Source organism: Amycolatopsis sp. GM8 (assembly GCF_021653975.1).
In the GTDB taxonomy this organism is placed as follows: Bacteria; Actinomycetota; Actinomycetes; order Mycobacteriales; family Pseudonocardiaceae; genus Amycolatopsis_E.
Genome location: NZ_JAJKFK010000014.1, coordinates 56,263 through 112,365, shown reverse-complemented (window position 1 = coordinate 112,365; position 56,103 = coordinate 56,263). Strand labels below are relative to the sequence as shown.

The following is a 56,103-nucleotide window of genomic DNA, read 5'->3' as shown; positions in this document are numbered from 1 at the left end:
TTTTCCAGCCGTACCGGCGAATCCCGGGTCGCCGACTGGCGGAACTTCTCCTATCCCACGGATCCGATCGGCAACCGCGTCACGGTCTCCGGCGACGCGGTCGGCGACCTCCGCCTGTGCGACCCGCGGAGCCCCTGGTACATCTACGGCGACCCGGAGCCCGCCGCGGGCGGGCACTCCGGGTACTGGACCGACCGCCGCGTCTGGGACTCCGTCGATCAGCTGGTGCGGCGCCTGGTCACGCCGGAGCGCCGTACCCCCCGCCGCCCGGGGTCTCGATCTCCAGCACGTCACCCGGTCGCAGGTCGACGGAATCGGAGCCGCCCAGTTCCGTGACCGTGCCGTCCGCGCGGTGCACTCTGTTGTGCCCCAAGGCACCCGGCTGCCCGCCGGCGAGCCCGTACGGCGGGATGCGCCGGTGCCCGGACAGGGTGCTCGCTGTCATCGGTTCCAGGAACTCCAGGCGCCGTACACCACCGTCGCCGCCGTGCCACCGGCCCTGCCCGCCGCTGCCGTGCCGCACCGAGAACTCCTTGAGTAGCACCGGGAAACGCCATTCGAGGACCTCGGGATCGGTCAGCCGCGAGTTCGTCATATGGGTCTGGACCACTGACGCGCCGGCGAACCCGCTGCCCGCACCGGACCCGGAACCGAGCGTCTCGTAGTACTGGTGCCGCTCGTTGCCGAACGTCAGGTTGTTCATCGTGCCCGCACCCTCGGCCTGGACGCCGAGGGCGGCGAACAGCGTGCCCGTGATCGCCTGCGAGGTCTCGACGTTTCCGGCGACCACGGCGGCGGGATACTCCGGTGAGAGCATCGAACCCGGCGGGATCACGATCTTCAGCGGCCGCAGGCAGCCGTCGTTGAGCGGGATCTCGTCGGCGACCAGAGTGCGGAACACGTACAGCACCGCGGCCACCGCGACCGACGACGGGGCGTTGAAGTTGGTGGTGAGCTGCGGCGAGGTGCCGCTGAAATCGACCGTGGCGGCACGGTTCTCGCGGTCCACGGTGATCTTCACCGCGATCACCGCGCCGGAGTCCATTTCGTACCGGTACTCGCCGTCGTCGAGCGTGTCGATGACGCGCCGGACGGCGGCTTCCGCGTTGTCCTGCACATGCCGCATGTAGGCCTGCACGACGTCGAGTCCGAAAAGGCCGATCATCCGGCCGACCTCGTCGACCCCCTTGGCGTTCGCCGAAACCTGGGCACGCAGGTCCGCCAGGTTCATGTCCGGGTTGCGCGAGGGATAACGCGCGCCCAGCAACAACTCCCGCGTCTCGGCTTCGAGGAACCGGCCGCCCTCGGCGAGCAGCCAGTTGTCGAACAGCACCCCTTCCTCGTCGAGATGACCGCTCGCGGCCGGCATCGACCCGGGTGTGATCCCGCCGATCTCCGCGTGGTGGCCCCGCGACGCCACGTAGAAGAGGATTTCCTCGCTGTCGCTGGAAAACACCGGGGTGATCACCGTGACGTCGGGCAGGTGCGTGCCGCCGTGGTAGGGGTCGTTGACCGCGTAGACGTCACCCCGCTTCATCCGCCCGGCGCGCCGGCGCACGACTTCCTTGACCCCGGCGCCCATCGAGCCGAGGTGCACCGGCATGTGCGGCGCGTTCGCGACCAGGTTACCGTCCGGATCGAACAGCGCGCACGAGAAGTCCAGTCGCTCGCGGATGTTCACCGACTGCGACGTCGCCTCCAGCCGGCTGCCCATCTGCTCGGCGATCGACATGAAGAGGTTGTTGAAGATCTCGAGCAGCACCGGGTCGGCTTCGGTGGTCGCGCGCGATTCCGCCTGTGCCACCACGCGTTTCAGGACGAGGTGCCCGTTGAGGTCGAGCGCACCCTGCCAGCCGTCGTCGATCATCGTGGTGGAGTTGGCCTCGGCGATCACCGCGGGGCCGGTCACCGTCTCATCCGGACGGAGCAGTTCTCGTTGGTACAGCGGGGCTTCCTGCCACCGGTCGCCGGTGTAGAGCCGGACGGTGTGCACCGGGCCGCGCTCGCCGTCGTGCTCACCGAGCGACGACAGATCGGGCTGGTCGGTCAGGCCGGTGGCCTCGACCGCGATCGCCTCCACGATCAGCGGCCGGTCCATCAGGAACGAGTACGTCTTCTGGTACGACGTCTCGAAATCCCGGACCATCTCGTCGAACCCGCCGAGCGCCACCGGGACCACGGTGTCGGTGCCGTCGTAGCGCAGCTGCGCCCGGCGCGCCACCCGGATCCGGTCCGCCGCGACACCTTCGTCGAGCAGTTCGGTGCGCGTCTGCTCGGTCAGCCGGTCCGCGACCTCGTCCAGCGCGGCGAGCGAGCCCGGCTCCAGCCGCGCGATGACCGACTGCTGCCGGATCGCGGTGGTGTCGGCGAGGCCGATCCCGAGCGCGGACAGCACACCCGCCATCGGCGGCACGAGCACCGTGGGAATGCCGAGGGAGTCCGCCACCGCACACGCGTGCTGACCACCGGCACCACCGAACGTGGTGAGCACGTACCGGGTCACGTCGTGTCCCTTTTGGACGGAGATCTTCTTGACCGCGTTCGCCATGTTCGCCACCGCGATCCGCAGGAACCCTTCGGCGACCTGCTCGGGACTGCGCTCGTCGCCGGTCTGCTCGCGGATTTCCCCGGCCAGCTCGGTGAACTTCCGCCGCACGACGTCCGCGTCCAGCGGCTCGTCGCCGCCGGGCCCGAACACGGCGGGGAAGTGCGCGGGCTGGATCCGGCCCAGCATCACGTTCGCGTCGGTCACCGTCAGCGGGCCGCCGCCCCGGTAGGACGCCGGGCCGGGGCTGGCACCGGCCGAGTCGGGGCCCACCCGGTAGCGGCTGCCGTCGAAGTGCAGGATCGAACCGCCGCCCGCGGCGACGGTGTGGATGTCCAGCATCGGCGCGCGCAGCCGCACACCCGCGACCTGCGCCATGAACACGCGCTCGTACTCGCCGGCGTAGTGCGAGACGTCGGTGGAGGTGCCGCCCATGTCGAACCCGATGACATGGTCGAATCCGGCGAGCGCGGACATTCGCACCATACCGACGATCCCGCCGGCCGGTCCGGACAGGATCGCGTCCTTGCCCCGGAAATGACGCGCCTCGGCGAGACCTCCGTTGGACTGCATGAACATCAGCCGCACCCCGGACAGCTCGCCGGCCACCTGGTCCACGTACCGGCGCAGCACCGGCGAGAGGTAGGCGTCGACGACCGTCGTGTCGCCGCGCGGCACGAGCTTCATCAGCGGGCTGACCTCACTCGACAGCGAGATCTGGGTGAAGCCGATCCCTTCGGCCAGTTCGCCCAGCCGTTGCTCGTGCGCGGGATGGAGATGGCTGTGCATGAGGACGATCGCGACGGCCCGGATGCCGTCGTCGTACGCGGCCCGCAGATCCGCGGCGGCCTGCTCGAGATCCAGCGGCCGCAACAGCTTTCCTTCGGCGGTGAGCCGCTCGTCGGCCTCGACCACCCGGTCGTACAGCATGTCGGGCAGCACGATGTGCCGGTCGAAGATGCGCGGCCGGTTCTGGTAGGCGATCCGCAGCGCGTCGCGGAAACCCTTGGTCACCACCAGAAGTGTGCGCTCACCCTTGCGTTCGAGCAGCGCGTTCGTGGCCACGGTGGTGCCCATGCGCACGGCCTCGACCTGCTCCGCCGGCACCGGTTCGCCCGCCGGCACGCCGAGCAGCTCGCGGATCCCGGCGACCGCCGCGTCGCGGTAGCGGGCGGGATTCTCCGACAGCACCTTGTGCGACACCAGGGTGCCGTCGGGCCGCCGGGCCACGATGTCGGTGAACGTGCCGCCGCGGTCGACCCAGAACTGCCAGCGCGTCATGGGGTGTTCCCCTTCCAGCCTGCGTGCGTGTCGCTCCGCAGGTCAGAATACGTGACCGCGCCGTCGTGGATCTTGGTTTCTCAGGTCGTGCGCACCCACAGTGTCTCGAACCCGCGGACGGTGTGGTTGAGCTGGCGCTTCGATTCACCGAGCTCGATCCCGCGCACACGGCCGGCCAGAGCCCGCAGCACGGCCTCGATTTGCAGGCGTGCCAGCGAAGCGCCGGTGCAGCGGTGCATCCCGTAGCCGAAGGCCAGCGAGTCCCGCGCGTTGCGCTGCACGTCGAACCGGTCCGGGTCCCGGTAGTGCCGTTCGTCCCGGTTCGCGGCGCCCAGCACGATCGCCACCCGCGAGCCGGCGGGCAGGAGCACGTCGCCGAACGAGACGTCCTTCCGGCAGAACCGGCCCCAGATCTGGATGGGCGGTTCGTAGCGCAGGCCCTCCTCGACGGCACCGGGGACGAGGTCCGGCTCCTTGCGCAGCAGGGCGAGCTGCTCGGGATCCCTTGCCAGGGCCCAGACGAGGTTGCTGATCGCCTGGATCGTCGTGTCGAAGGCCGGGCCGGCGTAGTTCCACAGCAGCTTGCCGACGTGCTCGTGCGGGATTTCCCCGCGTTCGGCCGCCAGGTACAGCGATTCGCCCATGCTGCCCGGCGCGAAGTCCGCGGCGGTCATCCCGGCGATGGTCGCCAGGACGTCCCCGATGATCCCGAGCGCCCGCTCGGTCTTGTCGTTCATCGGGCCCATCGCGGCGAACACCGCGTTGCTGCCGATCACGAACTTCTCGGTGAGTTCGGGGGAGAAGCCGATGAGCTCGCCGAGCAGTTTCGTCGGGAATTGCCGGGCCAGTTCGCTCACCACGTCGAAGCCGCCGCGCTCGACCAGTGGCGCGACCATCTCGTCGGCCTGTTCGTGGAACCAGGCGGTGAGCTCGCGCACCGACGTGAGCCGCAGCCGTTCCAGCAGGGCCGAGCGCAGTGCGCCGTGCTCGGGTGGTTCCGCGGTGAGGATCACGCCACGCACGTTCTGGTTCATCGCGGGGTTGAAGGCCGTTCCCTCGCTGGAGGTGAAGGTCTCCCAGTCCCGCAGCGCCGAGCGAACATCCTCGTACCGGGTAAGGGCATAGGTATCGAGTTTTTCCAGGTACACCACCGGTCCGGCGTCCCGGAGCTCCCGGTAGTGCGGGTAGGGCTCCGCGGCGACGTCCGGGGCAAAGAGATCCACTGTGGACCGCGCCGCCTCCGTCATGACATAATTCTGACGCTGTTGCGGTCAGTGGAACAGCAGTTTCATACAATCAGACGCCATCGTGACCACCCGTGGCAGCCGAGATCACCCACATGGCCCTGTGCGGCGGCCTCAGTTCACGGTTTCGTCGGTCATTTCGTCGCGCATCTTGCGTCCGGTCTTGGGATCCGGCTTCGGCCGGCGCGGCTCACGCACGCCGGATCCACCGCCGCCACCACCGGAAAGCCAGACGGTGACCGGGGAGCCGGGCGGCACCTTCGCGCCGGGCTCCGGGCTCTGGTCGAGCACGACCCCGTCGGGCCAGTCCGACACCCTCGACGCCGTCGCGTCCGACTCCACCAGGACGAGGTCGTTCTGACTCAACAGCAGCCGCGCGTTCTCCAGGGTCAAGCCGGTCAGTTCCGGTACCAGGACCGTCCCCCGGCGGCGCCGCTGGCGTGCCGTCGCCGTCACCTCGGCGGCCACCTCCGCGACGACCGACTGCTGCGGTTCGTCGATGTCACGCCACCGCTCCCACGCCGACTGCCGGGTCACCCCGAGGCGCACCGCGATCTCCGACCACGACTTGCCGTCACCGCGGGCGATCCGGACCGCTTCGAATTCGGTCCGGTCCAGCAAACGCCGCACCAGCCCCAGATCCGACAGTGCCGACAAAGCGCCATCACCGTCGGTCGCACCTTCGCGCAAGCCCTCGAGGCGGCGCCACGCCGGCTGCGCCGCGGACCACGGGTCTTCACTCATGGTGTCAGGGTAGCCTGACGGTGTGCCGGTGTCCACGCGCTGCCACCCCGGCGGCACTCGATCAAAGGTTTGAATCATTCGTGAGCGGACCTCGATCGCGGAAGAATGGGTCCGGTGCGGCGCTCGCCGATTTCCGGAAAGCGCTTTCATTGCACGCTGTCCAAGGTTCCGGGCGGGCTCCCCGGCCGGTGCGGCCGGCTCGTCCGAAAGCGAGTGATCCACGGCGCAAAACCACTCTGGAGTGGGGATATATAGCCGGAACGGGGGGCGGCAGTGGTCGTCCCACCACGGTGCGCAATGATCTGCGCCGACAGGATGACAGTTGGATAGTCCGGATGGTCGGTGGTCCTTCATGCGGAGCAGGGTGCGGTCCCGGGGCCGGGAATGGCGTGCGCCTGCCGGTGAATCGCGCTTTTCTTGCCCGGTAACAGGCTTGACAAGCGTGGTTCACTTCTTCCCCGTAGTGGGTTCGCCGGTAGCGGTTCCTACCTCCCGTGGAGCGTCGTGAAGAACAGCAGTGAGCAGTCGGGCAACGAGCGCAGCAAGTCGATCAGAAAACGCCTCACGGGAACCGTTCTGATTCCCAGCATCACGCTCCTGGTGCTGTGGTTCGGCGGTTCGGCCTACTTCGTCATCCAGGGCATCTACGTGCGGACCGTCGCCTCCACGGTGCAGCAGGTGTCGATCCCCGCCGTCACCGCACTCGGTGCCCTGCAACAGGAACGGCAGCTGAGCCTGATCTACCTCGAGAGCAACGCGATGTCGTTGCAGGAGCTGCAGCAACAGCAGACGTCGATCGACCCGAACCTGGCGAGCCTGCGCTCCGCGATGACCGACGCGGCGGGCATCGCCCCGGACGACATCGTCACCCGGATCCACAACCTCGAGGGGATTCTCGACCAGTTGCCGGTGATCCGGGCCCAGGTCGATCTGCGTTCGGCGACCAAGCCCCAGGTCAACGACTTCTACAACCACCTCCTCGACGCCTCGGCCGACCTGTTCGCGGCGCAGGCGCGCGGCGTGCCCGACGTGACCGCGACCCAGGGGGCCATCGACGCCACCGACATCTTCCGGGCGTCGGACCAGATGTCGCGTGCCGCGTCGCTGGTCTCCAGCGCGTTCGCCGCCGGCACGTTCGCCCCCGCCGACCATCTGCAGTTCGCGCAGCTGGTCGGGTCCTACCGCGGGACGCTGGCGAAGGTCGCCCCGTTCATGCGCCCCGAGGTGTTCGACCGCTACCAGCAGCTGATCACCAGCGACCCGTGGACGCGGCTCGCGGCCGACGAGGACGCGATCATCACCCACGGTCCGGGCACGTTCCGGCAGAACGTCGGCGGCCTGACCGTGCGTGACAGCGACTGGCGCGATCTGTCGGGCCAGATCTCGGGCAGCCTCGCCGGGCTCACCACCCTGCAGGCCGACAAGGTCTCGTCACAGGCACTCGACGACGGCAACTCGAACCTCCTCACCGCGATTCTCGGCAGTGTGGCCGCTCTGCTCGCGGCCGTCGCGTCGATCTACGTCGCGGTCCGGGTCTCCCGCACCCTGGTCGACCGGACCCTGGTCACCCGTCTCGCCCGCCTGCGCGACGATTCCCTGGCACTGGCCCAGATCCGCCTGCCGAGCATCGTGGAACGGCTCAAGGTCGGCGAATCCGTCGACATGAACGCCGAGCTGCCACGACTGGACCACGGCCGCGACGAGATCGGGCAGGTGGCCGAGGCGTTCAACCTCGCCCAGCTGACCGCGGTCTCGGCCGCGGCGAGCGAGGCCAAGGCCCGCAGCGGTGTCAACAACGTGTTCCTCGGTATCGCCCACCGCAACCAGGGTCTCGTGCACCGGCAGCTGCAGATCCTCGACCGGATGGAGAGCCAGGAGGACAACCCCAACCAGCTCAAGGGTTTGTTCCAGCTCGACCACCTCGCCACCCGCGCCCGCCGCACCACCGAGAACCTGATCATCCTCGGCGGCAAGCAGCCGGGCCGCCGCTGGCGCAAGCCGGTGTGGCTGATGGACGTGCTGCGCGCGGCGGTGTCGGAGACCGAGCACTTCGCCCGCGTCGAGGTGGAAACCGTGCCGCAGGTGGCGGTCACCGGATCCGCGGTCGCCGACACGATTCACCTCGTCGCCGAGCTGGTCGACAACGCGACCTCGTTCTCCCCGCCCGCTTCCCAGGTGCACCTGACCAGCACCCGCGTCGCGCGGGGTGTCGTGGTCGACATCGCCGACCAGGGCCTCGGCATGACCGACGAGGTCCGCGACTGGGCCAACCGGATGATGGCCGAACCACCCGAGTTCGACGCCATGGCACTGAAAGCGGACGCGAGCCTCGGTCTGTTCGTGGTCGCGCGCCTCGCCGCGCGACTCGGGATCAAGGTCATGTTCGACACCTCCCGTTACGGCGGAACTCGCGCTACTGTGCTGGTTCCGACCGAGCTACTGGCGACGGGAGACGAGGTGGCCGACAACGCCGAGCCCGAGTTCCGGAGTGCGGCACAGGTTTCCGCCTTCGACGACGGACCGGACGATCTGCCCACCGAGGTCCGCCGCGAGCCGCCGTCACCGGAGCCGCGCCGTCCTTCGCCGATCCCGATCGTGCCCGAGGCACCGCGCCGGGAACCGGCCCGCACCACGGTGACGATGATGCCGGAGCCCGAGCCCGAACCACCCGTACGCCGGGAGCGGCCGCCGCTGCCCCAGCGCGCACCGCAGGAGAACCTCGTTGCCCAGCTGCGCGAAGACCCGGAGTCGGAGCCAGCGGACTTCGACGAATACGCGCCCCGCACCCTCGGCACGATCTCGGCGTTCCACCGGGGCACCCGCCGGGGACGCGATGCGGACGAGCCGGACCAGCGCCCTGGCAACCACTGAGTGAGAGGGAAGTCGGACTCAGCAATGAACGAGAAAGATGGCTCCAAGGTCGAGCTGAACTGGTTGCTCGACGATATGGTCGATCGTGTTGTGGGGGCCCAGCACGCCGTCGTGCTCTCGGCCGACGGCCTGCTGATGGGCAAGTCGGCCAGCCTGTCCAAGGACGACTCCGACCAGCTGTCGGCGATCGCGTCCAGCCTGCAGAGCCTCGCGAAGGGTGCCAGCCGGCACTTCTCCCGCGGCCCCGTGCTGCAGACGCTGATCGAGATGGCCGAGGGGTACCTGTTCGTGTCCGCGGCCGGCGCGGGCGCCTGCCTCGCGATCCTCGCCGAGGGCAGCGTCGACGTCGAGATGATCGCGTACGAGATGAACCGGCTCGTCAAGCGTGTCGGCGACTACATGACCTCGGCGCCGCGGGAGACCGTGAGGTCCGGGCCGGAGCGTGGCTGATGGCGGACCAGGAATGGTACGACGAGGCGGCCGGCCCACTGGTCCGGCCGTACGCGATCACCCGCGGCCGCATCCCGACCGAAGCGGCCATGGACGTCGCCACGCAGGTGATGGCGATCCGCGGCGGCCAGGACCCGGTCGGGCTCACCCCGGAACATCTCGCGATCCTCGAACTGTGCCAGCGACCGCTGTCGGTGGCTGAGGTCGCCGCGTACGTCAAGGTGCCGCTCGCGGTGGTGCGGGTGCTGTGCACCGACCTCGTCGAGCGGGGAGATGTCATCGTGCGCTCGCCGCAGCCGGCCAAGGCCCCGGATCGTCAACTACTTCAGGCGGTACTCCATGGACTCAACAACCTCTAGCGACAGCATGATCCCGACGCCGGTCAAGATCGTCGTCGCCGGCGGCTTCGGCGCCGGCAAGACCACCATGGTCGCCTCGGTGAGCGAGATCGTGCCGCTGTCCACCGAAGAGGTCATGACGCAGGCCAGCGACGGGATCGACGATCTGACCGGGGTCGAGCGCAAGACCACCACCACGGTCGCGCTCGACTTCGGGCGCATCACGATCTCCCCGCAGACCGTGCTGTACCTGTTCGGCACGCCGGGCCAGGACCGGTTCTGGTTCATGTGGGACGAACTGGCCCGCGGCGCGATCGGCACCGTGGTCCTGGTCGACACGCGGCGGCTCAACTCGAGCTTCGCGGCGATCGACTTCTTCGAGCGGCGGAAGATCCCGTTCATCGTGGCGGTCAACATCTTCGACGGCGCGGAACGGTACGAGGAGGGCGAGATCCGTAAGGCGCTCGCCCTTTCGCCCGGGGTGCCGGTGATGTTCTTCGATGCGCGCCAGCGCGAGTCGAGCAAGCTGGCGCTGATCCGCCTGGTGCGCTACGCGATGGACAAGCTGCCGCCCGAGCCCGCCGAACTGGTGAGCGCGGGCAGCTAGCCGCCCTTACGCCGCGGCCTGCGCCATCTTCAGGTTGAAGTGGCGCAGCAGCGGCGGCGCGTCGACCACCCGGTATTCCGGGACAGTCTGGGGATTCTTCGCGATACCCGCGAGCACCTCCGCCACGTACTCCAGGTGCGCCAGGGTGTAGGTGCGGCGCGGGATCGCGACCCGGACGAGTTCGAACGGCGCCGGTTCCAGCAGGTTGTGCCCGGCGTCGAACTTGCCGAGGTACAGCGAACCCAGTTCCACGCACCGGATCCCGCCTTCGAGATACATCTGGCAGGCCAGTGCGTGCCCGGGGAAGCCGCTCGGCGGGATGTGCGACAGCAGCCGTCCCGCGTTGAGGTACAGCGCGTGGATCCCGGCCGGCTGCACGATGTCCACCCCGGCGTCGTTGACCAGCCGGGCCAGGTGCGCGGTCTCCTCCGTGCGCGAGCGCAGGTAGTCCGGTTCGAGCACCTCGTCCAGGCCCTGGGCGACGCGCTCCAGGTCGTGGCTCGCCATCCCGCCGTAGGTGCGGAAGCCCTCGGTGGCGATCAGGTTGACCTCGCAGCGTTTCGCCAGTTCCGGATCCCGCAGCCCGATGAACGCGCCCATCGGCGAGATGCCGTCCTTCTTCAGGCTGGCCACGCACCCGTCGGCGAGCGCGAACGCCTGCTCGGCCACCTCACGTGGGGTCTGGTGCCGGTAGCCGGGTTCGCGTTCCGTTACCAGCCAGGCGTTTTCGGCGAAACGGGCGGCGTCGAGGAAGAACGGGACGCCGTAGCGGCGGCAGAGTTCGCGCACGGCGTGCAGGTTCGCCATCGACACCGGCTGCCCGCCGCCGCCGTTGTTGGTGATCGTGATGAGCACCTGGCCGACCCGCGGGCCGTCCGGGCCGCTCAGGGTGCGCTCCAGTTCGGCGAGATCGATGTTGCCCTTGAACGGTTCCGCGCTGTCGAGGTCCCTCGCCTCCACGCACGGCAGGTCCCGCGCCTCGGCGCCGAGCAGCTCGACGTTGGCGCGCGTGGTGTCGAAATGGGTGTTGGACAGCGAGAGCTGGCCCGGCCGCAGCACCGAGGAGAACAGCACCCGTTCCGCGGCGCGGCCCTGGTGCACCGGGAAGATGTGCGGATAGGACGTCAGCTTGTCGACGACGCCACGGAAGCGGTAGTACGAGTCGGATCCGGCGTACGAGCGGTCCGCGGCCGCCGCGGCGGCCTCCTGCGCCGCGGACACCGCACCGGTGCCCGAGTCGGTCAGCAGGTCGATCGTGACCTTGCGCGCCGGCACGTCGAACATGTTGTAGGCGGCCGCGGAAAGCGCTTCCTCGCGCTCCGCCCTGGTCGTGACCGGGATCTCCTTGACGACCTGGATCCGATACGGCGGAAAGGACTTCATGGTGCCTTCTTTCGTACTCACGGAGCGATCGCTGAGTTGATCACACCGCTGCCGACCGTATCGGCCGGGCCGCGCGGCGGAGTGACGCCGTAGGCTTCGGAGGACAGATAGACCGTGGTACCCGACCCGAAAGGTCCGAGCCGCAGGGAAACGTGGGCGAGCAGCCCGACACCGCTCTGCAGCGGCCGGTCGGTCACCGCGCCGATCGCCTTGTCCAGCGTGTCCGTCGGCAGGCCGTGACCGGCGAGGAAGGCGCCCACGCGCTCGCGCGCCACCTCGTCGTCGGGCACGTAGTCACGCACCGGCAGGTACAGGCTGTAGGTGCCGGGGCCGTCCGGCTCGGCCTCCACGAACGAGTAGCTCGACACCAGCGGCCGGCCGGCGAACGTGGTCGTGCCGCCACCGAGGGCCTGGCAGAACCCCCGTACCCGCAACGGATCCGCGCCCTGGACCACCGAGGCGGCGCGTTCCGCGTCGGCGGTGAGAGCGCTTTCGTGCGAGACGTAGAGCTTCACCCGGGACAGCGGGCTGTCGTCGAGATCGACCGCGAAGAACGACAACCGGTCCCGCGCGCCGCGAACCAGCGCGTGCCGGGCGATCGCGTCGTACGCGTGGTCGAGCCCGAGCCGCCGGAAGCCCTCCAGGACGAGGTCCTTGGCGCGGTCGCGGCCCCGGACCTCCGGGTTGAAGTACGCCTTGAGCCGTGGCCGGGCCCGCGGTCTCAGGATCAGGGAGAACCAGACCGCGAACTTCCCTTGTGGCCGGTCGGGAAGGAACAGGTCGGCCACCGCGGCGAACCGTTCGGTGGGGATGTGAAAGCGTTTGCTGACCGCGTTCAGAAAGCGCTTTCCAGCGGCGATGCTCCCCCTGTCGCCGAGGTTGTCGCTACCGGCTTCGCCGAGCACGCGCACGGCGAGGGCGCCATCGTCGTCGAAGGCGATCGAAAACTCTACGGGCGTCCCGTCGTCGGCGACGTCGGAGAGGTGCTTCGGCTCTTCGCCCAGCGGGCGTGTCCCGGCCGGGCCGAGCAGTTCTCGCAGCAGCACCGACGGGGTTTCGTCCCCTGGCTCGAATCCGGCCACATCGCAGAGGCCGCGAAGCTGATTTTGGGCATGGTTGAACAACGTTACGTCGACGAGGTTCACGATGGCTCCGGCGGTCGGACGAAGGTGGAAACCGTTCACCTTCGGAAGTCGTTGGCAGACCGTCAATCAAGGTAACCCAGGGACGTGAAAACAGCATTACGCTGAGAGGGTGATCACTGCGTGCATGCGGTAACGCTGTGAGTCCACCGGAGATTCCGCTCACATTTCCCTTACGTCATCGGCATTCCGTGTGCCCGATCGCCGATCTTGTCTTGTTCGGACGGGCAGTGGCCTGCGGCTACTCGCATTCAAACCCTTGACAGTCCTATGTGGAGCAGAATAAGTCCTAAGTAGACTGATCGACTGGTCTGGATGTCCACTAGCGACGGTCAAAAGATACTGTGGCGCAACGAGAGGTCGACATCGGACCGTCCATCGTGACGCTGACCAGTGGCGATGACCCGTGCGCCGGGCTGCGGCCCGCTCACCGGTTGGAGCGGCCCGGCCGGGTGTCCGTGCCGCCGAGCACGCCGGCGCCGGGGGAATGGACGACGGCACCGCGTGACCACCGACGCCACCCGGTCGGCGTCCGGACGGCGTCTCGTCGTCGATCCGCGGGCAGGTGGCCTCCTGGCCCGGCTGCGACCAGGCCCGTCCGGGTGGCCACCGCGCCCTGAATTCACCCGGCTACGGGATGGGGTTTTGCCAGGACCGTGGCTACCGTCGATTACTTGGCAGTCGTACCAGTCGAGGGGGCCAGGTGGAGTACGAGGGCACAGGGCTGAGCACCGGCAGCCGGGTCACCTACCGGGTGCCGAGCCGGTTCGGCGACGTCACCCGGTTGTGCCGGCAGGGTACCGTCGCGGGAGAGCCGATCTTCGACCAGTACACGATGGAAGTGTGGGTCCCCGTCCAGCCCGACGGTTCTTCGGACGACGCCGAGCCGAGACTCATCCGCAAGGAGAGCATCATCGAGGTCGGCTGAGGCTGGGTTGTCCTAATCGGACTGATGTCACATCCCCGCCCGCCCGGGTGTCAGGGCAGTGAGGGAAGGGGCACGATGGACGAGCGAGAGTTCCTGGCGGCACGGTTCGAAGAGCACCGCCCGCACCTGCGCGGGGTGGCCTACCGCATGCTGGGTTCGGTCAGCGAGGCCGACGACGCGGTGCAGGAGGCGTGGCTGCGGGTCGACCGCGACGGCGGCGCGGGGGTGGACAACCTCGGTGGCTGGCTCACCACGATCGTCGGCCGGATCTGCCTGAACATGTTGCGGGCGCGGCGAACCCATCGCGAGGAACCGGTGGACGAGCTGCCGGAACCGGCCGATCCACGCGCGGCGCCCGAGGGGGAGGCGCTGCTCGCGGACTCGGTCGGGCTCGCGCTGCTCGTCGTGCTGGACACGCTCGAACCGGCGGAGCGGCTCGCGTTCGTGCTGCACGACCTGTTCGCGGTCCCGTTCGACGAGATCGCCGGAATCCTGGGCCGCACACCCGCGGCGGCCCGCCAGCTCGCCAGCCGGGCCCGACGCCGCGTGCGGGCCGCGCCCGTGCCCGAGCGCGAACCACAGCGCGCCGTCGTCGAGGCTTTCCTTGCCGCGGCACGAGGTGGCGACCTCGAGCGGCTGATGACGGTTTTGGACCCGGACGTCGTTCTCCACTCCAGTGACCGGGTCCTGCACGGCGCCCGGAGCGTCGCTGGTGGCGCCACCGTTTTCGGCCGCCTCGCCGCGCACACCCGGCTGGCGCTCGTCGGCGAAACAGTCGCCGCTGTCGCCTACAACGCCGAGGACGAGGCCTTTTCGGTGGCACTGTTCACCGTCGCGGACGGCCGGATCCTCGCGATGGACATCGTGGACGACCCGGCCCGCATCGCCGCGCTCGCTCTGGTGCCGCTGGACGACTGAGCATTTCGCCTCGCCGGGCGGTAGTCTGCCGGAAGTTGATCGGCGGGCGAACCCGGAGGACGAGCGTGAGCGAGGCTGAGCCGCAGCCGATACTGACCGGGCTGACGGCCGCGGCCATCTTCCTCGTACTGACGGTCGACGAGGGCGGCGAGGACACGGTTCGCGATCTGCTGCCGGATGTCGCCGGGCTGACCCGGTCTGTGGGCTTCCGCGTGCAAGAGGGGCGGCTCTCGTGCGTCGCCGGGATCGGCTCGGACCTCTACGACCGGCTGTTCGCGGAGCCGCGCCCGGCCGGACTGCACCCGTTCCGGGTGCTCGAAGGCCCGGTGCACACAGCGGTTTCCACGCCGGGTGACCTGCTGTTCCACATCCGCGCGGTCACCATGGACCTGTGCTTCGAACTGGCCGACCAGCTGATGGCGCGGTTGTCCGGGGCCGCGACGGTCGTCGACGAAGTGCACGGGTTCAAGTACTTCGACGAGCGCGACCTGCTGGGTTTCGTGGACGGCACGGAGAACCCGGGTGGGCGCGCCGCCGCCGACGCGGTGTACGTCGGCGACGAGGATCCGGAGTTCGCGGCCGGCAGCTACGTGATCGTGCAGAAGTACCTGCACGACATGGCGGCCTGGAACGCGTTGCCGGTCGAGGCGCAGGAACGGGTGGTCGGGCGCACCAAGCTGTCGGACATCGAAATGCCGGACGACGTCAAACCCGCCGACTCGCACGTCGCGCTCACTACGATCGTCGACGACAACGGCGAAGAGCGGCAGATCGTGCGGGACAACATGCCGTTCGCGCACCTGGCCGGCGGCGAGCGCGGCACCTACTTCATCGGCTACGCGGCCGATCCCGGGGTGACCGAGCGGATGCTCGAGAACATGTTTCTCGGCAACCCACCCGGCACCACCGACCGCATCCTCGAGTTCTCGACGGCGGTCACCGGCTGCCTGTTCTTCGTGCCCAGCCAGGATTTTCTCGACGACCCGCCCCCGCCGCCCGCCGCAGCCCCCGCCGCCGGAGACCACTCGCTGCGCATCGGCAGTCTCAAGAAACGGATCACGTCATGAACAACCTGCACCGCGAACTCGCCCCCGTGTCCGCTGCCGCGTGGGCCGATCTCGAAGCCGAGACCCGGCGCACCTTCACCGAGCACCTCGCGGGCCGCCGGGTCGTCGACGTGGCCGAGCCGGGCGGCGCCACGCTGGCCGCGGTCGGCACCGGGCACCTGCGCGAACTGGAGTCCCCGGACACCGGTGTGCGGCTCCGCAGCCGCGAGGTCGCGACCGTGGTCGAGCTGCGGGTGCCGTTCACGGTGAGCCGCGCCGCGGTCGACGACGTCGAGCGGGGCGCGCGGGACGCCGACTGGCAGCCGGCCAAGGACGCCGCGAAGAAGCTCGCGTTCATCGAGGACCGGACCATCGCCGAGGGCCTGCCGTCGGCCGGGATCACCGGGATCCGCGCGGCGGCGCCCCGGGCCCTGGACTTCCCGGCGGACGCGACCGAGTACCCGGTCGCGGTCGCGCAGGCGATGGGCGCGCTCCGGCTGGACGGCGTCAACGGCGACTACGCCCTGCTCCTTCCCGCTGAGGCGTACACCGCGCTGGAAGAGACGCGGGAGCACGGTTACCCGATCCGCGAGCACGTGGCGCGCGTCCTCGGCTCGGGCGGCGAGATCATCTGGGCGCCGGCGCTTTCGGCCGCGCTGCTGGTCTCCACCCGCGGCGGCGACTACGAGCTGCACCTGGGCCAGGACGTGTCGATCGGCTACCAGACCCACGACGCGGACACCGTCGAGCTGTACCTGCAGGAGTCGCTGACCTTCCTGGTCAACACCGCCGAAGCCGCGGTCGCGTTCCGCTGATCAGTGCGCGGCGAGCCAGTCCTCCGCCCGGCGCGCCGAGGCGCGCGAAAGCCACGCGTCCTGCACGACCTCGGCCAGCTCGCCGCGGGTCAGCTCGGCGATCCGGCACCCTCGCACCAGGACGGAGAGGTGGCCGTTGAAGTGCGGCGTGGTGAAGAACGGCGTGTGCTCGTCCTGCACCAGGGCTTCCTTGTCGGCCTCCTCGGGGACCCAGAACACGATGACGTCCTGGTAGCGCTCCCCGGTCTCCGGATCGCGCGCGTCCGGCCGCGGGTTCCGGAAGAAGATGAACGACTTGCGGCCCACCTGGTACACGGGCTTGCCGCCGCCGATGCGCTCCACGGTGACATGGGGCATCGCGAGCGCGAGCTCGTGCACGTCCTCGACCCGGGCGGGCCGGTCGTCGCCCTCCGGCATGGGCCCAGACTAAGCCGTCAGTGGCGCACCGAGTAGGAGTGCGCGCCGGCGCCGGCGAGCTTGCCGCCGTCGACGATGAGGTACTCCTCGCGGATCGGCGTGCCGCCCAGCCACGACTCGAGGATCTCGCGGGTGCCGGCGGCGTAGCGGGCCTGCGCCGACAGGGAGCTGCCCGAGATGTGCGGGGTCATGCCGTGATGCGGCATCGTCCGCCACGGGTGGTCGGCCGGCGCCGGCTGCGGGAACCACACGTCGCCCGCGTAGCCCGCCAGCTGCCCGCTCTCCAGCGCACGCACGACGGCGTCGCGGTCGGCGATCTTGGCGCGGGCGGTGTCGATCAGGTACGCGCCGCGTTTCATGGTGCCGATCAGCTGGTCGTCGAACATGCCCTCGGTCTCGGGGTGCAGCGGCGCGTTGATGGTGACCACGTCACACACCGGCACCATGTCCGCGGCGGACGGGTGGAAGGTCAGGTTCAGCTCCCGCTCGACGTCTTCGGGCAGCCGGTGCCGGTCGGTGTAGTGCAGGTGCACGTCGAACGGCGCGAGCCGGCGCAGCACCGCGGACCCGATCCGGCCGGCGGCGACAGTGCCGACGTGCATGCCCTCGACGTCGTAGGAGCGCTCGACACAGTCGGCGATGTTCCAGCCGCCGTCGAGCACCCACTGGTGTGACGGCAGGTAGTTGCGCACCAGCGACAGGATCATCATCACCACGTGCTCGGCGACGCTGATGCTGTTGCAGTAGGTCACTTCCGCGACCGTCACGCCGTGTTCGATGGCGGCGTCGAGGTCGACGTGGTCGGACCCGATCCCGGCGGTGATCGCGAGCTTCAGCCTCGGCGCCTTCGCGATGCGCTCGGCGGTCAGGTACGCGGGCCAGAACGGCTGGGAGATCACCACATCCGCGTCGGCCAGCTCGCGGTCGAACGTCGAGTCCGCGGCGTCCTTGTCGGACGTGACGACCAGGGTGTGCCCCTGCGCTTCGAGGAACCGGCGCAGCCCCAGCTCACCGGAGACGCTGCCGAGCAGCTGGCCGGGGGTGAAGTCGATCGCGGACGGGGTGGGCAGGGTCTGGCCGCCCGGATAGCTGTCCAGGTGCGGCAGGCCGTCCCGCGCGTAGGACTTCGGGTAGCCGTCGACCGGGTCGTCGTACAGCACACACAGCACCTTTGCCATGACCTTCTCCTTCGAGAGAACCGTTGGTGCTCTCGACCTTTCCGGGTGTGGGCGAGATGGGTCAAAGCGAAAGTGCCTATGCGGGGATAGCCGGCGGCTATCAGGCGTCCAGGTGCCGGCGCAGCACGCGGTCGAGCTCGCCGCGCAGGTCCAGGCCGCGCGCGAGGTCCAGCAGGGCGCGCACGAGGATCGGCTCGGGATCGTGGTCAGCGGTGACCAGCCCGATCCGCGGCGCGCGGTGCGGATCTTCCAGGCGCACCACCCGCATCCCCTCGGGGGTGCCGAACATGTGCAGCCACGCATGGGAGATCACGCTCGACCACTGGTGTGTCGCGACATGGGCGTAGAGCGCGGCGACGGTGTCCGTCTCGATCGCGGGGACCGGGGTGACACCGGCGGCCGCGAAGATCTCGTCGAGGAGACGGCGGTTGCGCATCCGCTGGGTCAGCAGGCAAAGTGGCAAGGCTGCGGCCTCGGTCCAGCGCACCTGCGCACGATCGGCGTACTTGCCGTCGTTCGGGGTCAGCAGCAGGTAGCGTTCCTCGTACAACGGGGTCACGCGCAGGTTTTCGATCTCGCCGTCGTCCACATAGGTCATCGCGATGTCCAGTTCGAACTCCGCCAGCCGTTCCCGGATTTCCCGTGAGGACAACGATTCCACCGAGATCCGGACATGGGGATGCCGTTCGCAGAACGGGGCGGTGAGCAGTGGCGTGGCGGTCAGCGCGGTCGGGATCGCGCCGATGCGCAGTACGCCGGTCAGGTTCGCGCGCATCGTGGACAGGTCGTGCCGCAGCGCGTCGCGTTCGGCGAGAATTCGGTGCGCCCACAGCAGAACCCGCTCGCCTTCTGGGGTGAGCCCGGCGAACCGGCGGCCGCGGTGCACGATCGGCACGCCCAGCTCGCGCTCGAGTTTCCGGATCGCGGCCGACAGCGATGGCTGCGAAACGTGGCAGGCTTCGGCGGCCCGGGCGAAATGCCGTTCCCTCGCGAGGGCGACGAGGTACTCCAACTGTCGCAACAGCACACCCGACGGTAACAGCTCGCGGCGCGAAAAATGGCGTGCGACCGCGCGATCACCGGCGATACCGTCGGCGACCATGGACGACGACGGCTATTTCGGGGAACGCGTCGCGCGACCTACGACGATTCGACGGCAGGTCTGAATACGGACGAGGTGCTCGCCCCGGCCGTCGACCTGCTGGCCCGGCTCGCCGGGGGCGGCCGCGCGCTGGAGTTGGGCATCGGCACGGGACGCGTCGCCCTACCGCTGGCCCGCCGCGGCGTGCCGGTGCACGGCATCGACCTGTCGCGCGCGATGGTCGCCCGGCTGCGCACAAAGCCTGGCGCCGAGACGATCAATGTGACGATCGGCGATTTCGCCACCACCCGGGTGGACGGCGCTTTTTCTTTGGTTTATTTGGTTTTCAATACGATCTCCAATCTGACCACCCAGGACGAACAGGTGGCGTGCTTCCAGAATGTCGCGGCGCACCTGGCGCCCGGCGGCTGCTTCCTGATCGAGGTCGGCGTGCCCGAGTTGCGCAAGCTCCCGCCGGGGCAGCACGTGCTGCCCTTCCACGTCAGCCCGACGAAGTTTTCCTTTGATATCTACGATTTTGCCATCCAGGCGATGAGCTCGAACTACGTCGAGGTCGTCAACGGGCGCGGCGAGTACACCTCCATTCCGTTCCGGTACGTATGGCCTGCCGAGCTCGACCTGATGGCGCGGATCGCCGGGCTGCGGTTGCGTGATCGGTGGGAGGACTGGACCAAAGAGCCCTTCACTGCCGAGAGCAGGCGGCACGTCTCGGTGTGGGAGAAGTCGGTCAGTTCGTGAAGTCTGCCTCTGCGGTGCTGACCGTGCGGGCTGTCCGGCCTGGTGCGGTGTGGTAGCGCCAGTACAGGTTCGTGTGCGCGATGACCTTGTCCGGCGGTGGTGCGCCGAACTCGGTGAGGTCGTCCGTGGTGTGTGCGTCGTCGACCAGCGTCACGTCGTAGCCGCGGACGATGGCGCCGTGCAGGGTTGAGCGGATGCATTCGTCGGTCTGCGCCCCCGACACCAATAGCCGCCCGACGCCACGCGAAGCCAGCACCGACTCGAGGTCGGTATCCTCGAACGAGTCCGGATATCTCTTGTGCACCAACGGTTCCGCGTCATCCGGTGACAGCTCCGGCACATACTGCCAGTCGTCGCTGCCACGCGGCATCGCGTCGTTGGAGTGCTGCACCCAGACGACGTTCGCACCCGCGGCGCGCGCCTTGTCCACGAGCGCGACGATGTTCGCGACGACGTTGTCCCGGTTGTGTGCCTTGCCCACCACGCCGTTCTGGACGTCGATGACGAGCAGTGCGGCGTTCGGCCTGTTGTCGAGTGTGGTCATGCCGGGAATGCTAAGCTGGACCACCGACAGTTTCAGTGCGGCAGTTCGAGCGCCCAAGCGGTGACGGTCAGCTCCCCGGTCGTGCCGAGATCGGTGTCCAGCGGCACGGTCTGCGCGGCGGCCCCGGGAATCGGCGTGATCTGCGCATAGGCGCCGGTCGCCGAATCGCCGTCGGTGACCGTGTTGGACCACGAGAGCACCGCGAGCGCGTGCCCGCCCGGTTCGACCGTGACCGTCTTCGCGCCGGGATCTATTGCCATATAAGAAGATCCGTGCTTCACCGTGACGTCCATCGGTGCGCGGCCGGTGTCGAGCAGCCGGACCACGGGGTAGCCGGTGACCCGCACGGGCTCGGTATCGCAGTTCGTCATGGTGACCACCGACGCGCGATGGCCCAGCGCCGCCTCCACCTGTCCCGCGCCGACGGTCAGGCACGGCCCGCCGGGGGCGGGGATCGGCGGCACAGGCGACGGCGACGGCACCGGCCCGGCCGTCAGCAACTGCGGGTCCAGCCCGTTGTCCGGCTGGGCCACCTGACCACACGCGGTCAGCAGCAGCACCGCCGCCAAGAGAAGAAAGCGCACCTCGGCACGGTAACGGCGGTCAGGCGTCCCGTTTGCCGCGGGCCCACTGCGCGACCTCGACCCGGTTGGCCAGGCCCAGTTTCGCCAGGATGCTGCGCACGTGGCTTTCCACCGTGCGTTCCGAGAGCACGAGCCGGTCCGCGATCTGCCGGTTGCTGAGGCTTTCGGCGAGCAGCCCGGCGATCTCCCGTTCCCGTGCCGTCAGCGGATCGGCCGTGCGAAGGCGTTCCAGCACACCGCTCGCTCGCCGCGCCGGACCGGGCATGCCGAGCCGCCGTGCCTCCTCCATTGCTTGGCGCGCCAGGGTTTCCGCGCGCGCGAAGTCGTCACACGCCATCAGGACTTCCGCGAGCGCGAGCCGGTTCAGCGCGACGTAGGGCCGGGCGCCGGTCCGGGAGTCGATCGCGATCGCCTCCTCGAACCACCGCACCGCGTCGTCGTACTGACCCAGTAACGCCGCCGCGCGGGCCCGCCAGCTCGGCAAGGTGTCCGAGCAGTAGACGCCGGTGCCGCCGGACACGAAATGCGGCCAGTCGCCGTAGTGCCGGGCGAGCAACCCGGTGGTCTCCCGGTCACCGAAGACCTCCGCCAGTGGCAGCAGGATCAAGGACACAGCAGGGTTCTGGTCCAGGAACCCCGCCTCCCCGGCGCGCGGGCGCACCGCCTCGTACCCGGCTGCCGCCTCGTCGCGTTTCCCGTGCAGCAGCATGGCGTGCGGATAGGCGACGGCGGCGACCGCGAGCGTGGGGGAGAGGGTGAGCAACTGGGGCATGTCCCCGGGGATGTCGCCGGGATCGCCGGTCACCCCGACGAGCTGCTGCCCGAACGCGGCCGACATCGCGGCGGCGCTGAAGTCGTCGGCCAGTTCGGCCGTCGCCAGCTCGCTCGCCTGGGCGTTGACCTCGCGGGCCTCGGCGAACGAGCCGCGGTAGGCGAGCACGGACGCGCGCAGCCGCAGTTCGTGCCAGCGCACGAGCGGCAGCCGGGTGGTCCGGGCGAGCTCGGCGATCGCGCCCAGCTCCTCGTCCACCACCGCCATGGTGCCGACCTCGAACGCCGCGTCGAGCCGCCATTTGTGCCCCCACAACGCCAGCAGCGGCTGGCCGGTGCCGAGGCCCAGCTCGATCGCCAGCGCCGCGAGCCGCAACCGTTCCGGCATCGGCAACTCGATCGGCCACCCCTTGAACCGCGCGCGGACGGCGTCGACGAGGGCTTCCGGATCGCCGCTCGCCTCGGCCAGTTCAAGTGCCTGTGCGGCTTTCTCGCGGGCTTCGTGGATCCGGCCCGCTTCGGCGGCGACGGACGCGGACTGCGCCAGCAACTTCGCCCGCACCGCCGGTTCGGCGTCGCCGGCCAGCGCGAGTGCGGTCGTCGTCAGCTCGGCCATGCCCGGCAGCAGGTCGGGCGCCGCGATGTCCTTGACCACCAGCGCGGCGGCCACCACGACCGCGGGATCGCCGAGCCCGGCGGCCTCGCGGGCGTGCTCGAAGCTCTGCCGGAACCGGCCCGAGCGATACTCGGCGGTCGCCAGCCGCACCAGCAGGCCGGGCACCCGGTCCGGCTCGCCCGCGCGGCGCCACGCGTCCACGGCGAAGGTCAGGAACCGGGCCGCTTCGGCGAAGGCGTACGTCCGGCTCGCCTCCTCGGCCGCCCGCGACGCCCACTCGGCCGCGCGGGAGAGGGCCGGGCGGCCGGTGGCGGCGCGCAGCCAGTGCCCGGCGACGACCCCGGCGAGTGCGGGGTCTCGCAACGCCCGGTCCTCCAGCACGGTGGCGGCGCGCGCGTGCAGCGACTCGCGGACGCTGGGCGCGAGATCGGCGTAGACCCCGTCGCGCACCACAGCGTGCGCGAACCGGCGCAACCCCGCGCCGACCGGGACGAGCACCCCGGCGCGGACCGCCTGATCGAGCCCGGCCGCGACCGTATCACCGTCCATTTCGGACACTTCCGCGAGCACCTCGCCGTCGACGTCCTCGCCGAGCACAGCGGCGATCGCCAGCAGTTCGCGGATCCGCCGGTCGAGCGTGGCCACGGTGGTGCGGACGAGATGTCCGAGCCCATCCCGCCCGTCGCCCGTCGCGGACCGCACGATCGCCCTGAGGTACAAGGGATTCCCGCCCGAACGCCGCAGCGCGTCCCGGACCTCGCCGTCGGTCACCGGCCCCTGGTGGGCGAGGAACTGGCGCACGTCCGGCGCGGTCAGCGGCGCCAGCGTGCGGCCGTGTGTGCCCGGTCGCCGCAGCAGATCGTCGAGTGCCGGCTCGGTGTCCCGGTAGGTCGCCAGCACCGCGAGCCGCGAGCGGCGCAGCTCCCCGGCCAGGTGCCGCAGCAGCCGCAGCGACGCGTCGTCGGCCCAGTGCAGATCCTCCAGCACCAGCACGAGCCCGTCCGCCGAAGCCGCGCCGACCAGGCTGTCCGCGGCGTCCGCGACGAACCGGAACCCGGCGGCGACCGGGTCGGCACCGGGTTCCGGTTCGGGCACCCCGTCCAGGATCCGGCGCCACGGCCACAGCGGCGGCGCGCCCGGATCGTCGACACAGCGTCCCCACCGGACCGGGGCCGCGGCCTTCGCGGTGGCCTCCTCGCACAGCCGGGTCTTGCCGATCCCGGCGGGGCCACCGATCAGCAGCAGGCCGCCGGTGCCCGCGTCCGCGTCCGCGAGCAGCCGGCCGACTTCGGTCAGCGCCGCCTCGCGGCCCACGAACGGTTCCGTGTTCACCGCAGCAGTATCACCCGCGGCGGGTCTTCAGTGGACGGCTTCAGTGCCGGTTTTGCGTACCGGCACTGATGTGCCGCGACCCGCGGCGGGCGGACAGTTACCGGCATCCGACAGGAAGGAAATCCCGATGTTCGCCACAGTTCACCAGTTCCGCCGCTCGCTGAACCGCGAAATCGCGGACTGGGGCCGGCAACTCGCCGCCCGGCCGGGCACCGGCTGCCTCGGCGTGTGCACACTCGCGCAGGTCGCGGGCACGACCGGTGCCGTCGTCGCCTTCTGGCCGAGCCGTGACCGCGCCGACGCCGCGTTGACGAGCCCGCCGGGCGACTGGACCTGGCTCGACGCCAAGGTCTGCCGCGTCGACTTCACCGGCTCGGCACCGGGACGACCGAGATACGCGCAGCTGACCTGGTTCGACGGGCCGCGCCGCGAGGATGTGGCCGAGGCCGAGCTGCGGGGCGGGCGGGAGCGGATCTGGCCCGCCGTCTCGAAGATCGACGGGATCGGCGACTGCTACGTGTTGCGCGGCGACGACCTCTCGGGTCTCGTGCTCGGCTTCGCCGACAGTGTCGAGACGATCGAAGCGGCGCAGCGCACGGTGATGAGCACTGAGCTGCTGCCCGGCGAGGACCCGGCGATGCTGCCCGGGCCCGACCGCATGGACCTGTGCCACGTGGTGTTCGCCGAGCTGCCCGTGCCGGCCGCGGCGGGTGATCCCCGATGACCGCCGGGGCCACCGTCGGCAGCTGGACCGTGCTCACCGGCCGCAGCACCGCCCGGTTCAGCGTGCGGAACTTCGGCGTCAACCGGGTCACCGGCACGATCCCGATCACCGGCGGCTCGGTCCGCCGGGACGGGGACGACATCACGGTGCGCGCCGAGCTGGACCTCGGTGCGCTCGACACCGGGAACGCCAAGCGCGACGAGGACCTGCGCAAACCCAACCTGCTCGACAGTGCGGCGCGGCCCGTGCTGCGCTTCGCGGCGGAGCGGATGCGGGCGGACTCGGACTGCTGGCTCATCGACGGCACGCTGGAACTGAGGGGTGTCAGCTGTCCCGTGGCGCTCCGGGCGGAACAGGATGGCGAGTCGCATGTGGTCGCGACCGCGACCCTCGACCGCGCCCCGCTGGGGATGCGGGTGCCGAGGTTCATGATCGGCCGCTACGTCGAGATCACCGTCGACGTCCGGTTCGCCCCGGCCTGACCGGCGGCGGCCGGGCCACGGGGAATACCGATCGACCGCGCCGATGTTGGGCCGACCATGACAACACTTGGCTTGATCGGCAGCGGGCACATCGGTTCCGCTGTGGCCCGGCTGGCCGTCGCGGCCGGGTACGACGTGGTCGTGAGCAACTCGCGAGGGCCGGAGACGCTGAAGGATCTCGTGGCGGAGCTGGGGCCGCGCGCCCGTGCCGCCACCGCTGCGGACGCGGCGGAGGCGGGCGATCTGGTGGTCGTCTCGGTCCCGCTGAAGGCCTACTGGGACCTCCCGGTCGAACCGCTCGCCGGGAAGGTCGTCATCGACACGGCCAACTACTACGCCGAGCGCGACGGGGAGATTGCGGAACTGGGGAACGGCACCACGACGAGTGTCGAGCTGTTGCAGCGGCGGCTGGGCACGGCCAAGGTCGTCAAGGGGTTCAACAACATCTACTTCGGGCACCTCGCGGAGCTGCCCCGCCCGGCGGGCTCGCCGGACCGCAGCGCGCTGCCGATCGCGGGCGATGACGCGGAGGCCAAGCAGATCGTGACCGCGTTCCTGGACGCGATCGGCTATGACGCCGTCGACGCCGGCACACTCGCCGACAGCTGGCGCTTCCAGCCGGGCACCCCGGCGTACGGACCGCCGTACGCGGGCGGCAAGACGGACTTCTGGGGGAGTCCGGGAGTGCCTGCCAGCGCCGAGACGCTACGGGGCGTGCTGGCGGAGGCGCGCCGGTAAGTCCTCAGTGGACGGTCTCGTCCCGCCCCGCCCCCAGACTCCCGACACAGAGCCCAGGATTCCGGACATCGGCGTCGACGAATGGCCGGAAGTCCGCCAGACTCGGCATTCCGGACTGAGGGGAAAGGGACGAAAATGGGGATGAAGAAGATCGCGGGGGTCGTGCTGGCCGGTGGGGCGCTCGTCGCCGGAGGTGTCGCGCTGGGCGCCGCACCGGCCGGCCAGCACGACAACACGGTCGTCGCCGGCCACATGTGGGACGACGCCGTTCCGGCGGGTGAGGACTGGAACGGCGTGGTACCGGCGGGCAACCCGTGGCACGACGCGATACCGGCGGGCCAGGAATGGAACGGAGTCGTACCAGCCGGGCATGACTGGGACGACGTCGTGCTCGCCGGCGAGGAGTGGAACAACGTGGCACCCGCCGGGAATCCCTGGCACGGCTGAGCCACGATCGGCCCGGCAGCGGCACCCCCGCTGCCGGGCCGAGTTCACGAGTACGTCCAGTGGCCCAGCCACGACTCGCGCCAGGCGACGGTCAGCTCCCGCACACCGTCCATATCGGACTGTCTGACCTGCGCCTGCCACGCTTCTTCCAGTGCGGCGCACAGCTTCGACGGCGGCGGCTCGGCCCCGCCGGAGGCGAACCGGCCGAGCGCCGGCTTCGGCACCGCGAGCTTCGCCTTGCCGCGGATCACCGATTGCTCGGTCGCCCGGCAGACCAGATACTCGACCGTTGTCACGTCGGCCAGTGACCGTGCCTCCGTGGGCAGCTGAGGCACGACCTTCGCCAGCGCCTGGTAGAGGTGGCCGAGCGGGCCGGCGAGGCCACGGTCGGTGCGGGCGACCTCCCAGGACACCCACACCGCGAGCGAGTCCGGCATGAGATGCGGCCGGTAGGACAGCGCCGGGCCGGCGAAGGTCTGGTAGTCGATCGCCGGATCGGGTGTCCCGGCGCCCCGCCCGCCCGCGTCCGGTTCCAGGCCGAGCCGCCGGAACAGCGCGCTCAGCAGCTTGCGCGGGCGTGCCGGCGCCGACTGCTCGTCGAGCAGCTTGCCGAGGATCCGGTTCAGCCGTTCGGCGCCGACGCCCGCGACCGCGAGCTGCAGGTGCACGAAAGCCAGGTCCGCGAGCGTCGTCCCGGTGCAGCCGACCACACCGACCTGCGGATAGCGTTGTAGGAACGACAGGATCGCGTGTGTGGAGCCGACCCGCGCCGGGCCTGCGAAGGTCACCGGCAGGACCGTGCCGATCCGCTGCTTCGACCGCAGATCCCCGTTGTACAGCGGCGAGAAGTTCCCGTCGGCATGGCACACCTCGAACCAGTTGCCGGCCCGGTGTCCCGGCCGGGTGTCCGCGGCCCAGAAGCTGAACCCGTGCTTCTCGCACACCTCCCGGATCCGGTCGCCCAGCGCGAACCGCCGCGCCACCGAGGTGTCCCGCAGCGCGATGGAGAACCGCACCGCGAGCGAGGAGCACTGGGCGGCGATCTCCTTGCGGGTGCGCAGATCGTGGTTGCGGGTCTTGACGATCGTCGGCAGCTGCGCGGGGCACTGCAGGGTCAGCAGCGGCGCGCCGGCCAGGCCCGCCGCGGCCTCCGAGATCTCCTTCAGCAGGTCGCGGATCGCGACGCCGTGCCACTCGCTGACCTCGCGGGCGGCCGGGTCGATCCCGATCAGGCCGGAGAAGGTCTGCGCCGACTCGTAGATGAACGTCGGGTTCGGCCAGGCCGCCTGCCGGAACACCCAGCCGTCGGCGATCTGCTGGGGCGGTTCGGCGTGCTGCGGCCCGTCGTCGAGCTCGACGGTCTCGGCGCCGTCCACCGGGGTGCGCGTCCCGATCACGACACCGGCCCCGTTCGTCGCCGACGACACCGTCTCCAGGAGGTTCGCGCCGGTGGTCAGCTCGTGCAGATACCCTTGGCGCGAGCGGACATGGTGCACCTCGAAGTCCACTTTGGTCACCGACCGCCGGGCGATCTCCAGGCCGGCCCTAGCCAGATCGGCGACGTTGCGGATCGACGCGCGCGGATCGCCGGGGATGAGCGCCATCGGCACCTCCAGTGGAGTCGAAGCGGACGTCGGGTTCGAGCTGGCCGCGCCGGCTCGGCGTGCCGACCCAGCGGGGCACCCCGATCCGGGCCAGCGGCACCGTGAACTCGTGCCAGGAATGCTGGGCGAGCAGGAAGAGCGCGGCCAGCACGGGCAGCGCGACCGCGATCGTGAGGGTGGCCTGCACGACCGGGGCGCTGCTGCGGGTGGCGATCGTGGCCGCGAACGCCGCGGTGGCCGCGATGCTCAGCTGTCCCAGGGCCCGCGGCAGGGTGCCGAGGTAGCCGACCACCGTCCGGCGCGGTGGGAGCGAGAGCCGGGTGTAGAGAAAACCGGGCACCAGCAACAACATCGTGATCACCGACTGGCCGTCTTCGATATGTGTCAAGGCTTCCCGCGCCCCGGGCCCGTACGGCCACGGGGTGCCCGCGAGCAGCCAGCCGAGTCCGAACGAGACCAGCGCGACGCCCAGCGTGTAGAGCATCACGTTGAACGGTCCCGATTTCGTGGAGTCCTTGAGCACCAGCCCGGCCCGCACGCGCACCTGCTCGCCGCTGGCGTCGTCGGCCGCCGCCCGGCGCCAGTACGCGCGCGCCTCGTTGTCGCTGACGGTGCCGACCAGCACCAGGTCCTGTCCCACCTGCCGGTCCACCAGCTCCGCCGCGGCCGCCCGCAGATTCGCGACGGTGAACCGCGGATGCCGCCGCAGCGAGTTGTCGAGCTCGTTCGAATAGGTGCGGACCGCGTCGCCGGTGATGGCGGCGGCCGCGAGCACATGACACGCGGGCAGGTTCTCGGCAGGCAGTGCGACCCCGGACTGCCCGGCCTCCCACTTCCGGCGCCGCAACAGATCCGCGAGCCTGCGCAGTACCGTTTGCGCCTGCAGCTCGAGGATCTTGTGCCGGGAGCCACCGGACTCCTCGATGGCCGCCGCCTCTTGGCGTTCGGCCAGCGACTCGAGGTCGGCGGCGAGACCGGCCACGAGCTGCCGGTCGGCGTCGGTGGACAGGTACATGCGGCCGATCTCCGCCTCCGGTGAGGTGCTCGCCACCAGGTGATACGACTTGAGGGTGGCGGGGATCGTGGTCTCGTAGGTGACGAAGTAGCCGCGGCGGCTGGCGAGCACACGCTGCCGCTGCTCGGCCCAGCGCGGCACGTTCGCGTTGACCTGTAACGGGGTTTCGTAGGTGAGCCGGTACTCGTCGACCGACTCGTCGAGCGCGACCACGAGCAGGTACTCGCGGACGGCGATGTCCAGCAGTTGCGTGTACTCGACGAGCAGGTGCGCGTAGTCGTCCAGCACGCGCAACGCCATGTCCCGGCACTGCTTCGCGTAGCCGGGCACGGTGCCCTCGGCGGATTCCAGGTGGAACTCGTCGTCGGGATGGGTCCGCTCGGACAGCAGCGTCACCAACGCCCGCTGCACCAGCCAGCGTGGCTCGTGCACGCGGTAGAGGAACGTGTTCAGCTCCTGTTTCGCCGACTGCGCGTGCTCGTCACCGGCCAGGATTCCGCGCAGCAGCCGGTAAAGCCCGGACGCGACGAGCCGGGACGCCTCGTGCTGGGTCAGGCGCGGCAGCTTGTGGCCGGCGCCGTCGTACACGTCGACCGGCGAGACGTCGCGGCGCGGCAGCCTGGCGAGCGGCACCCACAGCGCCCGCTGGTGCGTGCCGGTGCCGCCGTGCTCCTTGCCGATCAGCCCCGGCAGTTCGGCGGTTGCCTGGCGCTGGCCCTCGTCGAGCAGCTTGAGCCCGACGTCGATCTCGGTGATCCGGCGCGCGCTGCCGTGCTCGACGACGGTGAGCCGCTCGGTCAGCCTGCGGACGTGGTTGAGCCGCAGCGCGGTGTCGAGCAGCGCGAGGCCGACGGCCGCCCCCTGGTGGGAAAGCCGTGGCGGCGCCCCGGGAATCGGGATCGTCGCGATGGCGTGCCGGAGGCTTTCCATCCCGTCCACGTCAGGTAACGACGCGAGCAGTCGAGCGCCGGAGACGATCATCGCCGGATCGTGTCCGGATCGAGGCCGGGGTTGCGCCGAACGTGGTACCTGACCGCCGGTGACTATAGTTGTATGTGTCAACCAAATTCGGAGGTGAGTCATGGGGGTCAGCGACGACAAAGCCGTCGCGCTGATGCGCGAGCTGCGCACCGCCGGGCAGCTGCAGCACGCCTGGATCACCCAGTCGTCGCAGCGGGACGGCGGCGAGCTGCATCCCGCCGCGCTCATGCTGCTGGCGGAGCTCAGGCAGCACGGCGAGGTCCGGCCGTCGGAACTGGCCAAGCGCAAGATGGTCGATCTGTCGGTGATCAGCAGGCAGATCGCGCAGCTGGCCGCGGCCGGGCTGATCGAGCGGCGGCCGGCGCCGCAGGACGGGCGCGCGAGCCTGATCCGGGTCTCCGAAGCCGGCGCCGCCCATCTCGACCGGTGGCGTGACCAGCATCTCGCCTTCGTCGAATGGGCCCTGTCCGGCTGGACGGACGACGAGGTCGAGGCGCTGACAGCCCGGCTGAGCCAGATGAACCAGGGGATGCGCGGGGCGCTGGCGGCCGTGCCTCGTTAAGACAGTTGTCATACGATGACGGCGGTTATGACGACTGTCTTAGGAGCGCGCATGACGGTGGAACAGGACCTCCGGCAGAAGACGATCACCTGGCAGGACCCGCTGGCTTCGGCGGAGCGCGGGCGGGCGATGAGCGGCCTGGAGTACATGACCGCGGTCGCCGAAGGGACGATGCCGGCGGCCCCGATCGGCGCGCACCTGAACATGCGGCTGACCCGCGTCGAGGAGGGCGACGTCGAGTTCGCCGCGACGCTGGACGAGTCGCTGTACAACCCGATCGGCATGATCCACGGCGGGGTCGCCGCCACGATGCTCGACTCGGCGATCGGCTGCGCCGTGCACACACTGCTGCCGGCCGGAGTGGGCTACTCGTCGATCGAGCTGAAGGTCAGCTACCTCAAGGCGATCCACCCGTCCGCCGGTGAGCTGCGGGCGCACGGCCGCGTGGTGAAGGCGGGCTCACGAGTCTCGTTCGGCGAGGCCGACCTGCGCGACGCGGCCGGCACCCTGCTCGCCACGGCCTCCAGCAGCTGTCTCATCATGCGCCCCTGACCCCTGCGGGCTCAGCCGAGGTCGTCGGTGAGCTTCTCGCGCAGTTGCTGGAGGGTTTGGGCGAGCAGGCGCGAGACGTGCATCTGCGAGATGCCCACCCGCGCGGCGATCTGCGTCTGCGTCAGGTTCCCGAAGAACCGCAGCATGAGGATCCGCCGCTCGCGCTCGGGCAGCTCGCGCAGCAGCGGCCGCAGGGCTTCGTGATTCTCGACCGACTCGAGCCCGCTGTCCTCCTCACCCAGCGTGTCGGCCAGCGACGCGGAATCGCCCTCCACGCCGGTGGGCCGGTCGACCGAGACCGCCGCGTAAGCGTTCCCGGCTTGCAGGCCGTCGCTGACCTCGTCGACGCTGAGGCCGAGCGTGCGGGCGATCTCCGACGGCGTCGGTGCCCGGCCCAGGCGCTGCCCGAGCTCCCCGCTGGCCCGGCTGATCTGCAGGTGCAGCTCCTTGAGGCGCCGTGGCACCCGGACCGACCAGCTCGCGTCCCGGAAGTGCCGGCGGACCTCGCCCATGATGGTCGGCACCGCGAAGGACAGGAAATCCGTGCCGCGACCGGGTTCGAACCGGTCCACCGCGTTGATCAGGCCGACCCGCGCGACCTGCACCAGGTCCTCGTGCGCCTCGCCGCGACCGGCGAACCGGCGCGCGATGTGCTCGGCCACCGGCAGGTACTCGGTGACCAGCGCCGTCCGCAGCTCTTCCCGGCGCCGCTCACCGGCGCCGGTCTCCGCCAGCTGCGTGAACAGGACGGTCTTGTCGTCGCCGCTCAGTTCGTGGGACCGCCTCATGGTCCGCCCGTGCCCGGTCCACTGTGGACGGTCAGGGGGCGGAGACGACCTCGAGGGCGGCCGGCACCGTGGGCTGCAGCGGCAACCGGGGCGCCAGCCCTGTCACTTCCAGCGGCCTGGCCACCGCCCGCGAATTGCCGACCAGCGCCCAGCGCAGGTGCTGCCGCGCGGCGGCCTGGTCGGTGTCCAGCAGCACCTGCAGCCCGGCCGAGCCGAGGAAGGTGACCTCGTCGAGGTCGAGGACGAAGCGACGGTCGGCCGTGAGCTGGTCGCCGACGAACTCGCGCAGACGGGGTGCGCCCAGCGCGTCGATCTCGCCCGCCGTGCGGGCCAGCATGATGCCGCCCTGTCGCTGTTCGGTGTCGATCCGGACGTCGTTCGAGATGTGCACAGCCTCTCCCGATCCGTCGAAGGTTTCTCCGAAAGCGGAACTGGCGCTGACCAAGGCCCAGGGAAATGCCGGTCGCGTACATTTTTCGCTCTCCGGCGCGGCTGCCCGTCCAGCCGCTCACCACCGACCGTACGGTCGCCCGCGGAAGCATGCAAGGCAAATCGTTCGTTCGTGAAGGATTATTTAGGGCATGAGCCGGGCCCACACCGTCTTACCGCCGGAATCCGAGGGCGTGCACCCCCAATCACGCGCGGTCTGCTCGATCAGCACCATGCCGAACCCGCCGGGATGCCCGTCCGCGCGGACATAGGCGCGGTGCGGGCTGTCGTCGGCGACCGCGATGGTCAGTTCGCCGCGCCGCAGCTCCAGGCTCAGTTTCGGCATCGATTCGGTGTGCCGCAAGGTGTTCTCCACCAGCTCACTCGCGACCAGCTCGGCATCGCCGGCGAGCACGCCGACCTGCCAGCCGAGGCATATCCCGCCGACGAACCGCCGCGCCCGGCGCGGTGCCTCGGGGGCCCTCACCAGGGTGATTTCCACACGGCTTCGCATCGGACTTCTCTCCCCGACTTTTACCAACGGGTAGGGACTACCCTTCGTCGCCGCCCGGGAAACCGTCGCAAAAGGAAACGTCGTGCCACGCCGTTCGCGGATTGAGGGCTTGATTGGCTTTTGTGACCGGAGGACAGTGGGTAGGCCAGGTCGGCACTGTGGGCGACGGAGGCGAGGATGCGATGACGGAAATGCGCGCCCGGCCCATCGTCCTGGGCAACAGGTACGACCTCCCGGCCCGGCACCGGCGAGGACAGGCGATCCTACGTTACGCCAGGACCACCGACCACAAGCAGATCGGCATGCTGTACCTGTTCACGTCGCTGGGTTTCTTCGTCGTCGGCGGCGCGCTGGCGCTGCTCATGCGCGGCGAGCTGGCGCGGCCGGGCCTGCAGTTCCTGTCGAACGAGCAGTACAACCAGCTTTTCACCATGCACGGCACCATCATGTTGCTGTTGTACGCGACGCCGAACGTGTTCGCGTTCGCCAATCTGGTGCTGCCGCTGCAGATCGGCTCACCCGATGTCGCGTTCCCGCGGCTGAACGCGTTCTCCTACTGGCTCTTCCTGTTCGGCGGGCTGATCGTGCTGTCGTCGTTCGCGACCCCGGGTGGCGCGGCCGATTTCGGCTGGACCGCCTACAGTCCGCTGACGGATTACACGCATTCGCCGGGGGTCGGGGGCAACCTGTGGGCGGCGGGGCTGATCGTGTCCGGTCTCGGCACCATCCTGGGCGCGGTCAACATGGTCACGACAATCGTGTGCCTGCGCTGTCCCGGGATGACGATGTGGCGGATGCCGATTTTCACCTGGAACATCCTGTTCACTTCGATCCTGGTGCTCGCGGTGTTCCCGATCCTGACCGCGGGGCTGTTCGCGCTGCTGGCCGATCGATTGATCGGCGCGCACGCGCTCGACCCCGCCAATGGCGGGGCGATTCTGTGGCAGCACCTGTTCTGGTTCTTCGGCCATCCCGAGGTGTACATCATCGCGCTGCCCTATTTCGGCATCGTCACCGAGATCATTCCGGTGTTCAGCCGGAAACCGTTGTTCGGTTACCGGCTGATGGTGTTCGCCACCCTCGGGATCACAGCGTTGTCGTTCGCGGTGTGGGCACACCACATGTTCGCGACCGGCGCGGTGCTGCTGCCGTTCTTCTCGTTCATGACCTTCCTGATCGCGGTGCCGACCGGGATCAAGTTCTTCAACTGGATCGGCACGATGTGGAAGGGGCAGATCTCGTTCGACAGCCCGATGCTGTGGTCCGTCGGGTTCCTGGTGACCTTCCTGCTCGGCGGGCTGACCGGTATCATCCTCGCCGCGCCCGCCTTGGACTTCCACATCCACGACTCGTATTTCGTGGTCGCGCACTTCCATTACGTCCTGTTCGGCACTATTGTGTTCGCGACGTTCGCCGGGGTCTATTTCTGGTTCCCGAAGATGACCGGGCGCATGCTCGACGAGCCGCTCGCGAAGCTGCATTTCTGGACCACGTTCATCGGGTTCCACACGACGTTCCTGGTGCAGCACTGGCTCGGCGCGGAGGGGATGCCGCGTCGTTACGCGGACTATCTGCCGTCGGACGGTTTCACCACCCTGAACACCATTTCCACGATCGGCGCGTTCATTCTCGGTGCGTCGATGCTGCCGTTCATCTACAATGTGATGCGCAGTTACCGGTTCGGTGAGCGGGTCGAAGTGGACGATCCGTGGGGCTTCGGCAATTCGCTGGAATGGGCCACCAGTTGCCCGCCGCCGCGGCACAATTTCACCGAGTTGCCCCGGATTCGCTCCGAGCGTCCGGCGTTCGAGCTGCACTATCCGCACCTGGTGGAACGCTTGCGCGCGGAAGGTCACATCGGGCTCACCGGGAGGCCTGTCCCGCACGCCGAGGAGGAGGCGCCGTCAGGTGCCCACGCCGGCGGCAGCCCGCCCGAGTAATCAGCGGTAGAGCTTCGCCGCGTACTCGGCGCCGTAGTAGCGCTCGAGTTCGTCGAGTGAGTCCCTGGGGCGTTCCAGCGTTTGCGCGATGACCGGGCGCGGCACCACCGAATCCGGTTGCCACGTCTCGGGTTTCCACAGGTGCGAGCGCATGAACGCCTTGGCACAGTGGTGGAAGATCTCCTCGATCTGGACCACGATCGCCAGCATCGGGCGGTGTCCCTTGACGATCATGTCGTCGAAGAACGGCGCGTCCCGGACGAGCCGGGCCCGGCCGTTGACGCGCAGCGTGTCGCTGCGGCCGGGGATGAAGTACAGCAGCCCGACGTGCGGGTTGGCGAGAATGTTGCGGAACCCGTCGGCACGCTTGTTGCCGGGCCGTTCGGGGATCGCGATCGTCGCGTCGTCGAGGACGACCGTGAACCCGGGCGGGTCGCCCTTGGGGGAGACGTCGCAGGCGCCACGAGCGTCGGCGGTGGCGATCAGGCAGAACGGCGAAGCCGCGAGCCACTGCCGGTCCAGCTCGTGCAGCTTCGGCCGCTCCTTACGCAGCGCCGCACCATTCGGCAGCCCGATCAGCGCACGAAGCTCGTCCTCGGTCTCGATCACATCCATCCCCATGGCCCCGACAGTATCGGCGACCGCGTGCCCGCGACAGGAATTAACGCGCCGCGGTAGAGCGCTCGCCGAGGCAGGTGCCGCGATGCGGCATCACTAGCCTGATCCTCGTTCGTGGTGGCAGGGCGATTGTCGAGTATGGTGCGTGGACGATGAGGCGAGTGGTATGACGGCCCTGTCGAACGACTGGTTCTTTCCGCCACCCGGTGGATGGACTCTGGCCGACATCAGTTCGTTGCCTGAGGACAGCCGGGTCGAAGTCCTCGACGGAGCCCTCATTGTGAACCCGAGCCTCCTACCGCTGCACCAGCGCATCAGCCGCCGTCTCGCGGCGCTGCTCGAACCGCGGTTATCGGACGGCTGGCAACTGGAGACCCACGTCGATGTGCTCCTCGCCGAGGAGCCGCTGGACTATGTAGCCCCCGATCTGGTGATCTTCGCGGACGAGTTGCCCCTGACCACCCGGCCGATCCCGGGGGACCGGGTGCTGCTCGTCGTTGAGGTGGTGTCGCGGGGAAGCCGGCGCGAGGATCGCGGTGCCAAGCCACTTGCCTACGCCGAGGCCGGGATCCCGCATTTCTGGTGCGTCGAGAGCCCGGCCAGTGGCGCGCTCACGCTGACCGTGCACACGTATGTCCTCGACGACGGCGCCTACCGCGCCACTGGCGAGCACACGGACACGCTCAGCACCGTCATGGAACGTCCGTTGCGGCTGGACCTCACCGGGCTCACCCGCTGAGTCAGCGCAGGCCCACGCAGTCCAGGTCCCAGAACGGGGCCGAATACACCAGGGTGCCCGTCATCCACGGCTCGTAGGGCGGCATCGGCGCGACCTGGAACGCGGGCTCCGGGATGCGCAGCGACGGAGCGCGGAAGCCCAGTGCGACGGCGCCGGTGAAACCCCGTTTGCCGTAGTACGCGGGCGAACCTTCCAGGAACACCAGCGGCACGTCCCGCGCGGCGGCGAGTGCCTGCTCGACGAGCCGCGTGCCGATCCCTTGCCGCTGGAAGTCCGGCAGCACACCGAGCGGCGACAACACGTACACGTCCACCAGCCGCCGCGGCGCGTCGAGGCGGCTGGCCGACAGCATGACGTGCCCGACGACCTGACCGTCGACGGAAGCCACCAGCGAAACCGGCGGCAGCGGGGCCGCCGCGGTGCGCAAGGTCGACACGAGCGTGGGAATGCGCGCGTCGGCGAACGCCAACTCCTGTACGCGCTCGACCGATTCGTGGTCCGCGCCCGTTTCGGGCCTGATCTGCACGGAACGAACCTAAAACAGCCAACGGCGGCGCCGCGAGCCGATAAAACCCGCGACGCCGCCGTCGGAGCACTAAGCGCTGAGCGCGAAGACCGTCGTCGTGCGGTAGGTCTGGCCCGGGCGCAGCACGGTGCTCGGGAACGACGGCTGGTTCGGCGAGTCCGGGAAGTGCTGCGTCTCCAGCGCGAACCCGTAGCTCTGCCGGTACGTCTTCCCGCCCGTGCCGACCAGCGTGCCGGTGAGGAAGTTGCCCGAGTAGAACTGCAGGCCCGGCTGATCCGTCAGCACGGTCAGCGTCCGCCCGCTCGACGGGTCCGAGGCGCGCGCCGCGACCGAAAGCGAACCGGAGCGGTTGAGCACCCAGTTGTGGTCATAGCCCTGACCGGTGATCAGCTGCGGGTCGTCGTCGTTGACGCGCGCGCCGATCGCCGTGGGGGTCCGGAAGTCGAACGGCGTGCCCGCCACCGGCGCGAGTTCGCCGGTCGGGATCTGCGTGGTGTCGGTCGGGGTGTACCGGTCGGCGGTGATCTGCAGCTTCTGGTCGTAGATGTCGCCGGACGCCTCACCGGCGAGGTTCCAGTACGAGTGGTTGGTCAGGTTCAGCACGGTCGGCTTGTCCGTGGTCGCCGTGTACTCGATACTCAGCCGGTTCTGACTGTCCAAAGTGTACGTAACGGTGGCCTTCAACGTGCCGGGGTAACCCTGGTCGCCATCGGGGCTGGTCAGGCTCAGTTTGATGCCACCGGGCACCGGCGCGACGTCCCACACTTTCTTGTCGAACCCGACGAGTCCACCATGGAGGCTGTTTCCGTTGTTGTTGACCGGAACGTGGTAGGTCTGACCGTCCAAAGTGAACGTTCCCTTGGCGATCCGGTTGGCGTACCGCCCGATCAGCGCTCCGAAGTAGACACCGCCGCCGGCTTCGGGGCTGTTCTTCGCGACGTAGTCCGCCAGCGTCGGGAAACCGAGCACGACGTTCGCGGTGTGACCACGCCGGTCGGGCACTTCGAGAGTCTGGATGATCCCGCCGTAGGTCAGGATCCGGACCCTCATCCCGCGCCCGTTTTCCAGGGTGTAGCGGTAGACGGTCTGTCCGTCGGCCTTGCCGAAATTCTCTCTTGTCACCGAAGGCGCCTTGCCGGCGGCCGCAGCGGGGCTCACGCCCGCGAACCCTACCGCGGCGGCACCCGCCGCGCCGGCCGCGATGGCGGTACGGCGCGAGAATTCGGTCCCCATTGACCCTCCCAGTTATTTTCTTATGTTCCGGTGTTCACCCGGTATTCGGCGTGCACGAGCTCGAGCAGCTCGGACACGGAGGTCTCCTTGGATGCCTTGTCGAACGTGATCTCCCCGTGCTGCAACAGGTTCACCCGGTCGCAGACGTCGACCACCTGGCTGTAGTTGTGCGCGATGAGAATGATCGCGATGTCGCCGCGCTGCTTGAGCTGGGCCAGCAGCCGGAGGATGAGCCCGCCCTCCTTGGCGCCCATCGCCGCGAGCGGTTCGTCGAGCAGCAGCAGCTTCGCGTTGCCGGAGTACACCGAGCGCGCCACGGCGATCGCCTGCCGCTGCCCGCCGGAGAGCTGCCCGACCTCGGCGGTGACCGACGGGATGTTGATGCCGATCGCGTCGAGCGCCTCCCTGGCCCGCCGCTTCATCTCACGCCGCCGCAGGAACGGCAGCGGTTTGTGCACGAGCTCCTTGTTCAGGTGCAGGTTCAGGTACACCGGCAGGTCGTTGATCATCGCGAGGTCCTGGAACACCGTCTCGATGCCCAGGCTCCGCGCGTGCGTCACCGACTTCAGCTGCACCGGCTGCCCCTCGAAGACCAGCCGGCCGCCGTCGGGCTGGTGGTACCCGGTCAGGATCTTGATCAGGGTCGACTTGCCGGCACCGTTGTCCCCGATCAGCCCCAGGATCTGACCCCTGCTGACCGACAGGTTGATATCGGACAGCGCCTGGACCGGGCCGAAGCTCTTGCTGACGTGCTCGACCCGCATCACCTCTTCGCTCATCACTGCCTCCGTGTCTTGCGACTGTGTCCCTGCGGGACACCCGCACCCGGGCCGCGCACCCGGTCGGCAGTGATGAACGGGCCTCCGGCATTGTCGCTCATCACTGCCTCCCGAGCCGTTTGCGGATCACGGACAGGTAGACGTTGAGCAGCGCGGCGATCAGGATGGCGGCGCCGAGCACCACGTAGAACCCGTTCGCGCTGATCCCGGTGAGGTTGAACCCGTCGTAGACCAGCCCGAGCAGCAGCGCGCCGAGGAATGCGCCGATCACCGTGCCGGACCCGCCCAGCAGGGCGGTACCGCCGATGACCGCCGCGGCGACCCCGAAGAACATCGTGTTGAACCCGCCGTTGGTCGGGTCGTACGAGCCGACGCGGGTGCCCTGCAGGATCCCCGCGAGCCCGGAGAGCCCGGCGACGATCGTGAAGCAGACGACCTTGACCCGGTTGGTGCGGATACCCGATTCGGCGGCGCCGATCGGGTTACCGCCGGTCGCCTGGGTGGCGATCCCGAACCGGGTGGTGGACAGCACGACCTGCATCACCGCGACGATCACGACGGCCCAGAGGAACTCCGACCAGCCCCAGCCGCCGAACACCGAGACCACCCAGCTGCCGGTCGGCGCGCTGACGGGGGAGCCGCCCGAGATGATGAGCGACAGCCCCCACAGCAGGAACGCCATGCCGAGCGTGGTGATGAACGCGGACAACCCGAAGATCGTGTGCACCAGTCCGTTCACCACGCCGATCGCGGCACTGACCGCGACCGCCAGGATCACCGCCAGGAACAGCGGGACACCGTTGTTGTAGAACAACATCAGCACGAACGGGGAGAGGGTGAACACGAACCCGGCGGACAGGTCGATCTGCCCGCAGATCAGCACCATCACCTCGCCCGCGCCGACGATCGCCCACGGCGCCACGTACTGCGCGATCGTGTGATAGTTCGCCGGGGTCGAGAAGCCGGGCCCGCTGGTGAGGCTGAAATAGATCGCCACGGCGATCGTCACCACCAGGATGGACAGCTCCTTGACCCGGATCAGGCCGAGCCAGAACCCGCCGCGGGGCGGCTCGCCGCCCGGCTCGGTACGGCCGGAGCGCTTGTCGGTCAGCGCGTCGGTCATGAAAGCGCCACTCCCTCAGTGCGTCGCGCCGGTGGCCGCGGGCAGCGGGATGGACGAGGGCATCGGCACGAGGTCGTTCTTCGGGCCGCCCTCGAACCGGCTGTTCGCCGAGATGTACGGCCCGACGTTCTCCTTGGTGACGAACGTGAGGCCGGTGTCGGTGAACGGCGGCGAGACGAGCGTGCCGGACAGCCGGAACAGGTACATGTAGAGCACCGGCAGGAAGCCCTGCAGGTAGGCGGACTGGTCGATGGTGAAGTCCAGTGCGCCCGACTGCACGCCGTTGAGCGTGTCGGTGAGTGTGTCGTACCCGCCCGCGTGGATCTTGCCCTGGATCCCGCGGTTCTTGATCAGCTGTGCGATGGACGCGGTGCTGCCCGCGTCCACGGCGTAGACGCCCTTCGCGTCGGTGTGCCCGTCGTAGGCGGCGGTGATCGCGTTGAGCTCGTTGGCCTGCTCCGCGCCGGTGTTGATGGACAGCACCTGCACGCTGGGCGCGGCCTGTTTCAACGCGTCGGTGATGCCGTCCAGCCGCGGCTGCACGTTGTTGCCGCCGGGCTGGGAGATCCCGACCAGGATCGTGCCGGAGGTGACGTCCCGCGCGATCCGTTGTCCCATCAGGAAACCGGACTGGTAGAGGTCCTGGCCCACGTAGGTGAGCGGGTAGTTGCCCGCCGCGGTCGCGTTGTAGGCGATGACCGGGATGCCCTTGGCCAGTGCCTGTTTGGTCGGCGCGACGAAGGCGTTGTTGTCGGTCAGCGCGACCGCGATGCCGTCGACGTTGCCATTGATGGCGGTCGACATCGCGCTCGCCATCTCCGACACGTTGCCTTCGGTGGACCCCGTCCACTGCGGCTCCGGCAGCCCGAGCAGCTTCGCCGCGTCGGCCAGGCCGTTCTTGGTCGGCACGAAGAAGGAGTTCGTCGTCACGTGGTTGATGAAGGTGAACCGCCACGGCGGTGTGCTCGGGAAGGCGCCGACGCCGCCGGCGCTGGTGTTGCTCTGCGCACCGTTGCAGGCGGACAGGAGCGCGCTCGCGGCGACCGCGCCACCACCTGCCCCCAGGAATTTGAGTGCGGTTCTCCGCGAAGTCGCGGCCTGCCCATCGCTCATGATCAACCACCCATCCACTTCAACGGGGAACTCGGGCACTACAAGCGTGCCTGAATCATTGGATGATTCGTCGAATCCGTCAAGGCTGGGTGACAGAGAATCCCCGGGAAGGTAACAATTCGGACAACAATCATCGTTTGACTTTATGTATGTATGATTTGAGGATTGCGCCGTGAGGACGAACAAGGGGGGGCCGCTCGGCCCGCACCGGACGATCCACGGACGAGTGGTCGAGTGGCTCGGCCGCCGCATCGTGTCCGGCGAGCTGCCCGCCGGAGCGCAGCTGCCCAACGAGGCCGAGCTGGCCGCGCAGCTGGACGTGAGCCGCGGCGGCGTCCGCGAAGCGGTGAAGGCACTGGCGGCCAAGGGTTTGGTGGAGCCGAGGCCGCGGCTGGGCACCCGGGTGCTGCCGCGCGATCAGTGGAACCTGATGGACCGCGAGGTCATCAACTGGCACGGCCGTGTCGCCAACCCCGACTTCCTGGAGGCACTGCTCGAACTGCGCCTGATGGTCGAGCCGGGCGCCGCGCAGCTCGCGGCCGAGCGGGCCACGGACGAGCAGATCGCGACGCTCGGGGAGGCCTACGTCCGGATGGAGGCGCACGCGCCGGCGCTGCCCGACGGCGAGGACGCGTTCGTCGACGCCGACCTCGCCTTTCATCTGACCTTGCTGAAGGCCAGCGGCAACCAACTGATCGAGCAGCTCGGCCGGCTGCTGGAGACCGGTCTGTACCACGGGCTGGAGGCCAGTTCGCACGCGCCCGGCGGGGTCGTCGCGACCCTGCCGCTGCACGAGGCGGTGCTCGTCGCCGTGCGCGGGCGCCGCCCCGTCGCCGCGCACCGGGCGATGCGTAAGCTGATCGAGACGACGACCCGGGCTGTCAAGCAGATGGTGGAGTAGGAATGTCCACAGTGGACCAGATGACCGAACCCGTTGCGGCGCACGGGGAAGGACCGGTATGGCATGCGGGCTGGCCGGGCCTGCGGTGGGTCGACATGGCGGCCGGGGACGTGCTGGAACTCCGCGCCGGGCGGGTGCGCCGCACGCATGTCGGCACGGTGGCCGCGGCGCTTCGCCCGCGTGCGGACGGGGGAGTGGTGCTCGCGCTGGAACGGGGGTTCGCACTCGCCGACGCCGCGCTGGAGAACGTCGTGCCGTTCCCGGAACTGTGGCCGGACAACGGGATCCGGATGAACGACGGTGGCTGCGATCCGGACGGCCGGTTCTACTGTGGATCGATGGCGTACAGCGAGGCCGCCGGTGCGGGCAGCCTTTACCGGCTCGACGCCGGTGGCGCTGTGTCGACCGTGCTCACCGGCGTGACGATCTCCAACGGCCTGGCGTGGAGCCCGGACGGCGGAACCGCTTACTACATCGACACTCCGACGCATCGCGTCGACGCGTTCGGCTACAGCGCCGAACATGGTCTCACCGGGCGCCGTCCGCTGATCGAGATCCCCGCGGCCGCCGGTTCCCCGGACGGTATGACGGTCGACGCCGACGGGCGGCTGTGGATCGCGTTGTGGGGCGGCGGCGCGGTGCGCTGCTACCAGCCGGACGGGACACTCGAAGAGCACGTGTCACTGCCGGTCACGCAGGTCACCGCGTGCACGTTCGGTGGCCCCGGGCTCGACGAGCTGTACATCACCACCTCCCGCCAGGGCATCGAAGCCGGAACTCAGCCGCAGGCGGGCGCATTGTTCCGCTACCGGCCGGGGGCGCGCGGGCTGCCGGCGCTCACTTTCGCGGCTCCATGACACCGGCGCTGGTCAATGCCCAACTTTTAGCTCTGATAGGGAATTTCGATCATCCCCGCAATGCTCGAATTCGATTCTGTAACGGGAAAACCGGATTAGAATCGGGCTTTGTGACGGACCCGCCGCGGAATCCGGGCAACCTGCCGGCAGAGCTCACCAGCTTCGTCGGCAGGCGGTCCGAGTTGTCCGAGGCGAAACGGCTGCTCACCGGCTCGCGGCTGGTCACCCTCACCGGAATGGGCGGAGTCGGCAAGACGCGGCTCGCGTTGCGCGCGGGCGCTGGGCTGCGGCGCGCGTTTCCCGACGGGGTCTGGTTCGTGCGCCTCGATGAGGTCAGCGATCCCGCGCTGGTGCCGGGCGCGATCGCCGCCGCGCTCGGCGTGTCCGGCGAAATGCTGATGGAACACCTCGAAGGCAAGCGGTTGCTGCTCGTCCTCGACAACTGCGAACACCTTGTGCACGCCTGCGCGGTACTGGCGGGCAAACTGCTTTCCGCGACGCCCGGAGTCCGGATTCTGGCCACCAGCAGGCAAATTCTCCGCGCCGACGGCGAGCAGGTGCTGGTCGTGCCGCCGCTGCCGGTGCCGGGCCGCCACCGCGAGCCCGGCGACGGCGAGTCCGTGGCGCTGTTCGGTGACCGCGCGGCGGCCGTGCTGCCCGGATTCGTGGTGGACAAGGAAAACCGTGACCTCGTCACGCGCATCTGCCGCCGGGTGGACGGTATCCCACTCGCCATCGAGTTCGCCGCGACCCGGCTGCGGGTGCTGTCGCTGGAGCAGATCCTGAACCGGCTCGACGACCGATTTCGCTTGCTCACCAACGGAATCCGCACCGCGCCGGCACGCCAGCAGACCCTGGAGGCGACCGTCGCGTCGAGCTTCGAGCTGTGCACGCCACGGGAACAGGCGGTGTGGGCGGCGACTTCCGTGCTCGCCGCCGGGTTCGACCTCGACGCCGCGGAGGCGCTGTGCGCGGGTGACGGCATCGGCGCCACCGAGGTGCTCGACCTGGTCGCCGCGCTGGTGGACAAGTCGATCCTGGTGCGCCGCAACGGAACCTACGGCCGGGGCGCGTGGTACCGGATGCTGGAGACCGTGCGCGAGTACGGCACCATCAAGCTCGGCGAGTCCGGCAATGCCGAGGCGGCGCACACCCGGCAGGTCGCGTACGCCGTCACGCTGGCGCGCCGGTACGAGGCCGAGTCGTTCGGTCCGCGGCAGCTGGAGTGGGTCGACCGGGTGCGGCGCGAGCACGCGAACTTCCGTGCGGCACTGGAACACTGCGTCACCGACTCCCGGCATGTCGGGCAGGCCTGGGAAATCGCCTCGGCGTTGCGGGATTTCTGGTCCATGGGCGGGTTTGTGATCGAAGGACACCGCTGGCTCGTGGCGGTACTGGCGCTCGGCGGCGAACCGACGCTGGGCCGGGCGCACGCGCTCGAAGCCTGTGCGTACCTGGCGTTGCGCGCGGGGGAGCACGACGAGTCCCGCGAAATGCTGGTGGAGCTGCGGATCCTCGCCGAGCGGTTCGACGACGAGACGCTGGAGGCCGGCTACGCGCAGTGCACCGGGATGTCCCGCTTCCTCGACGGGGATCTCGTCGGCGGCCGGGCCCGGCTGGAGAAAGCGCTTTCCGACTACCGGCGGCTCGGGCACGAGCGCCAGGTGTTCAACACGCTGATCTTGTTGTCCGCCTTGACCTTCTTCCTTGACGACGCCGCGGGCGCGGGGATCGCCCAGGAAGCGCTCACGATGTGCGAGCGGCGGCAGGCGGACTGGTCGAAGACCTACGCACTATGGGCGGTGGCGATCCACGAATGGCGCCGCGGCGACCATCGCCGCGCGGCGAGCCTGTTGCGCGAGGCGATCGCGATGCGGCTCGACGACCGGAGCCAGCTGGCGCTCGCGATCGGCGGGCTCGCCTGGTGTGCTGGGGCGCTGGGGCAGCACGAGCGGGCCGCGGGGCTGCTCGGCGCCGCGCAGGCGGTGTGGCGGCTGTGCGGCGCCCGGCTCGCGGCGCTGAGCCCGTACCGGTCGTTCGACGAGCAGTGCGCGGACCGGACCCGGCAGGAGATCGGCGAGCAGGCCTTCACGACAGCGTTCGAGGCGACTTCGCGCGCTGGGCTGGATGAGCTGATTTCCTTTGCCCTGGCGGAGAAAGCGATCAAGCCACGGCGGCCGGTGCGGCGCGCGACCGGTCCTCAGGGCGGGCTCACCCCGCGCGAGCGGGAGATCTCCGAGCTCGTCGCGGAAGGGTTGAGCAACCGCGAGATAGCCGCCCGGTTGGTGATCGCGCAACGCACGGCGGAAACCCATGTGGAGAACATTCTCGCCAAGCTCGGCTTCACCTCACGCGCTCAGATCGCCGCCTGGCTCGCCGAAAACCGCACGCGAAGGTAGAACTCGCCGTCGCGAACGTCCGACACAGCGTCGCGAACGTCCGACTCGCGCGGGCCGCCCGTGCGCCCCCGCGAGTCCGACGCTCAGGACCGCGAGTCCGACGCTCGCGACGGCGAGTCGGACATTCAGGACGGCGAGCTCGACACTCGCGAATGCGTAAGTACGTAGCCACGTCGGTAGGAATACCGGTCCGCGGGGCCAACCAGGCGGCGCATGCTGGTAAGCCCAAGCCAGCCGGCCGGCCCCTAACTCCCCCTCGGGAGCCGCCCGGCGCGAGCGCGGCGGGGCTCGCCCAGCCTGCCCGTGACGGCGGCCCGCCGCGCTCCTCCCCCGTTGACGTGAAGTTGACAACAACGCAGCGTCGAATTCACAGGAAACTGTCAGAAATAGCCTGGATGATGGAGTCACCGGTTCGGGTGATTCAGGGGGAGGGGCTAAGCGGTGCGCTGGAAGCCTGTCGCGTACACGGCTCTCGGGCTGACGTCGCTCCTCCTGCTCGGCGCCACCGGCTACGGGTGGACGCAGCTCAACCGGCTCACCGACGGCCTCGCGACCGCCGACGTCATCGAACCTTCGGCCCAGCTGCCCAGCACCACGCCGGACGTGCCCGTACACGAGCAGAACATCCTGCTCGTCGGCATCGACGCGCGCACCGACGCCCAGGGCAACCCGCTCCCGCAGAACGTGCTCGACCTGCTGCACGCCGGCGACGCGAGCGCGGGCGGCGACACCACGGACACCATGATCGTCGTCCACATCCCCGAAGGCGGCGGGGCGGCGACCGCGATCTCGATCCCGCGCGACTCCTACGTGCAGATCGCCGGCGGCTACGGCAAACACAAGATCAACTCCGCGTACACCTACGGCAAGCAGGCCGCGCTCGACCAGCTGTCGCGCCGCGGCGTCACGGGCCCGCAGCGCGAGCGGCAGGCCGACCAGGCGGGCGCGCGCACCGCGATCCAGACCGTCGAACAGTTCACCGGGCTGACCATCAACCACTACGCGGCGGTCAACCTGCTCGGCTTCTACACGCTCAGCCAGGCCGTCGGCGGGGTCCCGGTGTGCCTGAAGGAGCCCGTGCACGACAGCTACTCCGGCGCGGACTTCCCGGCGGGCGAACAGGTTCTCTCGGGCGCGCAGGCGCTGGCGTTCGTGCGGCAGCGGCACGGGCTGCTCAACGGCGACCTCGACCGCATCGCGCGCCAGCAGGCGTTCCTGTCCAGCGCGGCGAAGGTGGTGCTCGCCGCGGGCACGCTGGCCAACCCCGTTAAGCTGAGCAGCCTGGTCAGCGCCGTGCAGCAGTCGGTGCTCATCGACTCGGGCTGGGACATCCTGACGTTCGCCCAGCAGATGCGCGGGCTCAGCTCCGACGGGCTCACGTTCGAGACCATCCCGGTGCAGTCGCTCAGCCTGGCGACCCCATCCGACGGCGACGCGGTCAAGGTCGACCCCGGCGAGGTGCGGTCGTTCATCGAAACCCTGCTCGGCACGAGCACGCGCGTGTCGTCCTACTCGGCGCCACCGTCGAGCGACGCCGCGCAGGCGGCCCAGAGCAGCGCCCCGCCGACCACCGAGAGGTCGGTCGTACCCAGCGCGAACAGCACGGATCTGACCGGCTGCGTCAACTGATCCCGCCCTTGCCGCCCGGTGAACGTCGCCCGTCCCGGATATGAGGGATATTCACCAACCTACTTTCGCGGGGTTTCGGTAACCCACACGAACGAGTGAGACTCAGGTGCGTGGTCGCGCGACCCACTCCCTGCAGTCGAGCGAAAGAGCGATCGAATGAAGCGAACGACCCTGATGAAGTCGATGGGGGCGGCGGGGCTCGCGGCGGGTGCCGTGGTGGCGGTGTGCCTCGCGCCGTCCGCGACGGCCGCCCAGCCCCTGCAGACCGCGATGCAGCGTGACTTCGGGCTGACCGCGGAGCAGGTGCAGACCCGGTTGGCGCAGGAAGCGGCGGCGATGAACCTCGCCCCGGCCGCGCAGTCCGCCGCGGGCACCGCGTTCGGCGGCTCCTGGTACGACGCGGCGACCGGCAAGCTCGTCGTCGGCGTCACCGACGCCACGCGTGCCGCGGCGGTCCGTGCCACCGGGGCGGACGCGGTCACGGTCGCCCACACCGAGGCGGCGCTCGACGCGGCCAAGTCCGCGATCGACGGCCACGCGGGCCAGACCGCGCCGAAGGACGTCACCGGCTGGTACGTCGACGAGAAGGCGAACACCCTGGTGGTCACCGTGAAGCAGGGCGCGGACAGCCCGGCCGTGCGGCAGTTCGTCGACTACGCCAAGACCACCGGCCCGGTGCGCGTCGACTCGGTGGCCGCCGCGCCGCGGCTGTACGCGGGCGACATCGTCGGTGGCGACGCCTATTACATCAACGACGCGGCCCGGTGCTCGGTGGGCTTCTCGGTCGAGGGCGGGTTCGTCTCGGCCGGGCACTGCGGCAGCGCGGGCGACACGGTGACCGGCCCGGACGGTTCGGCGATGGGCACCTTCGCGGGTTCGGAGTTCCCCGGTAACGACTACTCGTTCGTGCAGACCAACTCCAGCTGGAACCCGACGTCCACTGTGGACGGTTATGGCAACCCGGACGTGACCGTGACGGGCTCGTCCGCGGCGGGTGTCGGGTCGTCGGTGTGCCGGTCGGGTTCGACGTCGGGCTGGCACTGCGGCACGATCCAGGCGACCAACCAGACCGTGAACTACCAGGAGGGCACGGTCACCGGGCTCACCGAGACCAACGCCTGCGCCGAGCCGGGCGACTCGGGTGGCTCGTGGGTCAGCGGCAGCCAGGCCCAGGGCGTCACCTCGGGCGGCTCGGGTGACTGCACCAGCGGCGGCACGACGTTCTTCCAGCCGGTGAACGAGATCCTCTCGGCCTTCGGCCTCACCCTGGTCACCGGCTGACCGGGGAACAGGAGCAGGAGTAAGAGCAGGAACACGAGCAGGCGGGGTGCCTCCCGGTCGGGGGAGGCACCCCCGTGTTCGCCCCTCCCGCGCGCGTGTTGGCCCGCCACGTCGGTGAATTGGCCGCGCACGGCGCAAACACGAAGACGCGACGGGCGGGCGCGCGGGCGGCAAACTCGGCGACGCCGCGGGCCAACACGCGCGCGCGGGGCGCAAACATGGCGACGCCACCGGCCAACACGGCGACGCCATGGGCCAACATGCGTGCGCGGGGCGCAAACACGGCGACGCCGGGGGCCAACACGCGCGGCGACGCGGCCGGGGCGGGCGCGGCCGGGTGGGTTAGGTGACGGCGGGGACCCAGGCGCGTTCGCGGGCGGCGAGGACCGCGCGGCGGCGCAAGCCGGCGAGGCTGTGCTGCGCCGGGACGAGCAGGGCGGTGAGCCAGGTGCGGCGGTACTCCGCCAGGGCGAGCGCGACCGGACGGTGCTCCATGCAGTGCACCAGTCCCGGTGTGCCGAGCCGGTGCCGGCCAGCGTGCTTGCCTGGCATCGTTCCTCCGTGTGGGTGCCCTACCGCCGCGCAGCGTACCCGCGCGGTGGCCGAGAAGCGTAATACCTGGTCGGCGTGTCACCCGTATCGGTTCGATCACGGGTCTCCTGGTTGAATGCGGTCATGCTGCGTGTGGGGCTCACCGGTGGAATCGGGGCGGGCAAGTCGACGGTCGCGGCCCGGCTCGCCGAACGCGGGGCGGTGCTGATCGACGCCGACAAGCTCGCCCGTGAGGTCGTCGAACCCGGGACGAAAGGGCTCGCCGCGCTCGTCGAGGCGTTCGGCGCGGACATCCTCACCGCCGACGGGGCGCTCGACCGGCCCGCGCTCGCGGCGAAGGCGTTCAGCGACGAGGACTCCCGCCAACGGCTCAACGGCATCACGCATCCGCTGATCAGCGCCCGCACCGCCGAGCTGATGGCGGCCGCCGCCCCGGACGCGATCGTCGTGCACGACGTCCCGCTGCTGGTCGAAGGCGGGTACTCGGCCGGCTACCACCTCGTGCTCGTGGTCGACGCGCCGGTCGAGGTCCGGGTCAAGCGGCTGACCGAGGTGCGGGGCATGCCCGAAACCGACGCGCGGGCGCGGATCGCCGCCCAGGCCACCGAGGAGCAGCGGCGCGCGGCCGCGGACGTGTGGCTCGACAACAGCGGCACGCCAGACGTGGTGCTGGCCGAGGTCGACCGGCTGTGGGCGGACCGGCTCGTGCCGTTCGAGGCGAACGTCCGGTTGCGCCGGCCGCGGCCGCCGATGTCGCCGAAGCTGGTGCCCTACAACGAAGAATGGCCCGCGCAGGCGGCGCGCGCGCTCGCCCGGATCCGGGCGGCGACGGGGGAGGGGGCGCTGCGGGCCGACCACATCGGCTCGACGTCGGTGCCCGGCCGGCCGGCCAAGGACATCGTCGACCTGCAGGTCGTAGTGTCCACTTTGGACGATGCCGACGCGTTCGCGGATGCCCTCTCCGACGCGGGTTTCCCGCGCGCCGAGGGGGACTGGGCCGACGACCCGCAGGACGGTTCCGCGGCGCCGTGGCCCAAACGTTTCCACTTCGGTGGCGACCCGGGCCGGCCGGTCAACCTGCACGTGCGGTCGACGCAGACCCCCGCCTGGCGCCTGGCGCTGCTGTTCGCCGAGTGGCTGCGCCAGAATCCGGACGAGCGGGACGCCTATGCCGCGGTGAAGCGCGAGCTCGCCGGCGCGCACGCCGCGGACGGCACCGTCGAGGCCTACGCCGACGAGAAGCAGGACTGGGTCAACGCGGCCTTCCACCGCGCCGAGGCCTGGGCCGCCGGGACCGGCTGGACTCCCTGACCGGCGTCAGTGTCTTCGCCAGGTCAGCTCGATGTCCATTGTGGACAGCCAGTCGCGCAGTTTGCAGTCGTGCGCGGCGAGTCCCGCGACAGTGGTGTAGGCGATCTCGAGCGCGCCCCGCGCATCCGATTGGCTGAGCAGGCCCGCCGCCGACGCGGCGAGCAACTCGTCGCTGTCGAGCACCTCCAGGTCACGCCCCTCGCGCAGCACGATGTCGAGATACCAGTCCGTGGCCCGCCAAACCTCGCCGTCGCGGTCCACCGTGACCACATCGAGGTAGAAGTCCTGGTCACGCTCATATCCCGGGCTGAACCAGAAGTCCGTCAGCCGCAGCCCGAGATCGGGCAGCAGCCACGATTCGAGGTAATGGAACTGCGCGCGGCCGGGCGCGGGGCGGGCCATATAGAGCCCGAACGGCTCGACCCGGTATTCCTCGACTTCCCGAACTGTGCCCTTCGGGTCGGTATTCGTGCCCGCGGCGACATCGAAGGTTTCGATCTTCGGCGGGTGAATCGTCCCCGCGTGCTCTGCCATGTGGACTATCTTCGCCGGTTTACAGCACGAATACGACTGTCACGCCGGTAGGGTGATCACGTGGTGGATGACGCAGAGGTGGCCGCGCAAGTGGCCAGGGTCGCGGACGGCCTCAGCGAGAGGGTCAGCGAACTCACCGTCGAAATGGTGGAGCTGTACGCGCGCGAGCTCCCGCATCTGGTCAACGACGACGAGAGCGTGGTCAGTCTCCTTTCGGCGAGCCTGTTCCAGAACCTCGACACCGCATTCCGGATATTTCAGCACGGAATCGATCCCGCCCGCGTCGAGGCGCCGGCCGCCGCGATGGAATACGCGCGCCGTCTCGCCCAGCGCGGTACTCCGGTGATCGACCTGATCCGCGCCTACTACCTCGGCCAGACCGCGATCCTGAACCACGCGCTCGAAGAGGGCACCCGCCGGATCGACGACCCGAAGCTGCTCGGCGCGATGATGGGCAAGGCGCTGACCGGTGCCTTCGCGTTCATCGACCGGGTCACCCAGCAGGTCGTGTCCGCGTACCAGGAGGAGCGCGACCGCTGGCTGCTCAACCGCAACGCGGTGCGGGCGGCGCGCGTGCGGGAGCTGCTCGACGGCGACACCCTCGAAATCGACACGCTGGAGGCAGCGCTGGGCTACCGGCTGCGCGGCACGCATCTCGCGATGATCGTGTGGCACGCGGTGGAACCCCAGCAGGGCAACGCACTCGGCTCGCTCCAGTCGGTCACCGCGGCGCTCGGCGAGGATCTGCCGACCACGGGCGCGCCGCTGCTGGTGCCGGCGGACGAGCGGTGCGCGTGGGTGTGGTTCCCGCTCGAGAAGCCCACGCTGCCGGAGGAGGAGCAGGTGCAGCGCGTGCTCACCAAGGCGGAGCCGACGGTGCGGCTGGTGTTCGGCGACCCCGGCGACGGGATCGAGGGGTTCCGGCGCAGCCACCGCCAGGCCGGTCGGGTGCACGCGCTGTCCACGGCGGCGGGGGAGCAGTGCGAGCGCGCGCTGACCTTCCACGACGTGGGCGCGATCGCGCTGATGACCTCGGACCTGCACGCGACGCGCAGCTGGGTCACGGACACGCTCGGCGCCCTGGCGACCGACGACGAGCAGCACGAACGCCTGCGCGAGACGTTGCTGGTGTTCCTCTCGACGGGCAGCAGCTACACAGCGGCGGCGGCGAAGCTGACCATGCACAAGAATTCGGTGCAGTACCGGGTGCGCAAGGCGGAGGAGACCCTCGGCCGGGCGGTCACCGACAATCGCCTGGACGTCGAACTCGCGCTGCGGTTGTGCCAGCGGCTCGGTTCGGCCGTTCTGGCCGCTTCGTGACCCGGGTGGGTTACTTGCCTGCTTGAATAATCAAATGGGCAATACTTTCGGTCTTTCACACCAGCCGTACGAGTGATCGTTGGGCCGATGGCACGAAGCGACCGCGATTATTCCGGTTTACGATCTCTGTATGGGGAACGTCATCCACGCGGAACCGGCAGAGCTGGTGGCGGTCATCCGCCTGCGCCGCGGCGTGGTGGGCGAATGCAGACGAGTCAGCCACCTGGTGCCGCTGCCCGCCGAGGGCCCCATCCCCGAGCAGCTCATCGCCGTGTGCGGCGAGATTATTCTCCCCGCGCACGCCGAGGTGCTCAATGGCATCGGCGGGATGCCGTGCGAAGCCTGCCTCGGCCGGCAGTCGCGGCGCCAGCACCAGGCACTGCGGTAACCACCCCACCGGCCCGACCTGGTTTCCGGACGCGCCCAGCGCTGCCCGCAGGGCATCCATCGAGGTCCAGCGGGGCCCGGCGCCGGGGGGCGCCGGGCCCCGCTTTCCCTACTTGATGCCCGCTGCGTCCATCCCGCGCAGCTCCTTCTTCAGGTCCGCGATCTCGTCGCGCAGCCGGGCCGCCAGTTCGAACTGCAGGTCGCGGGCCGCCTGCATCATCTGGTCGGTCATCGACTGGATGAGGTCCGCCAGCTCGGCCCGCGGCATCGTGGACACGTCGCGTTCGACGAGCACACCCGACGACCGGCCGCCGCCACCCTGGACGGGCTTCTTGCCACGCGAAGCGTTGCGGCCCGAGCCACCGACCTCGATCTCGCGATCGGAGTCCTCGGCCTCGGTGTAGACGCGGTCGAGGATGTCGTTGATCTTCTTCCGCAGCGGCTGCGGGTCGAGCCCGCGTTCCTCGTTGTACGCGACCTGCTTCTCCCGGCGGCGGTTCGTCTCCTCGATCGCGTAGCTCATCGAGTCGGTGATCTTGTCCGCGTACATGTGGACCTCGCCGGACACGTTCCGCGCCGCGCGCCCGATCGTCTGGATCAGCGACGTCCCGCTGCGCAGGAAGCCTTCCTTGTCCGCGTCGAGGATCGCCACCAGCGAGACCTCCGGGAGGTCCAGACCTTCCCGCAGCAGGTTGATGCCGACCAGCACGTCGAAATCGCCCGAGCGCAGCTGCCGCAGCAGCTCGACCCGCCGCAGCGTGTCCACCTCCGAGTGCAGGTACCGCACCCGGATGCCCAGCTCCAGCAGGTAGTCCGTGAGGTCCTCGGCCATCTTCTTGGTGAGCGTGGTGACCAGCACCCGCTCGTCCTTCTCGGCCCGGTCGCGGATCTCGTGCACCAGGTCGTCGATCTGGCCCTCGGTCGGCTTGACCACCACCTGCGGGTCGACCAGGCCCGTCGGCCGGATGACCTGCTCGACGAACTCGCCGCCGGTCTGCCCCATCTCGTACGGGCCCGGGGTGGCCGAGAGGTACACCGTCTGGCCGATCCGCTCGGAGAACTCCTCCCAGGTCAGCGGCCGGTTGTCGGTGGCGCTCGGCAGCCGGAAGCCGTACTCGACCAGGTTCCGCTTGCGGGACATGTCGCCCTCGTACATGCCGCCGATCTGCGGCACCGTCTGGTGCGACTCGTCGATCACCAGCAGGAAGTCCTCGGGGAAGTAGTCGATCAGGGTGGCCGGCGCGGATCCGGCGGGACGGCCGTCGATATGCCGCGAGTAGTTCTCGATACCCGAACAGAACCCGACCTGGCGCATCATCTCGACGTCGTACGCGGTGCGCATGCGCAACCGCTGCGCCTCCAGCAGCTTGCCCTGCTTCTCCAGCTTCGCCAGCTGCTGCTCCAGCTCTGCCTCGATGCCCTGGATGGCCTTCTCCATCCGCTCCGGGCCCGCGACGTAGTGGGTGGCCGGGAAGATCCGGACCTCGTCCACCTCGCGCACGATCTCCCCGGTCAGCGGGTGCAGGTAGTACAGCTTGTCGATCTCGTCGCCGAAGAACTCGACCCGGATCGCCAGCTCCTCGTACGCCGGGATGATCTCCACGGTGTCCCCGCGCACCCGGAACGTGCCGCGCGCGAACGCGATGTCGTTGCGCGTGTACTGCACATCCACCAGCGCGCGCAGGAACAGGTCCCGGTCGAGGACGCCGCCGACCTTCAGCTTCGAGGAGCGGTCGAGATAGGACTGCGGCGTGCCCAGGCCGTAGATGCACGACACCGACGCGACCACGATGACATCCCGGCGCGACAACAGGTTCATCGTCGCGGAGTGCCGCAGCCGCTCCACGTCGTCGTTGATCGACGAGTCCTTCTCGATGTAGGTGTCCGTCTGCGCGATGTACGCCTCGGGCTGGTAGTAGTCGTAGTAGCTGACGAAGTACTCGACCGCGTTGTGCGGGAACAGTTCGCGCAGCTCGTTGGCCAGCTGGGCGGCCAGTGTCTTGTTCGGCGCCATGACCAGGGTGGGCCGCTGGACCCGCTCGATCAGCCACGCGGTGGTGGCCGACTTGCCGGTACCGGTGGCACCCAGCAGCACGACGTCCTTCTCGCCCGCCGTGATCCGGCGTTCGAGTTCGTCGATGGCCGCCGGCTGGTCACCGGCGGGCTGGTACTCGCTGACGACCTCGAACCGCCCACCGGTCCGGGGGATGTCGGAGACCGGGCGGAACTCGGACTGCGCGAGCACGGGGTGTTCGGTTGCGAAAGCCACGTCAAACAGGGTAGGCCCACCCACTGACATTTTGCCGAGCCGACCAAAGCAGGCCGACGCCGATCAACTGGAAGCCGACCTGCATCAGGGGGACAGCCGTGACTGCCGGTCGGTTCGGCAACGATCAGCACAGTGCGCGGCCCCAGGTCAGCGGCTCATTCCGCGGAGGTGTCGTTCTCCATCAAGCCGAAGATGTTGCCCTCGGTGTCCTTGCAGTAGGCGAGCCAGCCCACCCCGGGCAGCGCCGTCTTCGGCACCACCACCGCGCCGCCGGCCTGCTGCACCCGCCGGACCGCGGCGACCACGTCCGGCACCTCCATCGTGGTGGGATACGCGTTCACCGGACTGTCGTCGTCGGGTGCCGGGCCCTGCCGCGGCACCAGCCCGCCGTCGATCCCGGGGCCGTCGCCGGTGCTGATCAGCCAGTACGGGTTGGTGCCCCAGCGCTCGAAGGACCAGTCGAAAACGGTGGTGTAGAACATGATCGCGCGCTCGGGGTCGGTCGCGTGAACCTCGAAGTGGACCGGACGAGGCATACGGCGCCTCCTCGCGTGCTCGGCAGGGAGAATGCCGAGTTTACGCTTCTCCCGCGTCCCGGGGCTTGAGCCAGATGATCGCCAGGTGCTCCCGCTCGACGGCGTCCGTCAGCTCCTCGACCGTCGGCACGCGCGGCACGGTGACCTTCAGGCCGAGCTGCCGCGGCGCCCGCCCGATGCCGATCTCTTCGATCCACCGCTGGTAGGTCTCGGCCACCGTCTGGGTGTGCTCCACGAGCACCCCACGCATCGGCGTGGTGCGGCCGTCGACCGTGACGTCGACGTCGCGGCCGCCGCGGAAATTGACCCGCCACGGCGCGCCCGTCTGCGCCATGAGCGTGCCGTCGCCGCGATGCGCGGTGACCGGGACCTCGTAGCGGCGCCCGGTTTTGCGGCCGGTGAACCGGAGCACCATGAACTCCTTGAGCACGGACTTCAGCGGAGTCCGCATGGCGGCCACCACGATGGAGCTGAGTACCCGGACGACCACCGCGGGCGGGCGCGCGACCTCGACAGCGTTCATATCCGGGAGTATGTCAGCTCGTGATGTCCTTGGTGGCAAACCGGCGGGCGGCCAGCAGGACGAACACCGTCGCGTAAACGATTGACGACAGCACGCCCGCCGCGATGTTCGTCCAGTCGATGTCGTTCGCGATGAGGTCGATCCACGCGGTCGAGTAGTGCGTCGGCAGGTAGTCGCGCAGACCGCCCAGGGCCGTGATCTGGTCCAGGATCTGCGACAGGATCGCCACCAGCACCGTGCCGCCGACCGCGCCCAGCGGGGCGTCGGTGGACACGCTCAGCAGCAGCGCGAGCGCGGCCACCCAGGCCAGCTGGATCACGACGAACACCGTGCTCACCGCGATCACCAGCAGGCTCTGGCCGAACGGGATCGCGTCGCCGGTCGGGCTGATCGCGTCGCCCGCGCCGTACCAGAGCAGCCCCACCACGAGCGAGACCACCGGCAGCAGCACCAGCGCGAGGATCGAGAGCAGTCCCGACGCGATCGCCTTCTGCCGCAGCACCCGGTGCCGTGGCACCGGGATCGCCAGCAGGTACTTCAGGCTCGACCAGGACGCCTCGCTCGCGATGGTGTCCCCGAAGAACAGCGCGACGATCGTGGGCAGCAGGAACCCGCCCGCCACGAACAACGCCAGCACCACGAAGTTCGGCGCGCTCGCCGTGGCCAGGTCGACGAAGCCGCCCGAGCGCCGGTTCGAGCCGGACTGCCCGACCTCGAACGCGAACACCAGGATGAATGGCAGCAGCACGACGAACCCGAGCACGAGCTGGGTGCGCCGGCGGCGGAGCTGGCGGCGCAGCTCCACGCCGAGCCGCAGCGTGCGGGACGCCTGGTAGCCCGCGACAGCGCCGTCCGCGCCTACCTCGGTCCGCTCGTGCCGCGCCGCCTCGGTCAGCTCGTCGAGCGCCGCCGGGTCGGTGTGCACTCCGTTTCCGCTCACTTCGACTCCTCGCCCACGAGACGCAGGAACGCGTCCTCCAGCCGGCGCCGCGGCCCGGCCTGCTCGACCTTGATCCCGGCGCGCACGAGTGCGGCCACCGCGTCGGCACGCGGCAGCCCGTCCAGGTCCGCGTGCACGAGGTCGCCCTCGATGTCCACTTCGG

At 69.6% G+C, this 56,103-nt stretch carries 55 protein-coding genes (2 of these 55 cut by a window edge); 26 read left to right on the top strand and 29 right to left on the bottom strand.

Annotation, left to right across the window (positions count from 1 at the left end; genetic code table 11):
• On the top strand, nt 1–336 hold the 3' end of the coding sequence (locus tag LOZ83_RS38940) for a hypothetical protein (protein ID WP_236796945.1). It extends 2,064 nt beyond the left edge of the window; only the last 336 of its 2,400 coding nucleotides appear in the window; its start codon lies beyond the left edge, outside the window; its stop codon occupies nt 334–336.
• Here LOZ83_RS38940 and LOZ83_RS38935 read toward each other — a convergent pair.
• From LOZ83_RS38935 to LOZ83_RS38925, 3 genes are all read right to left on the bottom strand, one after another.
• Nucleotides 239–3,826 (bottom strand): hydantoinase B/oxoprolinase family protein, encoded by a 3,588-nt coding sequence (locus tag LOZ83_RS38935; RefSeq protein ID WP_236796944.1) that lies wholly within the window; start codon nt 3,824–3,826, stop codon nt 239–241. The two genes, LOZ83_RS38940 and LOZ83_RS38935, sit on opposite strands and share 98 nt — an antisense overlap.
• An 80-nt stretch (nt 3,827–3,906) precedes the next feature.
• Entirely contained in the window at nt 3,907–5,073 is a 1,167-nt protein-coding gene (locus LOZ83_RS38930) for a cytochrome P450 (RefSeq protein ID WP_236796943.1), read from the bottom strand.
• Nucleotides 5,074–5,184: 111 nt separating this feature from the next.
• On the bottom strand, nt 5,185–5,814 hold the full coding sequence (locus LOZ83_RS38925) for a PASTA domain-containing protein (RefSeq protein WP_236796942.1): 630 nt from the start codon (nt 5,812–5,814) through the stop codon (nt 5,185–5,187).
• Between the two features lie 504 nt (nt 5,815–6,318).
• Here LOZ83_RS38925 and LOZ83_RS38920 point away from each other — a divergent pair.
• From LOZ83_RS38920 to LOZ83_RS38905, 4 genes are read left to right on the top strand one after another with little or no spacing between them, the layout of a single operon-like run.
• Complete coding sequence (locus LOZ83_RS38920) at nt 6,319–8,685, top strand: nitrate- and nitrite sensing domain-containing protein (RefSeq protein WP_236796941.1); 2,367 nt, start codon at nt 6,319–6,321, stop codon at nt 8,683–8,685.
• A gap of 24 nt (nt 8,686–8,709) precedes the next feature.
• Nucleotides 8,710–9,135, top strand: coding sequence for a roadblock/LC7 domain-containing protein (locus LOZ83_RS38915; RefSeq protein ID WP_236796940.1), 426 nt, complete (start codon nt 8,710–8,712; stop codon nt 9,133–9,135).
• Nucleotides 9,135–9,494 (top strand): DUF742 domain-containing protein, encoded by a 360-nt coding sequence (locus LOZ83_RS38910; protein ID WP_236796939.1) that lies wholly within the window; start codon nt 9,135–9,137, stop codon nt 9,492–9,494. Before LOZ83_RS38915 ends, LOZ83_RS38910 begins: the two co-directional genes overlap by 1 nt.
• On the top strand, nt 9,475–10,080 hold the full coding sequence (locus LOZ83_RS38905; RefSeq protein WP_236796938.1) for an ATP/GTP-binding protein: 606 nt from the start codon (nt 9,475–9,477) through the stop codon (nt 10,078–10,080). Before LOZ83_RS38910 ends, LOZ83_RS38905 begins: the two co-directional genes overlap by 20 nt.
• Before the next feature lie 6 nt (nt 10,081–10,086).
• Here the strand turns inward: LOZ83_RS38905 and LOZ83_RS38900 are convergent, their stop codons facing one another.
• Both LOZ83_RS38900 and LOZ83_RS38895 read right to left on the bottom strand, forming a co-directional pair.
• Entirely contained in the window at nt 10,087–11,463 is a 1,377-nt protein-coding gene (locus tag LOZ83_RS38900; protein WP_236796978.1) for a tryptophanase, read from the bottom strand.
• Nucleotides 11,464–11,480: 17 nt separating this feature from the next.
• Nucleotides 11,481–12,545, bottom strand: a complete 1,065-nt coding sequence (locus tag LOZ83_RS38895) for a tryptophan dimethylallyltransferase family protein (protein WP_236796937.1) — start codon at nt 12,543–12,545, stop codon at nt 11,481–11,483.
• Nucleotides 12,546–13,308: 763 nt separating this feature from the next.
• Here LOZ83_RS38895 and LOZ83_RS38890 point away from each other — a divergent pair.
• The 4 genes from LOZ83_RS38890 (at nt 13,309) to LOZ83_RS38875 (ending at nt 16,312) form a co-directional block, all read left to right on the top strand.
• A complete protein-coding gene (locus LOZ83_RS38890; protein ID WP_236796936.1) occupies nt 13,309–13,533 on the top strand; it encodes a hypothetical protein in 225 nt (74 codons plus the stop codon).
• A 75-nt stretch (nt 13,534–13,608) separates the two neighbouring features.
• Entirely contained in the window at nt 13,609–14,451 is an 843-nt protein-coding gene (locus LOZ83_RS38885; RefSeq protein ID WP_236796935.1) for a sigma-70 family RNA polymerase sigma factor, read from the top strand.
• A 65-nt stretch (nt 14,452–14,516) separates the two neighbouring features.
• On the top strand, nt 14,517–15,518 hold the full coding sequence (locus LOZ83_RS38880; protein WP_236796934.1) for a Dyp-type peroxidase: 1,002 nt from the start codon (nt 14,517–14,519) through the stop codon (nt 15,516–15,518).
• Complete coding sequence (locus tag LOZ83_RS38875; protein WP_236796933.1) at nt 15,515–16,312, top strand: family 1 encapsulin nanocompartment shell protein; 798 nt, start codon at nt 15,515–15,517, stop codon at nt 16,310–16,312. Before LOZ83_RS38880 ends, LOZ83_RS38875 begins: the two co-directional genes overlap by 4 nt.
• On the opposite strand, the gene LOZ83_RS38870 is transcribed toward LOZ83_RS38875, so the two are convergent.
• From LOZ83_RS38870 to LOZ83_RS38860, 3 genes are all read right to left on the bottom strand, one after another.
• Entirely contained in the window at nt 16,313–16,729 is a 417-nt protein-coding gene (locus LOZ83_RS38870; RefSeq protein ID WP_236796932.1) for an MmcQ/YjbR family DNA-binding protein, read from the bottom strand.
• 17 nt (nt 16,730–16,746) lie between these two features.
• Complete coding sequence (locus LOZ83_RS38865) at nt 16,747–17,907, bottom strand: NAD-dependent formate dehydrogenase (RefSeq protein ID WP_236796931.1); 1,161 nt, start codon at nt 17,905–17,907, stop codon at nt 16,747–16,749.
• Between the two features lie 100 nt (nt 17,908–18,007).
• Nucleotides 18,008–18,934, bottom strand: a complete 927-nt coding sequence (locus LOZ83_RS38860) for a LysR family transcriptional regulator (protein WP_236796977.1) — start codon at nt 18,932–18,934, stop codon at nt 18,008–18,010.
• A gap of 30 nt (nt 18,935–18,964) precedes the next feature.
• On the opposite strand from LOZ83_RS38860, the gene LOZ83_RS38855 reads away from it, so the two are divergent.
• A complete protein-coding gene (locus tag LOZ83_RS38855) occupies nt 18,965–19,747 on the top strand; it encodes a class I SAM-dependent methyltransferase (RefSeq protein WP_308190402.1) in 783 nt (260 codons plus the stop codon).
• On the opposite strand, the gene LOZ83_RS38850 is transcribed toward LOZ83_RS38855, so the two are convergent.
• The 3 genes from LOZ83_RS38850 to LOZ83_RS40670 are packed head-to-tail and all read right to left on the bottom strand — an operon-like array spanning nt 19,737 to nt 23,594.
• Nucleotides 19,737–20,291 (bottom strand): cysteine hydrolase family protein, encoded by a 555-nt coding sequence (locus LOZ83_RS38850; protein WP_236796930.1) that lies wholly within the window; start codon nt 20,289–20,291, stop codon nt 19,737–19,739. The genes LOZ83_RS38855 and LOZ83_RS38850 overlap by 11 nt on opposite strands.
• Nucleotides 20,292–20,323: 32 nt before the next feature.
• Nucleotides 20,324–20,875: a DUF4232 domain-containing protein gene (locus tag LOZ83_RS38845; RefSeq protein ID WP_236796929.1), complete on the bottom strand. Its 552-nt coding sequence runs from the start codon at nt 20,873–20,875 to the stop codon at nt 20,324–20,326.
• Nucleotides 20,876–20,894: 19 nt separating this feature from the next.
• Complete coding sequence (locus LOZ83_RS40670; RefSeq protein WP_236796928.1) at nt 20,895–23,594, bottom strand: AAA family ATPase; 2,700 nt, start codon at nt 23,592–23,594, stop codon at nt 20,895–20,897.
• 127 nt (nt 23,595–23,721) lie between these two features.
• On the opposite strand from LOZ83_RS40670, the gene LOZ83_RS38835 reads away from it, so the two are divergent.
• The 4 genes from LOZ83_RS38835 (at nt 23,722) to LOZ83_RS38820 (ending at nt 25,985) form a co-directional block, all read left to right on the top strand.
• Nucleotides 23,722–24,318, top strand: a complete 597-nt coding sequence (locus LOZ83_RS38835) for a hypothetical protein (protein WP_236796927.1) — start codon at nt 23,722–23,724, stop codon at nt 24,316–24,318.
• Complete coding sequence (locus tag LOZ83_RS38830; RefSeq protein WP_236796926.1) at nt 24,315–24,800, top strand: YceI family protein; 486 nt, start codon at nt 24,315–24,317, stop codon at nt 24,798–24,800. The genes LOZ83_RS38835 and LOZ83_RS38830 overlap by 4 nt, the downstream gene beginning before the upstream one ends.
• A 57-nt stretch (nt 24,801–24,857) precedes the next feature.
• Nucleotides 24,858–25,538 carry an NADPH-dependent F420 reductase gene (locus tag LOZ83_RS38825; protein WP_236796925.1) on the top strand — a complete coding sequence of 227 codons (681 nt, stop codon included), beginning with the start codon at nt 24,858–24,860 and terminating at the stop codon, nt 25,536–25,538.
• 141 nt (nt 25,539–25,679) lie between these two features.
• Nucleotides 25,680–25,985, top strand: coding sequence for a hypothetical protein (locus tag LOZ83_RS38820; protein WP_236796924.1), 306 nt, complete (start codon nt 25,680–25,682; stop codon nt 25,983–25,985).
• Between the two features lie 44 nt (nt 25,986–26,029).
• Here the strand turns inward: LOZ83_RS38820 and LOZ83_RS38815 are convergent, their stop codons facing one another.
• Nucleotides 26,030–27,589 (bottom strand): hypothetical protein, encoded by a 1,560-nt coding sequence (locus LOZ83_RS38815; RefSeq protein ID WP_236796923.1) that lies wholly within the window; start codon nt 27,587–27,589, stop codon nt 26,030–26,032.
• Nucleotides 27,531–29,585, bottom strand: a complete 2,055-nt coding sequence (locus tag LOZ83_RS38810) for a hypothetical protein (RefSeq protein ID WP_236796922.1) — start codon at nt 29,583–29,585, stop codon at nt 27,531–27,533. The genes LOZ83_RS38815 and LOZ83_RS38810 overlap by 59 nt, the downstream gene beginning before the upstream one ends.
• A gap of 100 nt (nt 29,586–29,685) precedes the next feature.
• Between LOZ83_RS38810 and LOZ83_RS38805 the strand changes: the two genes are divergently transcribed.
• Nucleotides 29,686–30,147, top strand: a complete 462-nt coding sequence (locus LOZ83_RS38805) for a MarR family winged helix-turn-helix transcriptional regulator (protein ID WP_236796921.1) — start codon at nt 29,686–29,688, stop codon at nt 30,145–30,147.
• A gap of 51 nt (nt 30,148–30,198) precedes the next feature.
• A complete protein-coding gene (locus LOZ83_RS38800; protein WP_236796920.1) occupies nt 30,199–30,699 on the top strand; it encodes a PaaI family thioesterase in 501 nt (166 codons plus the stop codon).
• A gap of 11 nt (nt 30,700–30,710) precedes the next feature.
• Here the strand turns inward: LOZ83_RS38800 and LOZ83_RS38795 are convergent, their stop codons facing one another.
• From LOZ83_RS38795 to LOZ83_RS38785, 3 genes are all read right to left on the bottom strand, one after another.
• Entirely contained in the window at nt 30,711–31,487 is a 777-nt protein-coding gene (locus tag LOZ83_RS38795; protein ID WP_236796919.1) for a SigB/SigF/SigG family RNA polymerase sigma factor, read from the bottom strand.
• A gap of 31 nt (nt 31,488–31,518) precedes the next feature.
• Nucleotides 31,519–31,878 (bottom strand): STAS domain-containing protein, encoded by a 360-nt coding sequence (locus LOZ83_RS38790; RefSeq protein WP_236796918.1) that lies wholly within the window; start codon nt 31,876–31,878, stop codon nt 31,519–31,521.
• A 183-nt stretch (nt 31,879–32,061) separates the two neighbouring features.
• On the bottom strand, nt 32,062–32,430 hold the full coding sequence (locus tag LOZ83_RS38785; protein WP_236796917.1) for an ATP-binding protein: 369 nt from the start codon (nt 32,428–32,430) through the stop codon (nt 32,062–32,064).
• Nucleotides 32,431–32,612: 182 nt separating this feature from the next.
• Here LOZ83_RS38785 and ctaD point away from each other — a divergent pair, with 182 nt between their 5' ends.
• Nucleotides 32,613–34,370: a cytochrome c oxidase subunit I gene (ctaD, locus tag LOZ83_RS38780; protein ID WP_236796916.1), complete on the top strand. Its 1,758-nt coding sequence runs from the start codon at nt 32,613–32,615 to the stop codon at nt 34,368–34,370.
• Here the strand turns inward: ctaD and LOZ83_RS38775 are convergent, their stop codons facing one another.
• Nucleotides 34,371–34,991: a pyridoxamine 5'-phosphate oxidase family protein gene (locus LOZ83_RS38775; RefSeq protein ID WP_236796915.1), complete on the bottom strand. Its 621-nt coding sequence runs from the start codon at nt 34,989–34,991 to the stop codon at nt 34,371–34,373. It abuts the gene before it with no gap.
• A 163-nt stretch (nt 34,992–35,154) separates the two neighbouring features.
• Between LOZ83_RS38775 and LOZ83_RS38770 the strand changes: the two genes are divergently transcribed.
• Complete coding sequence (locus LOZ83_RS38770) at nt 35,155–35,727, top strand: Uma2 family endonuclease (RefSeq protein WP_236796914.1); 573 nt, start codon at nt 35,155–35,157, stop codon at nt 35,725–35,727.
• Between the two features lies 1 nt (nt 35,728).
• Here the strand turns inward: LOZ83_RS38770 and LOZ83_RS38765 are convergent, their stop codons facing one another.
• The 5 genes from LOZ83_RS38765 to LOZ83_RS38745 form a co-directional block, all read right to left on the bottom strand.
• Complete coding sequence (locus LOZ83_RS38765; RefSeq protein WP_236796913.1) at nt 35,729–36,253, bottom strand: GNAT family N-acetyltransferase; 525 nt, start codon at nt 36,251–36,253, stop codon at nt 35,729–35,731.
• A 69-nt stretch (nt 36,254–36,322) separates the two neighbouring features.
• A complete protein-coding gene (locus LOZ83_RS38760) occupies nt 36,323–37,486 on the bottom strand; it encodes an aldose epimerase family protein (RefSeq protein ID WP_236796912.1) in 1,164 nt (387 codons plus the stop codon).
• Nucleotides 37,487–37,506: 20 nt separating this feature from the next.
• The gene (locus LOZ83_RS38755) at nt 37,507–38,265 is read right to left on the bottom strand and encodes an ATP-binding cassette domain-containing protein (protein WP_236796911.1); all 759 of its coding nucleotides are present in this window, start codon (nt 38,263–38,265) and stop codon (nt 37,507–37,509) included.
• 100 nt (nt 38,266–38,365) lie between these two features.
• Nucleotides 38,366–39,388 (bottom strand): ABC transporter permease, encoded by a 1,023-nt coding sequence (locus tag LOZ83_RS38750; RefSeq protein WP_236796910.1) that lies wholly within the window; start codon nt 39,386–39,388, stop codon nt 38,366–38,368.
• A gap of 15 nt (nt 39,389–39,403) precedes the next feature.
• Nucleotides 39,404–40,501, bottom strand: coding sequence for a sugar ABC transporter substrate-binding protein (locus LOZ83_RS38745; protein WP_236796909.1), 1,098 nt, complete (start codon nt 40,499–40,501; stop codon nt 39,404–39,406).
• 172 nt (nt 40,502–40,673) lie between these two features.
• On the opposite strand from LOZ83_RS38745, the gene LOZ83_RS40665 reads away from it, so the two are divergent.
• From LOZ83_RS40665 to LOZ83_RS38720, 5 genes are all read left to right on the top strand, one after another.
• Nucleotides 40,674–41,402, top strand: a complete 729-nt coding sequence (locus tag LOZ83_RS40665; protein ID WP_236796908.1) for a FadR/GntR family transcriptional regulator — start codon at nt 40,674–40,676, stop codon at nt 41,400–41,402.
• Between the two features lie 20 nt (nt 41,403–41,422).
• On the top strand, nt 41,423–42,259 hold the full coding sequence (locus tag LOZ83_RS38735; protein WP_255826974.1) for an SMP-30/gluconolactonase/LRE family protein: 837 nt from the start codon (nt 41,423–41,425) through the stop codon (nt 42,257–42,259).
• A 110-nt stretch (nt 42,260–42,369) separates the two neighbouring features.
• A complete protein-coding gene (locus LOZ83_RS38730; RefSeq protein WP_236796907.1) occupies nt 42,370–44,658 on the top strand; it encodes a LuxR C-terminal-related transcriptional regulator in 2,289 nt (762 codons plus the stop codon).
• Nucleotides 44,659–45,099: 441 nt separating this feature from the next.
• Nucleotides 45,100–46,287, top strand: coding sequence for an LCP family protein (locus tag LOZ83_RS38725; RefSeq protein ID WP_236796906.1), 1,188 nt, complete (start codon nt 45,100–45,102; stop codon nt 46,285–46,287).
• Between the two features lie 156 nt (nt 46,288–46,443).
• Nucleotides 46,444–47,568, top strand: coding sequence for a S1 family peptidase (locus LOZ83_RS38720; protein WP_236796905.1), 1,125 nt, complete (start codon nt 46,444–46,446; stop codon nt 47,566–47,568).
• A gap of 342 nt (nt 47,569–47,910) precedes the next feature.
• On the opposite strand, the gene LOZ83_RS38715 is transcribed toward LOZ83_RS38720, so the two are convergent.
• The gene (locus LOZ83_RS38715; RefSeq protein ID WP_236796904.1) at nt 47,911–48,120 is read right to left on the bottom strand and encodes a hypothetical protein; all 210 of its coding nucleotides are present in this window, start codon (nt 48,118–48,120) and stop codon (nt 47,911–47,913) included.
• A gap of 123 nt (nt 48,121–48,243) precedes the next feature.
• Between LOZ83_RS38715 and coaE the strand changes: the two genes are divergently transcribed.
• Nucleotides 48,244–49,431: a dephospho-CoA kinase gene (gene coaE / locus LOZ83_RS38710; protein WP_236796903.1), complete on the top strand. Its 1,188-nt coding sequence runs from the start codon at nt 48,244–48,246 to the stop codon at nt 49,429–49,431.
• A 6-nt stretch (nt 49,432–49,437) separates the two neighbouring features.
• Here coaE and LOZ83_RS38705 read toward each other — a convergent pair whose 3' ends face one another.
• The gene (locus LOZ83_RS38705; RefSeq protein WP_236796902.1) at nt 49,438–49,965 is read right to left on the bottom strand and encodes a DUF402 domain-containing protein; all 528 of its coding nucleotides are present in this window, start codon (nt 49,963–49,965) and stop codon (nt 49,438–49,440) included.
• A 60-nt stretch (nt 49,966–50,025) separates the two neighbouring features.
• On the opposite strand from LOZ83_RS38705, the gene LOZ83_RS38700 reads away from it, so the two are divergent.
• Nucleotides 50,026–51,285 (top strand): CdaR family transcriptional regulator, encoded by a 1,260-nt coding sequence (locus LOZ83_RS38700; RefSeq protein ID WP_236796901.1) that lies wholly within the window; start codon nt 50,026–50,028, stop codon nt 51,283–51,285.
• 130 nt (nt 51,286–51,415) lie between these two features.
• A complete protein-coding gene (locus LOZ83_RS38695) occupies nt 51,416–51,673 on the top strand; it encodes a hypothetical protein (protein ID WP_236796900.1) in 258 nt (85 codons plus the stop codon).
• Between the two features lie 108 nt (nt 51,674–51,781).
• On the opposite strand, the gene uvrB is transcribed toward LOZ83_RS38695, so the two are convergent.
• The 5 genes from uvrB to LOZ83_RS38670 form a co-directional block, all read right to left on the bottom strand.
• A complete protein-coding gene (uvrB, locus tag LOZ83_RS38690) occupies nt 51,782–53,941 on the bottom strand; it encodes an excinuclease ABC subunit UvrB (protein WP_236796899.1) in 2,160 nt (719 codons plus the stop codon).
• Between the two features lie 155 nt (nt 53,942–54,096).
• A complete protein-coding gene (locus LOZ83_RS38685) occupies nt 54,097–54,477 on the bottom strand; it encodes a VOC family protein (RefSeq protein ID WP_236796898.1) in 381 nt (126 codons plus the stop codon).
• 40 nt (nt 54,478–54,517) lie between these two features.
• On the bottom strand, nt 54,518–55,000 hold the full coding sequence (locus LOZ83_RS38680; RefSeq protein WP_236796897.1) for a hypothetical protein: 483 nt from the start codon (nt 54,998–55,000) through the stop codon (nt 54,518–54,520).
• Nucleotides 55,001–55,013: 13 nt separating this feature from the next.
• A complete protein-coding gene (locus LOZ83_RS38675) occupies nt 55,014–55,940 on the bottom strand; it encodes an ABC transporter permease (RefSeq protein ID WP_236796896.1) in 927 nt (308 codons plus the stop codon).
• Nucleotides 55,937–56,103, bottom strand: the 3' end of a protein-coding gene (locus LOZ83_RS38670) for an alpha/beta fold hydrolase (protein ID WP_236796895.1). It continues 2,677 nt past the right edge of the window; only the last 167 of its 2,844 coding nucleotides appear in the window; the start codon falls outside the window, past its right edge — the gene reads right to left on this strand; its stop codon occupies nt 55,937–55,939. Before LOZ83_RS38670 ends, LOZ83_RS38675 begins: the two co-directional genes overlap by 4 nt.

What these genes read in the sequence shown, in the direction of transcription:
- LOZ83_RS38935 (WP_236796944.1), bottom strand. Translation starts at nt 3,826, where the DNA reads ATGACGCGCTGGCAGTTCTGGGTCGACCGCGGCGGCACGTTCACCGAC.
- LOZ83_RS38930 (WP_236796943.1), bottom strand. Translation starts at nt 5,073, where the DNA reads ATGACGGAGGCGGCGCGGTCCACAGTGGATCTCTTTGCCCCGGACGTC.
- LOZ83_RS38925 (WP_236796942.1), bottom strand. Translation starts at nt 5,814, where the DNA reads ATGAGTGAAGACCCGTGGTCCGCGGCGCAGCCGGCGTGGCGCCGCCTC.
- LOZ83_RS38915 (WP_236796940.1), top strand. Translation starts at nt 8,710, where the DNA reads ATGAACGAGAAAGATGGCTCCAAGGTCGAGCTGAACTGGTTGCTCGAC.
- LOZ83_RS38910 (WP_236796939.1), top strand. Translation starts at nt 9,135, where the DNA reads ATGGCGGACCAGGAATGGTACGACGAGGCGGCCGGCCCACTGGTCCGG.
- LOZ83_RS38905 (WP_236796938.1), top strand. Translation starts at nt 9,475, where the DNA reads ATGGACTCAACAACCTCTAGCGACAGCATGATCCCGACGCCGGTCAAG.
- LOZ83_RS38900 (WP_236796978.1), bottom strand. Translation starts at nt 11,463, where the DNA reads ATGAAGTCCTTTCCGCCGTATCGGATCCAGGTCGTCAAGGAGATCCCG.
- LOZ83_RS38885 (WP_236796935.1), top strand. Translation starts at nt 13,609, where the DNA reads ATGGACGAGCGAGAGTTCCTGGCGGCACGGTTCGAAGAGCACCGCCCG.
- LOZ83_RS38875 (WP_236796933.1), top strand. Translation starts at nt 15,515, where the DNA reads ATGAACAACCTGCACCGCGAACTCGCCCCCGTGTCCGCTGCCGCGTGG.
- LOZ83_RS38870 (WP_236796932.1), bottom strand. Translation starts at nt 16,729, where the DNA reads ATGCCGGAGGGCGACGACCGGCCCGCCCGGGTCGAGGACGTGCACGAG.
- LOZ83_RS38865 (WP_236796931.1), bottom strand. Translation starts at nt 17,907, where the DNA reads ATGGCAAAGGTGCTGTGTGTGCTGTACGACGACCCGGTCGACGGCTAC.
- LOZ83_RS38855 (WP_308190402.1), top strand. Translation starts at nt 18,965, where the DNA reads ATGGCGTGCGACCGCGCGATCACCGGCGATACCGTCGGCGACCATGGA.
- LOZ83_RS38850 (WP_236796930.1), bottom strand. Translation starts at nt 20,291, where the DNA reads ATGACCACACTCGACAACAGGCCGAACGCCGCACTGCTCGTCATCGAC.
- LOZ83_RS38835 (WP_236796927.1), top strand. Translation starts at nt 23,722, where the DNA reads ATGTTCGCCACAGTTCACCAGTTCCGCCGCTCGCTGAACCGCGAAATC.
- LOZ83_RS38830 (WP_236796926.1), top strand. Translation starts at nt 24,315, where the DNA reads ATGACCGCCGGGGCCACCGTCGGCAGCTGGACCGTGCTCACCGGCCGC.
- LOZ83_RS38825 (WP_236796925.1), top strand. Translation starts at nt 24,858, where the DNA reads ATGACAACACTTGGCTTGATCGGCAGCGGGCACATCGGTTCCGCTGTG.
- LOZ83_RS38820 (WP_236796924.1), top strand. Translation starts at nt 25,680, where the DNA reads ATGAAGAAGATCGCGGGGGTCGTGCTGGCCGGTGGGGCGCTCGTCGCC.
- LOZ83_RS38815 (WP_236796923.1), bottom strand. Translation starts at nt 27,589, where the DNA reads ATGGCGCTCATCCCCGGCGATCCGCGCGCGTCGATCCGCAACGTCGCC.
- LOZ83_RS38810 (WP_236796922.1), bottom strand. Translation starts at nt 29,585, where the DNA reads ATGATCGTCTCCGGCGCTCGACTGCTCGCGTCGTTACCTGACGTGGAC.
- LOZ83_RS38805 (WP_236796921.1), top strand. Translation starts at nt 29,686, where the DNA reads ATGGGGGTCAGCGACGACAAAGCCGTCGCGCTGATGCGCGAGCTGCGC.
- LOZ83_RS38800 (WP_236796920.1), top strand. Translation starts at nt 30,199, where the DNA reads ATGACGGTGGAACAGGACCTCCGGCAGAAGACGATCACCTGGCAGGAC.
- LOZ83_RS38795 (WP_236796919.1), bottom strand. Translation starts at nt 31,487, where the DNA reads ATGAGGCGGTCCCACGAACTGAGCGGCGACGACAAGACCGTCCTGTTC.
- LOZ83_RS38785 (WP_236796917.1), bottom strand. Translation starts at nt 32,430, where the DNA reads ATGCGAAGCCGTGTGGAAATCACCCTGGTGAGGGCCCCCGAGGCACCG.
- ctaD (WP_236796916.1), top strand. Translation starts at nt 32,613, where the DNA reads ATGACGGAAATGCGCGCCCGGCCCATCGTCCTGGGCAACAGGTACGAC.
- LOZ83_RS38775 (WP_236796915.1), bottom strand. Translation starts at nt 34,991, where the DNA reads ATGGGGATGGATGTGATCGAGACCGAGGACGAGCTTCGTGCGCTGATC.
- LOZ83_RS38770 (WP_236796914.1), top strand. Translation starts at nt 35,155, where the DNA reads ATGACGGCCCTGTCGAACGACTGGTTCTTTCCGCCACCCGGTGGATGG.
- LOZ83_RS38760 (WP_236796912.1), bottom strand. Translation starts at nt 37,486, where the DNA reads ATGGGGACCGAATTCTCGCGCCGTACCGCCATCGCGGCCGGCGCGGCG.
- LOZ83_RS38755 (WP_236796911.1), bottom strand. Translation starts at nt 38,265, where the DNA reads ATGAGCGAAGAGGTGATGCGGGTCGAGCACGTCAGCAAGAGCTTCGGC.
- LOZ83_RS38750 (WP_236796910.1), bottom strand. Translation starts at nt 39,388, where the DNA reads ATGACCGACGCGCTGACCGACAAGCGCTCCGGCCGTACCGAGCCGGGC.
- LOZ83_RS38745 (WP_236796909.1), bottom strand. Translation starts at nt 40,501, where the DNA reads ATGAGCGATGGGCAGGCCGCGACTTCGCGGAGAACCGCACTCAAATTC.
- LOZ83_RS38735 (WP_255826974.1), top strand. Translation starts at nt 41,423, where the DNA reads ATGACCGAACCCGTTGCGGCGCACGGGGAAGGACCGGTATGGCATGCG.
- LOZ83_RS38720 (WP_236796905.1), top strand. Translation starts at nt 46,444, where the DNA reads ATGAAGCGAACGACCCTGATGAAGTCGATGGGGGCGGCGGGGCTCGCG.
- LOZ83_RS38715 (WP_236796904.1), bottom strand. Translation starts at nt 48,120, where the DNA reads ATGCCAGGCAAGCACGCTGGCCGGCACCGGCTCGGCACACCGGGACTG.
- coaE (WP_236796903.1), top strand. Translation starts at nt 48,244, where the DNA reads ATGCTGCGTGTGGGGCTCACCGGTGGAATCGGGGCGGGCAAGTCGACG.
- LOZ83_RS38705 (WP_236796902.1), bottom strand. Translation starts at nt 49,965, where the DNA reads ATGGCAGAGCACGCGGGGACGATTCACCCGCCGAAGATCGAAACCTTC.
- LOZ83_RS38695 (WP_236796900.1), top strand. Translation starts at nt 51,416, where the DNA reads ATGGGGAACGTCATCCACGCGGAACCGGCAGAGCTGGTGGCGGTCATC.
- LOZ83_RS38685 (WP_236796898.1), bottom strand. Translation starts at nt 54,477, where the DNA reads ATGCCTCGTCCGGTCCACTTCGAGGTTCACGCGACCGACCCCGAGCGC.
- LOZ83_RS38680 (WP_236796897.1), bottom strand. Translation starts at nt 55,000, where the DNA reads ATGAACGCTGTCGAGGTCGCGCGCCCGCCCGCGGTGGTCGTCCGGGTA.